This is a genomic window from Bacteroides sp. 1001136B_160425_E2 (genome assembly GCF_015559655.1).
In the GTDB taxonomy this organism is placed as follows: domain Bacteria; phylum Bacteroidota; class Bacteroidia; order Bacteroidales; family Bacteroidaceae; genus Bacteroides; species Bacteroides luhongzhouii.
In genome coordinates, this window is sequence record NZ_JADMQH010000001.1 from 230,687 (window position 1) to 288,357 (window position 57,671).

General features: G+C 41.5%; 30 protein-coding genes (2 of these 30 running past the window's edge). 13 read left to right on the forward strand and 17 right to left on the reverse strand.

Features of this window, described 5'->3' with window-relative positions; genetic code table 11:
* The 10 genes from I2I04_RS00880 to I2I04_RS00925 all read left to right on the forward strand — a co-directional run.
* A protein-coding gene (locus I2I04_RS00880) for a DUF4857 domain-containing protein (protein WP_195654055.1) crosses the window boundary here: on the forward strand, positions 1 to 1,015 show its 3' portion. Its footprint begins 20 nt before the window's first position; 1,015 of the gene's 1,035 nt are visible here — the last part of the coding sequence; its start codon lies off the left edge, out of view; its stop codon occupies positions 1,013 to 1,015.
* Between the two features lie 264 nt (positions 1,016 to 1,279).
* Positions 1,280 to 2,569, forward strand: a complete 1,290-nt coding sequence (locus tag I2I04_RS00885; RefSeq protein ID WP_195654056.1) for a lamin tail domain-containing protein — start codon at positions 1,280 to 1,282, stop codon at positions 2,567 to 2,569.
* A 92-nt stretch (positions 2,570 to 2,661) separates the two neighbouring features.
* Positions 2,662 to 4,137 (forward strand): sodium:solute symporter, encoded by a 1,476-nt coding sequence (locus tag I2I04_RS00890; RefSeq protein WP_143256959.1) that lies wholly within the window; start codon positions 2,662 to 2,664, stop codon positions 4,135 to 4,137.
* A gap of 4 nt (positions 4,138 to 4,141) precedes the next feature.
* Positions 4,142 to 6,625: a DUF4922 domain-containing protein gene (locus I2I04_RS00895; RefSeq protein WP_195472189.1), complete on the forward strand. Its 2,484-nt coding sequence runs from the start codon at positions 4,142 to 4,144 to the stop codon at positions 6,623 to 6,625.
* Positions 6,622 to 7,992: a SpoIID/LytB domain-containing protein gene (locus I2I04_RS00900; protein ID WP_195472192.1), complete on the forward strand. Its 1,371-nt coding sequence runs from the start codon at positions 6,622 to 6,624 to the stop codon at positions 7,990 to 7,992. Before I2I04_RS00895 ends, I2I04_RS00900 begins: the two co-directional genes overlap by 4 nt.
* Before the next feature lie 14 nt (positions 7,993 to 8,006).
* Positions 8,007 to 9,290 carry an MFS transporter gene (locus I2I04_RS00905; protein WP_185911595.1) on the forward strand — a complete coding sequence of 428 codons (1,284 nt, stop codon included), beginning with the start codon at positions 8,007 to 8,009 and terminating at the stop codon, positions 9,288 to 9,290.
* Positions 9,291 to 9,303: 13 nt separating this feature from the next.
* On the forward strand, positions 9,304 to 10,155 hold the full coding sequence (locus I2I04_RS00910) for an ATPase (RefSeq protein WP_195472197.1): 852 nt from the start codon (positions 9,304 to 9,306) through the stop codon (positions 10,153 to 10,155).
* 31 nt (positions 10,156 to 10,186) lie between these two features.
* Complete coding sequence (murQ, locus tag I2I04_RS00915) at positions 10,187 to 11,002, forward strand: N-acetylmuramic acid 6-phosphate etherase (protein ID WP_143256955.1); 816 nt, start codon at positions 10,187 to 10,189, stop codon at positions 11,000 to 11,002.
* A 373-nt stretch (positions 11,003 to 11,375) separates the two neighbouring features.
* Complete coding sequence (locus I2I04_RS00920; protein ID WP_195654057.1) at positions 11,376 to 13,346, forward strand: sialate O-acetylesterase; 1,971 nt, start codon at positions 11,376 to 11,378, stop codon at positions 13,344 to 13,346.
* 22 nt (positions 13,347 to 13,368) lie between these two features.
* Positions 13,369 to 15,906, forward strand: coding sequence for a glycosyl hydrolase 115 family protein (locus I2I04_RS00925; RefSeq protein WP_195654058.1), 2,538 nt, complete (start codon positions 13,369 to 13,371; stop codon positions 15,904 to 15,906).
* A gap of 738 nt (positions 15,907 to 16,644) precedes the next feature.
* On the opposite strand, the gene I2I04_RS00930 is transcribed toward I2I04_RS00925, so the two are convergent.
* The 7 genes from I2I04_RS00930 to I2I04_RS00960 form a co-directional block, all read right to left on the reverse strand.
* Positions 16,645 to 17,046: a hypothetical protein gene (locus I2I04_RS00930; protein WP_229126892.1), complete on the reverse strand. Its 402-nt coding sequence runs from the start codon at positions 17,044 to 17,046 to the stop codon at positions 16,645 to 16,647.
* Positions 17,047 to 17,088: 42 nt separating this feature from the next.
* Positions 17,089 to 19,059, reverse strand: a complete 1,971-nt coding sequence (locus tag I2I04_RS00935) for a glycan-binding surface protein (protein ID WP_229126893.1) — start codon at positions 19,057 to 19,059, stop codon at positions 17,089 to 17,091.
* Positions 19,060 to 19,084: 25 nt separating this feature from the next.
* The gene (locus I2I04_RS00940) at positions 19,085 to 20,440 is read right to left on the reverse strand and encodes a glycan-binding surface protein (protein WP_195654059.1); all 1,356 of its coding nucleotides are present in this window, start codon (positions 20,438 to 20,440) and stop codon (positions 19,085 to 19,087) included.
* Positions 20,441 to 20,450: 10 nt separating this feature from the next.
* Positions 20,451 to 22,307, reverse strand: a complete 1,857-nt coding sequence (locus I2I04_RS00945) for a RagB/SusD family nutrient uptake outer membrane protein (protein ID WP_143256951.1) — start codon at positions 22,305 to 22,307, stop codon at positions 20,451 to 20,453.
* Between the two features lie 13 nt (positions 22,308 to 22,320).
* Positions 22,321 to 25,599 carry a SusC/RagA family TonB-linked outer membrane protein gene (locus tag I2I04_RS00950; RefSeq protein ID WP_143256950.1) on the reverse strand — a complete coding sequence of 1,093 codons (3,279 nt, stop codon included), beginning with the start codon at positions 25,597 to 25,599 and terminating at the stop codon, positions 22,321 to 22,323.
* Between the two features lie 147 nt (positions 25,600 to 25,746).
* Positions 25,747 to 26,016: a hypothetical protein gene (locus I2I04_RS00955; protein WP_229126894.1), complete on the reverse strand. Its 270-nt coding sequence runs from the start codon at positions 26,014 to 26,016 to the stop codon at positions 25,747 to 25,749.
* Between the two features lie 175 nt (positions 26,017 to 26,191).
* Positions 26,192 to 30,157, reverse strand: coding sequence for a two-component regulator propeller domain-containing protein (locus I2I04_RS00960; protein ID WP_195654060.1), 3,966 nt, complete (start codon positions 30,155 to 30,157; stop codon positions 26,192 to 26,194).
* 218 nt (positions 30,158 to 30,375) lie between these two features.
* Between I2I04_RS00960 and I2I04_RS00965 the strand changes: the two genes are divergently transcribed.
* The 3 genes from I2I04_RS00965 to I2I04_RS00975 all read left to right on the forward strand — a co-directional run bounded on the left by I2I04_RS00965 (position 30,376) and on the right by I2I04_RS00975 (position 37,669).
* A complete protein-coding gene (locus tag I2I04_RS00965; RefSeq protein WP_143256948.1) occupies positions 30,376 to 30,843 on the forward strand; it encodes a hypothetical protein in 468 nt (155 codons plus the stop codon).
* Between the two features lie 211 nt (positions 30,844 to 31,054).
* Complete coding sequence (locus I2I04_RS00970; RefSeq protein ID WP_195654061.1) at positions 31,055 to 33,481, forward strand: glycosyl hydrolase family 95 catalytic domain-containing protein; 2,427 nt, start codon at positions 31,055 to 31,057, stop codon at positions 33,479 to 33,481.
* 168 nt (positions 33,482 to 33,649) lie between these two features.
* The gene (locus I2I04_RS00975) at positions 33,650 to 37,669 is read left to right on the forward strand and encodes a two-component regulator propeller domain-containing protein (RefSeq protein WP_195654062.1); all 4,020 of its coding nucleotides are present in this window, start codon (positions 33,650 to 33,652) and stop codon (positions 37,667 to 37,669) included.
* Between the two features lie 21 nt (positions 37,670 to 37,690).
* Here the strand turns inward: I2I04_RS00975 and I2I04_RS00980 are convergent, their stop codons facing one another.
* The 10 genes from I2I04_RS00980 to I2I04_RS01025 all read right to left on the reverse strand — a co-directional run.
* A complete protein-coding gene (locus I2I04_RS00980; RefSeq protein WP_195654063.1) occupies positions 37,691 to 39,076 on the reverse strand; it encodes a glycoside hydrolase family 43 protein in 1,386 nt (461 codons plus the stop codon).
* 5 nt (positions 39,077 to 39,081) lie between these two features.
* Positions 39,082 to 40,998, reverse strand: a complete 1,917-nt coding sequence (locus tag I2I04_RS00985) for a sialate O-acetylesterase (RefSeq protein WP_195654064.1) — start codon at positions 40,996 to 40,998, stop codon at positions 39,082 to 39,084.
* A 71-nt stretch (positions 40,999 to 41,069) separates the two neighbouring features.
* Positions 41,070 to 43,886, reverse strand: a complete 2,817-nt coding sequence (locus tag I2I04_RS00990; protein ID WP_229126895.1) for a glycoside hydrolase family 98 domain-containing protein — start codon at positions 43,884 to 43,886, stop codon at positions 41,070 to 41,072.
* 26 nt (positions 43,887 to 43,912) lie between these two features.
* Entirely contained in the window at positions 43,913 to 45,556 is a 1,644-nt protein-coding gene (locus I2I04_RS00995) for a glycosyl hydrolase (protein ID WP_195654065.1), read from the reverse strand.
* A 33-nt stretch (positions 45,557 to 45,589) separates the two neighbouring features.
* Entirely contained in the window at positions 45,590 to 47,866 is a 2,277-nt protein-coding gene (locus I2I04_RS01000; RefSeq protein WP_195654066.1) for an endo-1,4-beta-xylanase, read from the reverse strand.
* A 32-nt stretch (positions 47,867 to 47,898) separates the two neighbouring features.
* Positions 47,899 to 48,933, reverse strand: coding sequence for a DUF5627 domain-containing protein (locus I2I04_RS01005; protein ID WP_004322246.1), 1,035 nt, complete (start codon positions 48,931 to 48,933; stop codon positions 47,899 to 47,901).
* A 31-nt stretch (positions 48,934 to 48,964) separates the two neighbouring features.
* The gene (locus I2I04_RS01010) at positions 48,965 to 50,740 is read right to left on the reverse strand and encodes a RagB/SusD family nutrient uptake outer membrane protein (RefSeq protein WP_195654067.1); all 1,776 of its coding nucleotides are present in this window, start codon (positions 50,738 to 50,740) and stop codon (positions 48,965 to 48,967) included.
* A gap of 27 nt (positions 50,741 to 50,767) precedes the next feature.
* The gene (locus I2I04_RS01015; protein WP_195654068.1) at positions 50,768 to 53,587 is read right to left on the reverse strand and encodes a SusC/RagA family TonB-linked outer membrane protein; all 2,820 of its coding nucleotides are present in this window, start codon (positions 53,585 to 53,587) and stop codon (positions 50,768 to 50,770) included.
* A gap of 32 nt (positions 53,588 to 53,619) precedes the next feature.
* Positions 53,620 to 55,491, reverse strand: a complete 1,872-nt coding sequence (locus I2I04_RS01020) for a RagB/SusD family nutrient uptake outer membrane protein (RefSeq protein ID WP_195654069.1) — start codon at positions 55,489 to 55,491, stop codon at positions 53,620 to 53,622.
* A gap of 16 nt (positions 55,492 to 55,507) precedes the next feature.
* Positions 55,508 to 57,671, reverse strand: the 3' portion of a protein-coding gene (locus I2I04_RS01025) for a SusC/RagA family TonB-linked outer membrane protein (RefSeq protein WP_195654070.1). It continues 989 nt past the right edge of the window; 2,164 of the gene's 3,153 nt are visible here — the last part of the coding sequence; its start codon lies off the right edge, out of view — the gene reads right to left on this strand; the stop codon is at positions 55,508 to 55,510.

Below are 57,671 nucleotides of genomic sequence, written 5' to 3' on the forward strand. Positions count from 1 at the left end.
ACTATTATATGTAACCATCGCTTTTCTGCTTCTTTGGCAGTTGCCTTGGTGTTACAATTTCTTTATCGTAAAGCCGGAAAAGACTCCCTTTACCCTGTATAGTTTCGTAATTGACGATTTCGCCCAGATGGGACAAGAAGAAGGGAAAGGAACCGTGCGCCGCGACCTTGCAGGAAACATTTATTCGGAAGCTGCTTTCGACAGCATCCTGCCTATGTTTTATTTCCGCCAGTTGATGTCTGATGAGCGTTTTCCGGATACCATTCAAGGAATCGCAGTGACTCCCCAAATAGTGCAGACGGAAAACTTCAACTTCCGTAGTGTACCTTCGGATATAAACACGCCTTCTATCGGACTTTACCCGCTGATGGAATCTATGTCAGGACGTGTAGACCTGAAAATGCCGGATGACGTATTCCGTATCACCTCCAAAGGGATCGAATTTATCGACATGGCTACCAACAGCGTGAAGGAAGATAAAAGCCTTCAGTTTACCGAAGCTATGACTAAGAAGGATTTTCGTTTTCCGGCAACGGAGATCGTAGGAAATCCGACAGTAAAAAAGGAGTATGACGAAGGTTATCTTCTGTTGGACGCAGACCGCCGTCTGTTTCATCTGAAACAGGTGAAAGGACGCCCGTATGTCCGTGCCATCACCTTGCCTGAAGGCCTGACATTAGAACATCTGTATCTGACCGAGTTCAGAAACAAAAAGACACTTGCTTTTATGACCGATGTCAACAACGCTTTCTATGTGTTGCAGAACCGGACATATGAAATCGTAAAAACAGGGATTCCGGCATTTGATCCAAAAACGGATGCGCTCACCATCATCGGTAATATGTTCGACTGGACAGTCCGCGTGACAACTCCGGCTTCAGACAATTATTACGCATTGGATGCCAACGATTATTCGTTGATAAAGAAGTTGGAGAACAAATCGAACGTTCATTCCATGCCAGGTATTACGTTCACATCTTACACTGATAAATATGTAATGCCACGCTTCGAATAATGTCTCAATATTGAATGTAACATCAGTGAGGGGTTATCAAAAGTCATATCTGATTTATTGACTTTTGATAACCCCTCACTGTTTCCTTTCCACGCATTTACAAAAAAAACAAAAGGATTTACAATTATTTCTTCAATAAATATGGTCTTTTTTCCAACAAAAAAGTCTACCTTTGTCAACTCATTCAACTATTAAAACCGCAATTGCTTCTGCATTATACACAAACAAATACGGTAAAACGAAAAAACTCAAATTAAGAAACGTATGAAAGTTTACCAAGCATTTGCTTTCCTAAGTATCTTCATCATATTGTTCTATAATTGTTCGCTCCCTGCTGATGACGAAGAAAAGGGAGATTTAGAAGGAGAAGACACTATCACGCCCGAACTTCCCTGGGAAGGAGAGATGGACAAATTTACCATCAATTCTAAAGAAGGAATCCATCTGAATGATCCACAGGAAGACGCCGGAACAGCTTATGTCACCATTCCTTCCACTTCTGTAAAAAATACCCGTTGGGAATTTGGAGTTCACCTTACCTTCAACCCTTCCGCCAACAATTATGCACGATTTTATCTGACTTCTTCCTCAAACATTCTTTCCGGTAATTTAAACGGTTATTATATTCAGATAGGAGGAGCAAAAGATAATGTAACTCTTTATCGTCAAAACGGAGACCAATCTAAACTACTGGCCTCGGGAAGAGAGTTGATGAAAGGAGACTCTTCACCAAAACTATATATAAAAGTAGAATGTGACAATAATGGTTACTGGACTTTTTGGACACGACGTGAATCCGAGAATGAATACGTAAAAGAAAAACAAATAAAAGATACCGATATACAAACTTCTCACTATTGCGGTATATACTGCATTTATACCAAAACCCGCTGTAAAGGATTCACATTTCATCACATACAGCTATCTAATAACGTAGAAACGGACACTACACCTGATGAAATACCTGATAATCCCGGAACAGATCTACCGGACAACCCTGACACTCCCGAATTTCCCGAGTTACCGGAAGATGTAAGAGGTATGCTTCTTTTCAATGAAATAATGTATAACAATGCTACTGATGGTGCAGAATATATAGAAATCTACAATCCGGGAGAAAAAGCAATTAGTCTGCCAGCTCTCTATCTATATAAAATGTATGAAAGCGGCACCGTATACAGCACCACAACTCTTTACAAGGAGAATTCCTCCGCTCCCCTCACCATTCCATCCAAAAGCTATCTTTGCTTCACCAAATACACCGGTAAGGTCATTCAAAAACATAAAGTAAATGGAGAGAACCTGATAGAAATATCCAAATTCCCGACTCTTAATAACGACGGAGGCTATCTGGCACTCTCTTGTAGCGAGAAACCGGAGAAAGGACAAACTTTTGATACTTGTCGTTTTAGAGATGAGATGCACGATACTGACAACAAAAGGACAACCGGCATTTCACTTGGAAAGAAATCACCGGAGTTGTCTTCACTCAATAAGAATTGGCGTTCCTCCAAGCATGTCACCGGAGGCACACCGGGAATAAAAAACATATAAGAGTATACATATATATGATAAATTCCCTACTTTTGTAGACAAAGAAAAACTGATTCGGATCATTCATCCTCAAACGAACTTAAATAGCAGATATGAGTCCAGCCGTTATATCTATTACTATTGTGGCATACTTTATAATCCTGTTCACTATCTCTTATATAGCAGGACACAAAGCCGACAATGAGGGATTTTTTGTCGGAAACCGTAAATCGGCATGGTATATTGTTGCTTTTGCCATGATTGGTTCCACGATTTCGGGGGTTACTTTTGTCTCTGTTCCGGGCATGGTACAAACCAGCTGTTTCTCTTATCTGCAAATGGTACTCGGCTTTATAGTCGGGCAGTTTATTATAGCCTTTGTACTTGTCCCACTGTTCTATCGGATGAATCTAGTTTCTATTTATGAATATTTGGAGAACAGATTCGGAGCATCATCTTATAAAACAGGAGCATGGTTCTTCTTTATCTCAAAAATGCTGGGAGCTGCCGTTCGACTATTTCTGGTATGCCTGACACTGCAACTGCTGATCTTTGAGCCTTTCCATCTTCCTTTCCTGTTGAATGTCATGCTTACCGTATTTATAGTATGGCTCTATACCTTCCGGGGCGGAGTGAAATCATTGATATGGACGGATGTGCTGAAAACATTCTGCCTGGTAGTCTCTGTGGTACTATGCATTCATTACATAGCTTCCAGCTTGCACCTCAACTTTAGCGGCCTGATTACTACCATATCAGATAGTGACTTCTCCAAAACATTTTTCTTTGATGACGTGAACGACAAACGCTATTTCTTCAAACAGTTTCTTGCAGGAGTGTTCACCGTCATTGCCATGAACGGACTCGACCAGGATATGATGCAACGCAATCTTAGCTGTAAGAACTTCCGGGATTCTCAAAAGAATATGATTACAAGCGGTATCTCGCAATTCTTTGTCATTTTGTTGTTCCTCATGCTCGGTGTATTGCTTTATACATTTACGGCAAAGCAGGGAATCGCCAATCCGGACAAGAGTGATGAGATATTCCCAATGATTGCCACAGGAGATTATTTTCCGGGAATAGTAGGTATACTCTTTATCATCGGATTAATAGCTTCCGCTTACTCGGCTGCCGGTTCGGCACTTACGGCCCTGACCACTTCTTTCACTGTAGATATCTTACATGCACAGCGAAAAGGAGATACAGCGCTTAGCAAGATACGCAAACATGTACATATCGGTATGGCTATTGTTATGGGAATCGTTATTTTCATTTTCAACCTACTGAACAATACCAGTGTGATCGATGCTATTTATACATTAGCCAGTTACACCTATGGTCCCATCCTCGGACTATTTGCTTTCGGTATCTTCACCAAGAAACAAGTTTATGACAAATATATTCCGTTGGCAGCTATCGCTTCTCCTGTACTTTGTTATGTCCTGCAAAGGAATTCGGAAGCATGGTTCAACGGTTATCAAATCAGCTACGAATTACTGATAATCAATGCTTTGTTTACCTTTATCGGGCTATCTTTGCTCATTAAAAAACAAGACAAAGCGACGTCACACCCCATTAAAAAATAAGATAATGAAAACAACAATCAACTGTTTTCTCCCTTTTAGCAGGTTGGAAGAAACCATGAAAACGGTGAAAGAATTACGTGCATCGGAGTTAGTAGATAACATCTATTTATTAGCATCCCCTATTACCAATGTCTGTCTTCCCGGATGTGAACTTATCAATGTAGAGAAGTTACAATCCACAGAAGCAATGCAAGCCATTGCCGCACATTCAAACGGAACATATACCTTGCTTTATACCAAACATACTGCGCTGCAATTGAATCTGTTTGCACTTGAGAGAATGGTTCAAATCATGGAAATGAGTCAGGCAGGCATGGTATACGCAGATCACAATCAACAGGTGGGCGGCACAATAAAACCGACTCCAACCATTGACTATCAACTCGGCAGTCTTCGGGATGATTTCGATTTCGGTTCATTATTATTGTTCCGAAGCGATGATTTCAAGAAAGCAGCAAAAGCTACAAAAGAGAAATATCAATATGCAGGTCTATATGATTTAAGACTCAAAGTTTCTCAAAAGAGCGAACTGGTGCATATCAATGAATATCTATACACGGAAGTAGAAAATGACTTACGAAAAAGCGGTGAAAAACAATTTGACTACGTAGACCCTAAAAATCGCCAGGTACAAATCGAAATGGAACAGGCATGTACCAGTCATTTAAAAGCAATCGGCGGCTATCTGAATCAGGATGCCGGGCTTGTGGACTTTTCCAGTTCCGTTTTCGAATATGAAGCTTCTGTTATTATCCCCGTGCGCAACCGCATACGCACGATTAAAGAGGCTGTTCAGTCAGCTTTAAGTCAGCAAACGACTTTCCCTTTCAATGTCATTGTGATTGATAATCATTCAACAGACGGCACGTCTGAAGTACTTCAATCACTAAGCACCGACCAACGGCTGATCCACGTAATTCCTGATAAGGACAGTCTTGGCATCGGTGGTTGCTGGAATGTAGGCATCCACCATGAAAAATGTGGAAAGTTTGCCGTTCAGCTTGACAGCGACGATGTGTACAAAGACGAATATACCCTGCAAATCATAGTCGACGCTTTCTATCAACAGAAATGCGCCATGGTAATCGGCACTTATATGATGACCGACTTTGAGATGCAGGAAATTGCTCCCGGCATCATTGACCATAAAGAATGGACACCCGACAACGGACGGAACAACGCATTACGTATCAACGGTCTGGGAGCTCCCCGTGCATTCTATACGCCCATTCTTCGGGAAATCAAAGTTCCAAACACAAGCTATGGAGAGGACTATGCCCTTGGATTGAGAATTTCACGCGATTATCAGATAGGCAGAATATACGACGTGATTTACCTTTGCCGCCGATGGGAAGGAAATTCGGACGCTGCATTGTCCGTCGAGAAAGTCAACCAAAACAATTTGTATAAAGACCGGCTTCGCACCTGGGAACTGCAACAACGCATCCAACAACAAGATGCGCTATTAGAGAATTTCCAGCAAGAAATCGAACAGTTATTCCAAAAGCAAATCCTTTCATGGGAACTTGCCAAAGAGAATTTCCGAGCGCTGGAACAATATCGGGAACAAACAAAAAAAATGAATGGAGAGATAGATGGCGAATATGTACAAGCACAATTATTCTTTAATCCGAAACGTATTTTGTCGACTACCGCACAGACAGATGCCACCTCTATTCACTCGCGGTCTTGCTTCCTCTGCCAGACAAACCGCCCGCAGGAACAAGAGTTTCTCAGCTATAGGAATTATCAGATACTGGTAAATCCCTACCCCATATTCAATACCCACCTCACGATCGCGGATAAGAAACATCAACCGCAATCCATAACCGGACGTTTTGAAGACATGATAGAATTCACCGACATCATGAAAGACTACTTCCTCATGTATAATGGTCCGGAATGTGGAGCCTCTGCTCCCGACCATGCTCATTTTCAAGCCTGTAGCAAAAACGAAATCATATATGGAGTGTTTTACGATACCGATAACGATAATACTTGTTCGAAATTAATAGACAACGATCAGGTGAATATAATTTCTGTAAATTCTCCTGTCTGTTTAATCAATATCCAGGCGGACAATAAGAAAACAATGTCAGAAACCTTTTATCAGATTTACGACATTTTGGCGGCAAATAGCCACGGGAAAGAGCCCATGATGAATATTCTTGCCTGGTATGGTCTGGAACGCACCAAAGAATTCTTCGGAGATAACTACGACTATGAATTTGAATCAGTGGCCGCACGCCCTTATTCTTGTAATATCTTCCTACGCAACAAACATCGTCCGGACTGTTACTACGCAGAAGGAGCCGAACAGATTCTTATTAGTCCCGCCATTGCCGAAATGAACAGAATATTTCCCATAGTACGTGAAGAAGATATGAAGAAACTGACTATTGAAAAGATATACGATATCTATCGGGAAGTATCTATATCTCAGGAAAAGCTACAAGAAATATCAGAACGCATTAAAGCCGTATTATGACCGAACCTCATATCGCAGTTGGAATTCTTTCCGGAAAAGAGATTAGGTTCTCTTTTCCGGAAAGCTTTATATCTTCTGATGGAATAGTAATCTCCGGAATACAGCAAACCGTCTATCAGAAAGGAAAAATCTGTTGGCAGGGGAAAGAGTATGACAAACTATCCTTCACTCCTCAACAGCCTACTTCTTCTTTCTTCGAACTGCAGGATGTTACTATCGGCATCAACTTTCATTGGGAACGTAAAGAAAGTCAAAGGTTCAAAGGAGAGCTAAAAATAATCATTGAAGAAGAGCAACTCACTGCTATCAATGTGATCTCCATCGAGGAATATCTCATCAGTGTGATTTCATCAGAAATGAGTGCTACTGCTTCTTTAGAACTGCTAAAGGCACATGCCGTTATCTCCCGAAGCTGGCTGTTGAATAAGTGGAAGACAGAGAGTAGAAACCAAGAAATGGAGAACGAGAAAATAGGAAAGTCTATACAAAAGGATAGCGTAGCCAATTCTCAATTCTCCATCCTCAATTCTCAATTTATCAAATGGTACGACCACGAAGCACACAAGAACTTTGACGTATGTGCAGACGATCACTGCCAACGGTATCAAGGAATTACACGTGCCTCAACACCACAAGCTATCGAAGCAGTCATTGCTACCCGGGGTGAAGTATTGATGTATGCAGGAACGATTTGTGACACCCGTTTCTCTAAATGTTGCGGCGGAGCTTTTGAAGAGTTCCAGAATTGTTGGGAAAACGTAAAGCACCCCTATCTCATCGGTCAACGGGATTGTAAGGTCGAAAACCAACTGCCCGATTTGACAATAGAGACAGAGGCTGACAAATGGATCCGTACTTCACCTGACGCATTCTGCAACACGCAGGATAAAAAGATTCTAGGTCAGGTATTAAACAACTATGACCAGGAAACGGCAGACTTCTATCGTTGGAAAGTCAGCTATTCCCAACAAGAACTTTCAACACTGATTCATCAACGTTCGGGAATTGATTTCGGGCAAATTCTGGATTTAATTCCTATAGAACGTGGAACGTCGGGACGTCTTGTGCGATTGAAAATTGTAGGAACCTTGCGAACGCTTATTATCGGAAAAGAACTGGAAATACGTCGTACCCTATCCACTTCCCATCTGTATAGCTCCGCCTTCGTTGTAGATAAGGAATATGAAGAAAAAGGACATAAAGAGGATAAAATACCTTCACGATTCATCCTTACCGGAGCCGGATGGGGACATGGAGTAGGACTTTGTCAGATTGGTGCTGCCGTAATGGGAGAGCAAGGTTACAAATATGAAGAAATACTGTCTCACTATTACCCCGGCAGTACGCTCGAAAAACAATATCAATAAAAAAGAATAATACCATGACAACACCCACTATAAAGAGAAATCCCTGGAGCTGGATACCAACCCTCTACTTCGCAGAAGGGCTGCCCTATGTAGCGGTAATGACAATTGCTGTTATCATGTACAAACGTTTGGGATTATCCAATACGGAAATAGCCTTATACACTTCCTGGCTCTATCTTCCCTGGACTATCAAACCGCTATGGAGTCCATTCGTCGACCTGGTGAAAACGAAACGCGCCTGGATTATTGCCATGCAAGGTTTCATCGCTGCCGGATTTGCAGGAATAGCCTTCTTTATTCCGACTGCTCATTATGTACAGTTGACTCTTGCCTTTTTCTGGTTGTTGGCGTTCAGTTCCGCTACGCATGACATCGCAGCAGACGGTTTCTATATGCTCGGACTCAATAATAAGGAACAATCTTTCTTTGTCGGTATTCGAAATACGTTTTATCGGCTTGCTAATATTTTCGGGCAGGGAATTCTAGTCATGCTGGCAGGATGGCTGGAAACATCACAGAACAATATTCCCTTGGCATGGAGTATTACATTCTACCTTCTCGCCGGATTATTTCTGGCTCTTACTATCTATCATCGGCTTATCCTCCCCCATCCTGATTCGGATATTAAACGTCCCGGACTCACACCGGGTAAGTTGTTGGGAGATTTTCTCCTGACCTTTGTCACATTCTTTCAGAAAAAGAACCTGGGTCTCATGTTCTTTTTCCTCCTCACCTACCGGTTGGGAGAATCACAGTTAGCCAAAATTGCTTCTCCTTTCCTGCTCGACACTAGCGATAAAGGTGGACTGGGTTTATCTACGGCAACTGTCGGAATGATCTACGGTACCATAGGCGTCGTAGCTTTGTTACTCGGTGGAATCATCAGTGGTTTCCTCGTTTCCCGCGACGGATTCAAAAAATGGATATTACCCATGGCATTAGCCATCAACATTCCCGATCTATTATATGTATGGATGGCTGCCGCCACCCCGGACAATCCTATATTTATAGCCATTTGTGTAGCTATCGAACAGCTGGGGTATGGTTTCGGCTTTACCGCTTATATGCTATATCTGATTTATATTGCGGAAGGTGAACACAAAACGGCGCACTATGCTATCGGAACCGGATTTATGGCACTGGGCATGATGCTTCCGGGGATGCCTGCAGGATGGATACAAGAACATCTCGGATACACAAATTTCTTTATCTGGGTTTGTATTTGTACCATACCCGGTATCGTCGCCTCATTAATGATTCGCAACCGACTGGAAGATGCTTTCGGAAAGAAACAATAAAAAGCTCAAAGATATGATACTCATTGCAGATAGTGGTTCTACCAAAACCGACTGGTGCATCGTTTTCAACGGCACCCCAATCAAACGAATTGGAACAAAAGGAATTAACCCCTTCTTCCAATCAGAAGAAGAAATTCAACAAGAGCTGACACATTCCCTTCTACCACAACTACCGGAAGGAACGATCAACTCCGTCTTTTTTTATGGTGCAGGATGCACTCCCGAAAGGGCTCCTGTTCTCCGGCGGGCCATCGCCGACAGCCTGCCCGTCATCGGAAATATCAAAGCCAACTCGGATATGCTTGCCGCTGCCCGCGGACTATGCGGACATGAAGCAGGGATTGCCTGCATCCTCGGCACAGGTTCCAATTCTTGTTTCTACAATGGTGAAGAGATTGTCAACAACATCTCCCCTCTTGGATTCATCCTGGGCGACGAGGGAAGCGGAGCCGTCCTTGGCAAATTACTGGTGGGAGACATTCTGAAGAATCAACTTTCTCCTGCCATCCAAGAAGCATTTCTAAAACAATTCGACCTGACAGCTCCCGAAATCATCGACCGGGTTTACCGTCAGCCCTTCCCGAATCGTTTTCTGGCAAGTCTGTCCCCTTTTATAGCGCAACATCTGGAAGAGCCGGGGATACGACAATTAGTGCTTGGCAGTTTTATTGCTTTCTTCCGAAGAAACGTAATGCAATATGATTACACGCAGTATCCTGTACACTTTATCGGATCAGTGGCTCACTGCTACAGGGAGATATTACAAGAAGCTGCACAAGAGACAGGAGTCAGAATCGGAAAGATTCTCCAAAGTCCGATGGAGGGGTTAATTTTATATCATACCGCTTCATCTCAACCATTGTAATTTGTATTTTTACTCAATTGCCATTATCAATATGCAGATAACCGAACAACCGTCGCTCTACGACAATCTGGAAAAGAAGTCCGTACGGGAAATATTAGAAGACATTAACCGGGAAGACCAAAAGGTGGCGCTAGCCGTTCAAAAAGCCATTCCACAAATCGAACTGCTCGTCAATCAAATTGTGCCCCGCATGAAACAGGGTGGACGTATCTTTTACATGGGTGCAGGTACCAGTGGTCGCTTGGGAGTGCTGGACGCTTCAGAGATACCTCCGACATTCGGAATGCCCCCTACCTGGATTATCGGATTGATAGCCGGTGGGGATACCGCCCTGCGCAATCCGGTAGAAGGTGCCGAGGACCATATGAACCGGGGATGGGAGGAACTTACGGAATATCATATCAATCAAAAAGATACAGTGATTGGCATTGCAGCTTCGGGAACTACTCCTTATGTAATCGGTGCCTTACGAGAAGCCCGCAAGCATGGTATCCTGACAGGTTGTATCACCAGTAATCCCGATTCTCCAATGGCGGCAGAAGCCGATGTCGCCATCGAAATGATTGTCGGTCCGGAATATGTCACAGGAAGTTCGAGAATGAAATCAGGCACCGGACAGAAAATGATTCTGAACATGATCAGTACGTCGGTGATGATTCAACTCGGACGGGTGAAAGGAAATAAGATGGTAAACATGCAGCTTAGTAATCATAAACTGGTAGAAAGAGGAACCAGGATGATTATGGAGGAACTGGGATTAGATCATGACCATGCACAAAAATTGTTGCTGTTACACGGTTCAGTAAAAAAAGCGATTGACTCTTACCGATATTCTCAAGATCATTAAAATCTCTACTTACTCTTGTTTAACCAACTTATATTATACGAATCACATACCAATCTTATTAATACGGAATATGATACATTAACCATTATTATTCATCCGACAGCCTCATAGATACAATACAAAATGATTTTGAAACAAAATCAAAACCATTTATTGAACAAACCGGTTTGTTCACACTTCTTCATTTTATCCCCGAAGAAAAAAACTTCAAGAAAAAGCGGATTGGTATCAACAGTATAAATAATTGAAACATACCCAAAGCCCGTTCTTATCAATACCAACTATCTTTGCATCGTGTCACAGTACAGACGAAAAATAAACCATTCTTAGAATTTAAGACACAAAGAAGATAATCTCATTCAATATACTATTTATGAAGAAGAACATTTGCATCATTTTGAGCCTGCTGTTATATACAATAGGTATGCAGGCAGAAGTAAGACTTCCCGGAATCTTTTCCGACAGGATGGTTTTACAACGTGACACCCCTATCCCATTATGGGGTTTTGCAGATCCCAAAGAAACAGTTGTTATCGAATTCAACGGAAAGCAATACAAAACCCGGGCTTCTAAAACAGGAGAATGGGCGGTCAATCTGCAGAAGCACAAGGCCGGAGGTCCCTACGAATTGAGAGTCAACCAGAAAATAATACAAGATGTATACGTCGGCGACGTGTATCTATGCAGCGGACAATCGAATATGGAACTTACCGTAAAGCGTGTCATGGATAAATACAAGGATGAAATCGTATCGTATGAAAATAATCTGATCCGTTATACCAAAACTTCGTATGCTTACAACTTTATCGAACCTCAACAAGATAGCAATAATGAATGGAAAATCTGTACCCGGGAGAATGCATTGGACTTCGCAGCCCTATGTTATTTCTTCGCAAAAGAAATGCAGGCAGAGAAAGGAGTTGCAATTGGCATTATCAATAGTAGCTGGGGAGGGACAAACATAGCATCATGGTCTACCCGCCAGTCACTCGAGAAATATGCCAGATTCCGGGAAAAGCTCCAATCCCCACAGTACATCAATCCCGATTATCCGGATTCTGTGAAGAACGCCCAAAAAGAACAAGTGAATCAATGGCATCGACTGCAATCGTCCAATGATCTTGGAAACAAAGAAAAATGGACGCATAAAAACTTCGATGCTTCAGATTGGGAAGAAGTGGATGTATTCAACTCGAACTGGGGAGGTAGTTGGAACGCTCCTATCAATGGAGTACATTACTTCCGCCAGCGAATTAACATACCCGAATCATTAGCCGGACAACAAGCTGTTTTACGCGTGGGAACACTAAAAGACTCGGATGCTACTTATATAAACGGTATCTGTATAGGAAGAACAAGTTATCAATATCCACCGCGTATCTATCAGGTCCCGACAGACTTACTCCGTGCCGGTGAAAACGAGATTGTCATCCGTCTTGTCAGCAGTGCCGGCCGACCGGAATTTGTAAAAGGGAAGCCTTACCAATTGGAAATAGCCGGGCAAACAATTCCGCTGACCGCTATGTGGCAGTATAAAACAGGCTGTATAATGAAGCGTATTCCCTCTACTACAGGATTCCAAAATGAACCCACCGGACTATACAATAGCATGATTCATCCGTTACGCAACTACGGAATACGAGGTGTAATCTGGTATCAAGGAGAGTCAGATACGGGTCCTGAAGGTAGCAAACATTATGAAAAACATCTGATTGATCTTGTAAACGACTGGCGTATCCAATGGAACAATAAAAACCTGCCTTTCGTCATCGTGCAACTTGCGAATTACCAACAAAGAAGCAAGGTGCCTGTAGAAAGCGGCAACGCACAAGTGCGTGAAGCACAACGTAAAGCAAGTCTTCAGTTAAAGAATGCCGGACTGGCTACTGCCATTGATTTAGGTGAAAGTAATGATATTCATCCGCTCAACAAAAAAGACTTGGCACACCGTTGTGTGCTTCAAATGAATAAGCTAGCTTTCGGTGAGAAGAATATCATAGCAGAAGGTCCTATGGCAGAGGTTGCCGAACTGAAAGAAGACGGTCGGATCGTTGTCTTTTTCAAGCAAGGAACGGGCACTTTAAAACACGCTAAATCATTAGAAGGCATTGCCATTGCTGCCAATGATGGAAAATATAAATTTGTAGAAGCCTATACCGAAGGCGATCATGTAATCGCCATCTGGAACGGAAAAGGAATACCGTCAAGCATCCGCTATGCATGGGAAAACAATCCCCCCTCTTCCATCTACAATACAGAAGGATTTCCCGCATCGAGTTTTCAATTACCAATCATCTACAAAGTAGAATATCCGGTAACAGTGAAACGTAAGATAAATGATTAACAAACTATTAAATATTGAAACCATGAAAAAATTATTTCTGTTCTTCTACCTCTCTGTTGTGAGTATAGCGGCATTTGCCGCTGAACAATTCGTAGTATTCACACCGACCGGTAATCATTTTCCGTTGATATCCAAAGGAGTTCCTTGTCCGATATATGTAGATTCTTCCGAAGACAAAGGAGTAATGATTGCTGCCGGCAATCTTCAACAAGACATACTGCAAGTATGCGGACAAAAGCCCGAACTCATCACAAGCACAAGTTCGAAACGGTGTATCATTGCAGGTACTTATGGCACTCCTTTTACAAAGAAGCTGGTGTCAGCAGGAAAAATAGACAAAAAGGAATTGGATGGAAAAAATGAAAAATACATCCTGCAAGTCATCGCCCATCCTTGTGAGGGAATAGATGAAGCGGTAGTTATCATCGGCAGCGACAGACGTGGCACTATTTATGGTATCTACGAGCTTTCTGAACAGATGGGAGTATCTCCCTGGCATTGGTGGGCAGATGTTCCCGTCATGAAACAAGCAAATGTATATATTAAACCCGGACAATACTCGGACGGAGAGCCGGCCGTAACCTATCGCGGTATCTTTCTGAATGATGAAGCACCGTGTCTTACCCGATGGGTAAAACACACTTACAGCACCAACTATGGCGACCATCGTTTTTATGCACAGGTGTGTGAACTGATACTACGCCTGAAAGGTAATTTCCTTTGGCCGGCCATGTGGAGCTGGGCTTTCTATGCTGACGACCCGCAGAATAGTAAAACAGCAAGTGAAATGGGAGTCATTATCGGCACGTCCCACCATGAACCGATGGCACGCAATCATCAAGAATGGTCACGCAAACGCAAAGAGTATGGAGCATGGGATTATACGACCAACCAAAAAGTAATCGACCAATTTTTCCGTGAAGGCATCGAACGGATGCAGGGCACAGAAGATATCGTAACCATCGGTATGCGCGGAGACGGAGATGCTGCCATGAGCGAAAGCACCAATGTGAAACTTCTGGAAAATGTAGTTAAAAACCAGCGTAAGATTATTGAGGAAGTCACCAAACGTCCGGCCAAAGAGACTCCGCAAGTATGGGCGTTGTATAAAGAAGTATTGGATTATTACGATAAAGGTATGCGTGTGCCCGATGATGTTATCATGCTATTGTGTGATGATAATTGGGGCAATGTATGCCGCCTGCCAAATGCCAAAGAACGTAAGCATCCGGGCGGTTGGGGCATGTATTACCATGTAGACTACGTAGGTGCTCCGAGAAACTCCAAATGGCTGAACGTAACGCCTATACAAAATATGTGGGAGCAACTTCAACTCACATACGATTACGGAGTAGAAAAGCTGTGGATATTGAATGTAGGCGATTTGAAACCAATGGAATATCCGATCACGCTCTTCATGGATATGGCATGGAATCCCAAGCAATTCAACGTCTCCAACTTGCTGGATCATCCCCGCCGTTTCTGCGCACAACAGTTTGGCGAAGATCAGGCGGATGAAGCTATGCGAATCTTAAACCTGTACAGCAAATACAACGGCCGCGTGACAGGAGAAATGCTCGACCGGAATACTTATAACCTGGAGACCGGCGAATGGAAACAAGTATCTGATGAATATCTGAAACTGGAAGCGGAAGCTTTAAGACAATACATATCACTGAAACCGGAATATAAAGATGCCTACAAGCAATTAATCCTCTTCCCTGTTCAAGCAATGGCAAACCTGTACGAGATGTATTATGCACAAGCCATGAACCATAAATTGTATAAAGAAAACAATCCGCAAGCTAATGAATGGGCAGATAAAGTGGAACAGGCTTTTGCAAGGGATAAAGCGTTGAGTGACGATTATAACAACGTTATGTCCGGCGGCAAATGGAAGAACATGATGATTCAGAAACATATCGGTTATACCTCATGGAATGATAATTTCCCTGCTGATACACTGCCTAAAATCTACCGAATCGAGCATCCGGAAAAGGCTGTCGGTGGATACGTATTCACCGGACAAGACGGATATATAGCCATAGAAGCCGAACATTACTACAGCGCTAAAGCAGCGCCTGGTACGGAATGGACAGTGATTCCCTATATGGGGCGTACCCTTAGTGGCATGGCTTTGATGCCTTACACACAACCTACTGACGGAGCTTCTATCTCCTACAAGATAAAGTTGCCCAAAGGAGTCGACAAAGTGACTGTTCACGTGATAGTGAAATCCACTCTTGCTTTCCACGACCGGAAAGGGCATGAGTACAGTATCGGATTCGAAGGAGGAAAGAATCAGATAATCAATTTCAATCATAATCTGAATGAGCTTCCTGAAAATGTATACAGCATATACTATCCGACAGTCGCACGACGCATCGTTGAGAAAAAGGTCAAACTGAATGTACCGAATACATCGGACGGTATGCATACAATCACTTTCAAACCTCTTGATCCGGGCATCGTGCTGGAAAAGTTGGTTGTAGACTACGGAGGCTACAAGAAATCTTATCTGTTTATGAATGAATCGAAAAGCAAGAGAGATAATAGATAAAAAGATCAATGTAGAGACAAGTCAATTACTACACACTGATTGTATTTACATATAAATTTTGCAGTTCTTATTGTCAGCCGTCATTCCTATTCATTAGATAAATGATTTTCAACCCATTAGATGCTGACAATAAGCCCTGACAATAGGCTGACAATAAAACTTATAAAATGTTATTGTCAGCCTATTATTTTATGATTTTGCTCTCCCATATCTCCTATCCTCCAGCTTTACTTACCTTTCAAGAAAAGCCGCCATTAAACATCCGTCATACAACCGGCATACTTATATCATTCAATAACTATTGTTCGATCAGGATACCGGTATACTTAATTCTTCACGGCCGTGGTAGCTTCTTCCCACAGCCGTGACGAGTTCCTACCACGGCCGTGGGAAGATCTTGTCACGGCCGTGGGAAATTAATGATACCGGTACTTTAATGGAACGATACCGGCATCCCAACGCAACTATACCAGCTTCTCTTCTTATATTTCCCCACTTAATCAACCTGCAAACAAGCTACTTGACAAGAAGGCAAGGCTGATAATAAAAAGAACACCAATCACGATATATTACCTGAGCACAATAGTGTGATTTTACTCAAAGGCATGAGATCATAAATTAGATAGGATTTTTACAGGCTAATAACTTTCCGAATAAGAGGTCGATTATACACAAAAACAGCCCTCGCTACGGAGAATAATTCCGTAGTGAGGACTGTTTCTTTCAACAAATAAATACTTAATCTATTTCATCTGTCAGCACAAACTTGACAATCTTGGTTATACCTACCTTTGATTTAGCGATGTAAATCGCCTGCACCTTATCTATATGTTCAAGTTCACAAACGGTTTTCGTTTTTCCGGCATCTATTCCTCCTATACAAGTGCTCTTTTCAACTCCATCATAAAGTACATAGATTTCCACACGAGAGTCTGTAGCCTCTATCTCTAAAACAATATGATTATAAATGGAAAGGTCCACATTTTTCGTATTCTTCCAACCGTACTGTCCGTAAGCATGGTCATAAGTAATCGTCTGTGTTTCGCTGTCTCCTCTGGAGAAATACCCATACGTCCGAGGGAAAAGTTGAATAGGCTCTTCTTTTGCGTTCGCTGCTATTGCGGCAAACAAACAAAACATAAGTAAGAAACTTTTCATTCGTATTCTCATATTATTCTTTTATTATAGTTCTATTGGCACTAGCGGAACCAAACGCATATTGGCAAGTCCCATTTCAAAGTCTGTAATATTCACACAATTCCATTGAGGATCTGCAGTCTGACCATTTTTGTGCATGAAATTACCATTAGAGAAAGTAAACAATGACGTATAAGTTATAGCATATTTACTTAACCAAGCTCCCAGCGTCATTGTTTCCGACTCACCTGCCGTATCCAATATGAAGTCTGTGAATCTATAAGTAAAGGTATGCCATTCTCCATTAAAGTCAAATGGTTTATCCACTCTCCACGGAGCAATATTTATATTACGGGATCCATTCAGCCCACCTCCGTCTTTATTCACACGCCAAGCCAACATTCCGCTTATCCATGGGGTAGGCATATATATATCGACCTGCATCGCAATATCTTTAATCAGAGTTTCTCTGGTTATCTCAATATCCGTTTTCTCCAATAGCTTTTCCAATTGACTCCTTGTCGAGAATCTCAAATAAGCTCCATGGCTACTGGTACTTACCGGAACAGAACTACTCTTAAAGTAAATAAAGTAATCGGGATTCACCGGATGAGTATCATTTGCCGGACGGTTATCCGGGTTATACAATGCTGATTTATTATACGCCATAGGACTTCCTGACGGACTGCCCAGTTTCAACTCTTCATCCGTAAACTCTTGCAAGAACACTCCCTGTTTGTAGAACATGACGATTCCTTTCACTTCAACATCAGCACCTTCGCTCTCTATACGAATATATCCTGCCTTATCTCCTACACCTTCCGGCACGAGTACATCCATGGAAGTCGCATCCGATGAAGCACTCTGAACGAGACCTTCCTTTTCACCTGTGGAAGAAGGGAAAAAGACTTTCGCCTTATCGTACAGATTGACACCTGTAAGCCGGATCACATTACCTGGTTTAGGCATCGTATATGAAATTTCCGTCACACTAGGGACAAAACCTAAAAGAGTAAATTCCCGGCTAACACCATTTTCATCATACGCATTGACAACAGTCAGTTCTCCGTCGCCCACTGTAAAATCTTCCGCATCTATCGGTACTGTGAAAATGATACGGTTGCTTTCTATCGTTGTCGGCTCTATTTCCTGATTGTTGAAAGACAATTTTTGAAAAGTGGCAAAGTATTTTCCTTCAATGACAACCACCGAGTTGCGCCCGGCTTCCGTAATGGCATTACCATTTGCATCTGTAATTCGGCTGATTTCTACCTGCTTGCCCGCAATAACACAATCCAACGTGCGATCATCATAAGCCGTCACAAGACGCATCTTATTCCGGCTGTCCAGATTCTCGACAGCATTCCCGAAAGGCAAAGTTTCCGGAATAGTCACAATCAGGAAAGCATCGCTCTTTTCTTCGGCAGGGATACCGGCCAAATCAACAGAAGCACCATTAATATACAGTTCATTGGCTGTTTTCAGTCCGTTACCCTCAATACGTATCTTACCACCTATCGGCAGTTCTTGCGCTGCTTCCCACGTTCTTCCTTCATTTTCTGTCAGCGAAAAACCGGTCACAGTAATTTGCCTGCCAAAGAATTGAAAATCTTCGGCCGTACAAGTAGCGGCTCCCGCCTTATTCACTACCCGGATCAAATTGAGGTTAACCTCTTTAATCGCTCCTTCATCTACAGGAATGTCTGGAATAACAAACTCTATCGCATTGTCTTCCGCATGAAAAACGGAAATGAGCCCACCATTGATATAGACGGCAATCGTCTGCGCCATGTTAGTACCCTCAATACGTAAAGGAGTACCAATCCGAATTTTACTTTCTGCTCCGGGAATAATCCATTCTTCAATGTCTTCATCCCAAACACACACTTTTACAATGGTAGGAGGCAGCAGATTATCTACCGTTTCATTGTCATCGCTGCAAGAAAATAATCCCATTACAAAGGTTATTATCAGACAAGCAATTATTCCCGATTGTATAGATTTAAAAGTTTTCATATCTAATCTGTTTCATGTTTATATTTTATTCTTCCGGAGTCACATAGGGAACCAAACGCAAGTTGGTGATGAACATACGGAAATCCGATCCCTCTTTCATGGTCAATCCGGCCGACAGGACATCGAAGTTGAGGATAGTGAACAGTGAGTGTACACCGCTCACACTCCAAGCATCAATCGCCTCGCCCAAGTTGGCATACTTGGTATGTATCTCGAAAGTAAGAGTCTTCCAGCTGCCGTTAAATGCGTATGGCTTATTGTTAGTCCACGAAGCCACATTCCATGCACTTTCACCATTACCCTTTCCGCCATTCTTGTTCATGCGCCAGCCTACCACACCGGTGCTCCAATCATGGTTCATATAGATGTCTGCCTGCAAAGCAGCCTTGCGGGCATCCGTTTCTCTGGCCCATTCTCCGTCACTGTTGTCTATCAGATACTGTAATTGCATTCCTGTATTGAAACGGAAATAACCGAAAGGCGAATTATTATCGCTTACCACCGGAAGAGTGGCCGGAGCTGTTTCGGGTATACTGAAGACATAGGCTCTGGCACCTGCGGGCACTTGCGGCACATCCACCGCGTTGATTGAGTAATAGGCACATTTCTGCGGAGAGACTACGCTTCCGGACACACCATAGTTCAAAGCTGTGGTTCCTTCATGGTCGTGCACAAACATTGCTTTGTCGTAGAACATATAATTGGGGGTATAATAGTTCTCACCCAATTCTGCCATCTCCACCCGGAGGGAACCGCTCCGTTCGCCCACTCCATCAGGCACCTTAACAGTTATCCGCGTTCCATCTTCGGATACCACCATATCCCCAGCGCCCTCGATATAGGGAACCTGCACTTCATTGCCGTCATTGCCCGGAAAGTAAACGGCCGATGCACCATTGAGGTACTTCCCTATAAGGGTGATGTAGTCGCCCGGATGGGGCAGCGTGTATGACACATCAGTAATACCGGGCATCTTGTTCACATCCTTAAAGATGAAACGGTATACTCCTTCACCGTGGGAAGTTACCACCCTGAGGGTATTTTTCACTGATTCATCTTCTATCTCATGTGCCATCGGAACGCTGGAGGGAACTTTAAACGTAAGATGAGAGTCACTCATATAAGTAGAATTGTATTCCTTCACCTGCAAACCGTTGCAATAAATAGCTTGCAAACCACTAAAGCCGCTACCGTCCACCCGAATCCAGGTTCCGGTATAAACAGAGGTAATCTGTTTGGCTTCTTCACCAAGCATATTGCTCCACACACTGTATATGCGGACATCATCATCGTCGTCAGAACAAGAAAATATGCCAAACAACGAGAACAACAATAAAGTGCTCAAACACAAATTCGTTAATATCTTATCTGTTATCTTCATAGTAGTCATCTTATTTGTTAAAATCATAAGCAACAGGTGCTGTATTTAATAACGGGTCACGGGTACTTTCCACTTCCGGATAAGAAAATGCCCATACATTGTCATCAGAGGTATTTGAATGTACGTAATCTCCTTCCGCCAATGGAGTATGAGTAGCTCGCACCGCCAGTTTGGCTCCGTCGGACTGGCGGGGACTGTCAGAGCTGAATGCTGCCTGAAGAGTGTTCTTGTTTATCGTATAATAGTAAGCATACCATCTGTTGCTGTCCCATTCGTCACTGCGTACCTGTCCTCCTTCATCACCTTCGGTCATAATAACCAACTCATTATTGATAAAGTCGGTCACCCACTTTGTGTCGTAAAACGAACGGCGTACCAACGTAGGCCACCAAAGACCTTCCATAAAGAACTCTACACGAAATTCTCTCAACAAATCATTACGGGTGAGATAGTTGGTGTCATAGTAGGTCAATTCGCCACTCTCTATCTCCATCTTGTAGCCACGCTTCCGGACATCGTCGTAATATTTCAAGGCCCCCCGGTCGGTCAGCTCATCACTGGTTCCCATACAAGCCTCCACATACAGCAGGTAAACTTCCGCAAGGCGCAACATCGGTGTGCAAAAACCGGAGTTCCCGGAAATAGCTATATTGTCGGTATCTTCCGCACTGCCTACCACCTGTTTCTTGAAGGCAACTTTTCTGTTCGTTTCCAATCCAGCCGCTTTCTGTCCGCCTTTATATCCGGCAGCCCAACCACCATCCTCTAAATGTGTACCGATATAGTCATAGAACTCTCCCGGACAAAGCACATTACCACGCAGACGGGAACGTCCGCCGGAATTAATCAGCATACGCAGGCAGTCGTAAGATACATAAGAGGAGTTGTAGGCACTTAAGCCGTTCAGCAATTCTGTGTAAGAACACAAACCGCTTCCGTTGCTGTTACCCATTCCGTAGGAGTCGACACCTTGCAGCGGTTGCAAAGCAAACAATACCTCTTTGCAATTATTGTTCTGTACCCGGAAGATTTCTTCATATTCTTCCATCAATCCATATCTGTTCTGAGCAAGAATCACTTCTCCGGCAGCCTCCTTGGCCAAGCCGTAAAGAATGTCAGCCAAATCGTGAGAACCGCTGGCCTCATAATAATCCATAGTAGCCTGTGTACAGTGTCCGCCACGCGCATACGCTGCCAGCGTTACATAATAGCGTGCCAGTAGTCCCAAAGCCGAATAGCGAGTCACACGACCATCCGCGTCGGCAAGCGGCAACCACTCCGCAGCGTACTCCAAGTCGCGGATACCGTAGCGAATCACATCCTCGAAGCGTGTGGGAGCCATATTGAAAGCTTCCGTATGAGCAATTGGATTCTCCATAATGGGCACATCATGCCAGTAGGAAGCCAAATAGTAATAAGCCGCCGCCCGCATGAAACGTGCTTCTCCCTCGCAAGCATTCGCTTGTACTTCACTGAAATGTTGGCGTCCCTGTGGCGCATAATCGTTAATGATGTAGTCTGCCTGCGTAACAACAATGTAAAGTGAATTCCACGCATCGGCAAGTCCGGGTGTATTGGGTTTGTCGGTAAAGAGGCAATAAGGAGCATAGCCTGTCTCGTTGTTGTTGTCACCGTAGATATTGTTTCCGCGTGCATCTCCCATCGCAAACAGACGGGTACTGTGAAAACCAAACCAAGGTTTCATATAAAGATAAGCTGTTGCCAAACGCAACTCGTCATAAGTAGTAAAGGATTTGTCCATTTCTTTCTGGTTGGTGGCACTTACTTGCAAGAAGTCATTGCAGGAAGTAAGGCTTGCCATCGCGACCATTCCACAAACAACTGATAATATAATATTCTTTTTCATGGAAGTTTTCTATTTAAAAGGTTAAATCAATACCAAATGTATAAATCCGGGGAGAAGGGCAACGCCCCGTATCCACTCCGTACATCAACATACTCTGACCGGAATAAGAATATTGCGCCTGTGTAGAGCCAATCTCCGGATCGTAACCGTCATAGCCTGTGAATGTATATACATTTTTAATATTCGCATAAATGCGCGCATTCTCTATCTTCAGTTTTTTCAACCAATTCTTTGGTAACGTATATCCCAAAGCGATATTCTGTATACGCAAGAAAGAAGCATCCTCCACATAACGACTACTGATACGGTCGTTATCATTGGCATCATTAACAGACATACGGCATAAACCGTTAGAACCGGGTAGAATATACATGTTCCAGACATCGGTATTATCCGGATTTCCATCAAGGTATCCCAAACGGGCATGGTTGGCAACGGACGCGTGTACATTACCGCTCGAATTGGGGTTAGTAATACGACGGGACAGATAGTTCATCGCTTTGTTTCCATACGAGCCGTATAGGAATATGGTCAAATCGAAATTCTTATAATTAAAGGTATTATTAATACCATAGGTAAATTTAGGCAACGGACTTCCCAAGAATGTCTGATCTTTTTCGTCAATCACTCCGTCATTATTCAAATCCTCAAAAATATAGTCGCCAATATAAATTTGTTTGATAAGGCTACCTTTATCCGTACCCGAGTTAACCACCTGTTCACCTACCCGCAATACCGGGGTAGCAATCTTTACCGTACTAGTTCCATCACCATTATCTATCAAATAATCGGAAGCGCTATTGATGCGGCCGATTGCCTTATAGCCATAGAACTGACTGACAGGCTTTCCGACTGCAGTGCGGGTAATCACTTCCGTCTGACCACTATTTTGATAAGTCTTGTCGATAAAGGCATTCTCTGTATTCATACTTGCTACCTTGTTGCGGTTCAAACTGAATGTAACATTTGTACGCCACTGAAAATCCCTGTTGGAGATATTCACCGTGTTCAATGTAAATTCAAAACCTTTATTCTCCATGGAGCCTATATTCGCCCATTGGGCTGTTGCAGCACCATTACCAGTAGTTCCCATATATCCCGGATAATCTTGTTGCAACAAGAGGTTCTTTGTCTTTTTGATATATGCATCCAGAATAAACTCGACGCGGTTATTAAAAAAGTTCAGGTCGATACCTGCATTCCAAGAACGGGTACTCTCCCATGTCAAATCGGGATTAGCGATATTGGCGGTCTGCAAACTCGTCCCCCAGATAGACTGCACATACGTTCCCATCCGTTGGTAAGCAAATGCAGTGACATTGGAGTTACCAACTTCACCATAACTCAAACGCAACTTGAAGTTATTAACCACATCTTTCAGCGGACGCCAGAATGACTCTTCGGAAAGACGCCATGCCACAGCTACTGATGGGAATGTCCCCCACTGATTTCCCTTGGCAAAACGGGATGTTCCATCGCGCCGTACCGTAGCCGTTAACTGGTAACGGTTGTCGTAACTATAAAACAGACGACTGAAATAAGAGAGATACGTTGCCTTGCTTGCCCTTCCACTATTGGTGGCATACGCAGCATCACCTGCATCCAAGTCTGTCAGCAGATTATCACCATGTGTACGTTTTCCCTGAAGATAATCTGAATTTCTGGAAGTCATCTCATGTCCTAACATCAAACTTGTCTTATGCTTACGTTTGAACGTCTTCTCCATCGTCACTACATTCTTCCATCCCCAGTAAAGCCCGTAGTTTTTGGAGTGTTCATTAGTAGGATAAGGATTCTTTGAGTATCCCAATTCATATTGGGGAAGGAAATATTGATAATTATCGATATTGCCGTCTGCCGTAAAATCAGTACGGTAAGTCAGCCATTTCCACGGATTGATTTTCATGAAAAGATTGGCACGAGCACCTCCCTTTTCATTATTACGCTGCGTTAACGCCGCCAACGCTACCGGATTACTGTAGTTGCTTAAATTCTGCTGATCGTCCTCTTCCGGCCCGGAAAAGTTACCATTCTCATCACGTACGGGAACATCCGGTGCTTGATAAAGTGCATTGGGAATGATAGACCAACTAGCCATGCCTGTACCTTGCTTGGTATAAGATACATTCACCGTACCTCCAAAACGAACCTTAGGAGTAACCTGTATCTCTGTTCCCATACGGAAGGTGTAACGCTCAAAATCCGAACCGATACAAATACCGTCCTGACTCAAATATCCACCGGACAGGTTATAGCTGACCGTTTTTGTTCCGCCACGAATTGACAGATTATAGTTCTGCAACAGAGCATTACGGAATATCTCATCCTGCCAGTTAGTACCGTCACCTAAAGTTTCAGGATGACTAAAAGCATCTTTCACCCTGCTGGCATTTATAAGGGCATACAATTCATTATAGTGACGAGCGTAATCACGCAAATTCATCATATCAATTGTATTCGGTATTTCCTGATTTCCCATAGAGACTTGAAAATTAATTCGGGGCTTGCCTGTTACACCAGCTTTCATCGTAATCAATATAACACCATTAGCCGCCTGCGCACCATAAATGGCAGTAGCCGAAGCATCCTTCAAAATTTCAATGCTTTCAATATCAGCCGGATTAATACCCGCAATAGCATTACTTGTATTCGAACCTGTTTCACCGGAGATAATGACTCCGTCTACTACATAAATAGGTTCATTGGTACTGTTTAATGAATTCACACCACGAATCTGAATAGATGTACCTCCACCCGGGACACCGGAGTTTTGCGTCATCTGCAATCCTGCCGCACGTCCCTGCAACGCCTGGTCAATTGTAGAAGCCATTGATTCTTCTATGGACTTAGCATTGATGGAAACGACTGATCCTGTCAAGTCCGAACGTTTCATTGAGCCGTATCCTACCGCTACCACCTCATCCAACATATTCTCATCATTCTCCATCGTGATATCCAGTTTGCCGCCTTTCGTCACTTTCCGTTGAATGGTCTTCATTCCAATATATGAGAATACAAGGGTAGAAGCTGATGATATATTCAGTGTATAGTTACCATTCACATCGGTAGTAGCACCTTTACTAGTACCTTTCACTTGAATACTAACACCTATCAAAGGTTCTCCGGCATCATCAACCACTTTACCGGTAACAGTAATGTCTCCTTCAGAGACAACATGCGGAAGAGGAGAAAATGCACCTCCGGTCGCATAAACAGGAGTGACTGCAAAAAACATAATAACCGAACATAATCCGGCTAGCAGCACACATCTTGAAAAATAATTGTTCTTCATATATATTACATTTATAAAATATTGCTTTATTATTTTACACACATATTTAGCAAATGTCCGACACAAAAGTATGAACTTACATTCTACTACACTACTTGAAATGTAACATCAAGTTGCACATACGTTTATCTGCTTTTTAAATACGTTTCAATTTGTTTTGAATTTGAAAAAAATGGTGGTAACACTCATTTTCGGCAATACTAATTCGACAAATGGATCAGTGTTTTTCAGTTCCTGATACCAACTTTCTTTTGGAGTATCAGCCTGTATTACTTTCCTTATGGAGGCATCTTCGGGAACGACAGGATGATAAGAACAGTTCTCCGCCATCATAATTGATTTGTTGCCAACTTGCCGGGCTATGTTCTGAAATTCAGTTTTAAAAGCCTGTTCATACAACTTTGTGTGTTCATGCATTCATTATTAAAATATAGGAAAAGGAGTCAAGAGTAAAATACAAGATTGTACTTTTGCATCTGTCGATTCTTTAGATTGCCCTCAACCAGCACAAAACTACAATCTTGTATTTTAAAACGTTTGGTAAAATGTAACGTAAAGTTAGCTATATGTATAACGCAGTTTTAAATTTGCATCATTCGCCTTTATTTCTGATAGACGCAGCATATTCCGAAGGAGATACTCCATAGAACTTCTTAAAAACAGTTGCAAAATTAGCCTGATTATCAAAGCCTACCGCATCCGCTATTTCTGAAATATTCAGCTTCCCTTCCTGAAGCAGTGCTGCCGCTTTCTTCATCCGTAGATTCCGGATAAAGACTGATGTTGAAACTCCTGTAATATCTTTCATTTTACGATGAAGCTGTACACGACTCAATCCGACTTCCCTGGCAAGCATTTCTACATTGAATTCCGAATCATCCAGAAACTTATTCATCACATTCATAACCCGTTCCATCAATCGTTCATCTCCAGATTTATTTTCAGCAATTTCAATCTTTCCCACCTGATCCCTGACACCAGAGAACTTTCCTTTCAATAACAATCTTGTCTCAATCAGATTCTTGATATGTACTCTCAACTCTTCAACGACAAACGGTTTTCCTAAATATGCATCCGCACCTTTACTTAATCCTTCAATACGGTCTTTATATTCCGCTTTTGAAGTCAACAGGATAAACGGTATATGACTCACATTCGGATTGTTGCGAACCATTTTCAGAAGTGAGATACCATCCATTTCAGGCATCACGACATCAGAAATTATAAGATCCGGTTGTTGTTTCAGAATGGTTTGCAAACCCTCTTTCCCGTTACGGCAAATATATACCTTGTATTGCGAGCTCAATTCCGCCTCCAGGAAACGAAGAATCTCATCATCGTCATCTACGATCACAATCCTATAACTCGCTTTATGGTTTCTTGTCGTAGCCGTTTCTTCTTCACTTTCTTGAGAAAGTCCCAAGGCAGAAGGAACTCTTGAAGTAGTTTTGTTTTCCGCATCCGTCCATTCGGATTTCTTCAAATGGTCTTTCCCATAAGGAATATGAATAATGAAACGACTTCCTTGCGCATCTTGTCGGTTACAAGCATTGATAGTACCGTGATGCAATTTGACTATCATCCGGCACAGATTCAGTCCTATACCAAAACCGATACTTCCATTGAAACCATTGGAAGGTGCCTGATAAAAACGTTCGAATATCTTTTCCAATTTGTTGGCGTCAATGCCGGATCCAGTATCAATTACTTCAATCTCAATAAAATGCTGCAAATCTCCAACAGTAAGTTCATTCACCTTCTCACGCAGGCTGATTTTTATTTCACCTCCATCCGGTGTATATTTAAAAGCATTCGACAGCAGGTTTACCAATACTTTATCAAAATTATTAGGATCAATCCATGCCGGAAGCTCCTCTTGTTCATAATCAAAACACAAGTTTATATTCCTTTTCTCCGCCTGATAAGTAAATAAAGAGATCAATTCTTTGATATAATCCACCATGTCCGTTTCAACGCAATGAATATTCAATTGCCCTTTTTCAATTTTACGCATATCAAGCAACTGATTCATCAGATTAATAATGCGATTCGCATTTTTTTGCATCAGGCGCAACATCTTCATCGTATCGGTATCATAGTCTCTCTTTAACAAATTCTCCAACGGGCTCACAATCAAAGTCATTGGAGAGCGAATCTCATGTGAAAGGTTGATAAATAGTTTGATTCTCTCTTCATTCATTTCTTTTTGGTGCCGGCGACGAACACTCAAATAAATCTGGAATGCAACAACAAACAATATCAACGCATAGCAAACATAAGCCAGAGACGAACGCCACCACGGTGCCGCAATATCAATCCGTATCACCTTCACAGGGGTATACTGCCCGTTCTCACAGGCGCGTATTTCAAATGTATACTTGCCGGAATTTAAATGATTGTATGTGATTTGATTGATTCCCAATTGAGTAGAGGTCCAGTTCTTTTCATACTCTCTGATACGATATTCATAGAAAATATTTCCTGAATTACGATAATCCAATGTGGAAAACTCAAGCGTAAACGTGTTGTCTTCATAAGCCAGACTAATTTTGTCGGCACGAGTTACAAAAGTGTCCAAAATGGGTTTTCCACCGGATTTACTTTTAGCTGTCATTGCTTCTCCTCCTAAATAAAGATTGGATAATATCACAGTCGACTTCCCTTTTTGAGCTGTGACGCTATCCGGATGAAAAGTCGTTATTCCCTTCACACCTCCCAAATAGATAAGGCCATTCATTGACTGATAGCTGGCCCCAATAGTATACTCATTATCCACCAATCCACGTTCGGAATAATAGGAAGCAATCTTATTTTCAGCGACTTTTATCAGGTTAATGCCTTTCAAGGTACTACACCAGATATTCCCCCTCTCATCTTCTGCCAACCCATATACAAAATTATTAGAAAGTCCGTCTTCTTCATCATAGTAATGAAGTTCTTTTGTTTCGGGATGATAACACATAAGTCCCTTATTCGTTCCCGCCCAAATATTTCCACGTACGTCTTCCAATAATGAGTAAGCGATGAAATTACCTAATGATTGACTCAATACAGGAGTAAATTTCTCGGTTACAGGATCGAAATAATCCACTCCATTACAGTGTCCTATCCACAATCTTTCTTGGGAATCAAGAAGTAGAGTATAAATCCAATTGTTCCTTAACCCACCGGAGGAACTTTGATATTCCGTGACTGTTTGAGTGGGTAGGTGATATCGTATGAATCCGGAACCGAATAAAGAAATATATAGGTTTCCTTTATCATCACCTGTGATCTTCTTTATATCCTTCAATTTAATTTCCGGTAACATAAAACGTACGTTCCCTTTGGTATCCTGCATATAAAGCCCGGAATAATAGCCTCCAAACCACAAATTACCACTATAATCCTTATAGATGGATGAAACCGTTTTACCTGAAAACAGATGATCGGTTATATTTCCTTCCGAAGTAATTTTAAACACTCCTTCGCCTTCTACACCGCTAACGATATGTCCATCATCATCTTTATACAAGGCAGTTATCACACCAGCCTGCGGATATTCACGGGTAGGAATACTCCAGAAATGGAAAGGTGTAGATTCTTTAGACACCATAACCATTCCTCTATGATAACACCCTATCCATAAATTTTGGTTATGATCTTCATAAATAGCACGTATTTTAGCATTATTGACATCAATAAAAGGAAGAGTGATCACCTCGGAACGAAGTTCTTTCAAATCGGGTTGAATAACCTTCAATCCTTTGCCAAAGGTTGCCAAATAACGTGTCCCTTTTTGGCTTACGAGTATGGAACGTGCCGGCAACCAAGATTCATTATGTTCTATTTTGGTAAAGCTGTCATTCTCTCTATCATAATAATAAGCAGCAGTCCCCGTGGAAAGGAGGAAATTACCCGAATGATCCTCGGCCATTCCGGAAATTGAAGAACCGCCATCTAAAATAGCCCGTGTGTACATCTTACTCGTTCGTGTAGAAGGATCATATCGAAGTAAACCGATACCGTTTACTCCAATCCAGATGCTCCCATGACGGTCTTCATATATTACTCCATAATGGGCATGTTCAGATACATCGGGAATATCTGTCATTTGCACACCTGTTCCTGTATCTTTCCGAATACGGAAAATTCCTCTCCCGGAAGAGCCAACCCATATTTCACCCGAACGCAATTGAGTGATACACATGATATGGAAAGATGAGTTTTCTTCAAACTTAATTGTTCGAAATGCATTTTCTTCCGGAACGTAATATTGTAATCCGCCAATACCTCCCACCCATAACGTGCCTTCATTGTCAAGCATCAGGGCTTTTACAGAGTTATCGGATAACGAAGTGCTATCCTTTGGATTATTATAATAATGAGTAAATTGTATACCATTGAATTTATTAAGGCCATAATCTGTCCCGATCCAAATAACCCCATCTTTATCTTGGCAAATGGAAGTAATCAGATCGCAAGTTAATTGTTTGGAATCATAGAACAATGTATTCTCGGCGACCACCTGTACAATTCCACCCCAAAATACAATCATCAGCAGTAATAGTCTTTTCATAGTAAACTGTCCTTTCTTTGTGCAAAGAAAGTAATTCTTTTCAAAATCGGACTATTTAATTCGTTTCATTTGTTTTTAAATTTAGTCCCCTTTGCACCAAAAAAAGAATGAAACATATACAAAAACTATTGAAACACAGATTTTTTATCTCTCCGAAAAGATATCCTAACTTTGCCTATAGAAAATAAATCAGCTATTAACCTCTAAAAGAAAATAACATGAAAAAGTATTTAGTAGCAGCACTAGTTGCATGTTTGGGAATCTTAAGTGTCAATGCACAAGTAGACAAGACTATCGAAGTCAGTCAATGCGAAGCCAATAACAAACTGACAGTAGAAGGGCAGACCTTAATTTCCACCGGTTATGGAAACTTGGTATTTCCAGAAAATGATTACACTAATTACACCGGAATAAACTTTGAAGCGACCAACTTCAAAAAATTAGATGAAAATGCCACAAATGCCATCTGTTCATTAAAAATAGAATATACCCAAGACGGTGAAACGGTAAAAGTTTCTATGGGATTTTATACACAAGGCAAGAAGAAGGTGCAATTCAGTGCTTTTAAAGATGAAAAAGCCGGTAAGATTACAATTGATCCAGGCTCTATTACCAAAGTCACCATTGGGATGGGAAAAAACAAAAAAGTAGATATTAATAATATAGTTTTAGTAGCTAAAAAGTAACATAGATCAGGTATACCTGCTAGTTGCTTAAATAATAACTGCCGGCTTCTTTTTACAAGGACCGGCAGTTATTATTTTATCCTGTGGAACATACATCATATATATTAGTAACATAAATATGAAAAGAAGTTACTTCCAAGGTAGATTTCAGAAACATTTTTTTGCCTTTTGTATTGGGAAATGAGCTACCTTTGCTACAAATCCATACAATATGAACAGAAACACTTTTTTTGTATTATTCCTATTAATAAGCAACCTTGTTTCAGGACAGGACCTGAAGCTGTGGTATAGTCAACCTGCACAAAATTGGTCGGAATCCCTCCCTATTGGTAACTCCCGTCTTGGAGCCATGGTATATGGCGGAATCGAACGCGAAGAATTACAACTCAATGAAGAAACATTTTGGGCAGGTTCTCCATACAATAATAATAACCCGAATGCCGTACATGTTCTACCGGTTGTACGCAAACTGATTTTTGAAGGGAGAAACAAGGAAGCGCAAAGACTCATTGACGCCAACTTCTTAACCCAGCAACACGGTATGAGCTATCTGACATTAGGTAGCCTTTATCTGGAATTTCCGGAACACCAAAATGCATCCGGCTTCTACCGCGATCTGAATCTGGAGAACGCAACGACAACTACCCGTTATCAAGTGGATAACGTCACTTATACACGCACCACTTTTGCTTCATTTACTGATAATGTCATTATTATGCATATCAAAGCAAGTAAAGCAAACGCACTGAACTTTACTGTTGCATATAACTGCCCTCTAGTACATAAGGTGAATGTTCAGAATGATAAGCTGACCGTCACCTGTCAAGGAAAAGAACAGGAAGGTTTGAAAGCCGCACTACGGGCAGAATGTCAAATCCAAGTAAAAACGAATGGCACTCTCCGCCCGGCAGGAAATACGCTCCAAATAAATGAAGGAACAGAAGCCATCCTTTATATATCGGCAGCAACCAACTACGTAAACTACCAGGATGTCAGCGCCGATGAATCCCACCGGACCAGCGAATATCTGAAAAGAGCAATGCAAATACCTTACGAAAAAGCTCTCAAAAGCCATATCGCTTATTATAAAAAACAATTTGACCGTGTACGCCTTACATTACCGACAGGCAAAACTTCCCAACTGGAGACTCCCAAACGAATTGAAAACTTCGGAAATGGGGAAGACATGGCAATGGCAGCTCTACTTTTCCATTATGGACGTTATTTACTGATTTCTTCTTCGCAACCAGGTGGACAACCGGCTAATCTGCAAGGTATATGGAACAACAGTACTCATGCACCTTGGGATAGTAAATACACCATCAACATTAATACAGAAATGAACTATTGGCCGGCAGAAGTCACTAATTTAAGTGAAACACATAGTCCGCTATTCTCTATGTTGAAAGATTTATCTGCCACAGGAGCAGAAACAGCCCGAACCATGTATGATTGTAGGGGATGGATGGCGCATCATAATACTGATTTATGGCGAATTTGCGGAGTTGTAGACTTTGCTGCAGCCGGCATGTGGCCTAGTGGGGGAGCCTGGTTAGCACAACATATCTGGCAACATTACCTCTTTACAGGAAATAAAGAGTTCCTGAAAGAGTACTATCCCATCCTGAAAGGAACAGCGCAGTTCTACATGGATTTTCTGGTAGAACATCCAGTGTATAAATGGTTGGTAGTGTCTCCTTCTGTATCACCGGAACATGGTCCGGTCACTGCCGGATGCACCATGGATAACCAGATTGCTTTTGATGCACTGCATAATACCTTATTGGCTTCACACATCGCAGGTGAAGCCCCCTCTTTCCAAGACTCCCTAAAACAAACGCTAGAGAAATTGCCACCTATGCAAATAGGGAAACATAACCAACTACAAGAATGGCTGGAAGATGTTGACAATCCCAAGGACGAGCACCGTCATATTTCACATTTGTACGGGCTATATCCGAGTAACCAAATTTCTCCATACTCGAATCCCGAGTTATTTCAGGCAGCAAGAAACACATTGCTGCAACGCGGTGATAAGGCTACCGGTTGGAGTATCGGCTGGAAAGTCAATTTCTGGGCACGTATGCTGGATGGAAACCATGCCTTCCAAATCATCAAAAATATGATTCAACTATTGCCCAACGATCACTTGGCTAAAGAATATCCGAACGGGCGTACCTATCCCAATATGCTGGATGCCCATCCGCCTTTCCAGATTGACGGTAATTTCGGTTATACAGCCGGAGTAGCGGAAATGTTGCTCCAAAGTCATGACGGTGCCGTACATTTATTGCCAGCATTGCCTGATGCATGGGAAGAAGGAAGTGTGAAGGGGTTGGTGGCACGTGGAAACTTTACTGTCGATATGGACTGGAAAAACAATGTGTTAAATAAAGCGATCATCCGATCGAATATAGGCGGTACGCTCCGAATCCGGTCTTATGTCCCACTGAAAGGGAAAGGCTTAAAACAAGTAAACGGGAAAGAGTGCTCAAATAGTTTATTCGCCACCACTCCTATCAAACAACCTCTTGTAGCCAAAGGGGTAAGTGCGCAATCTCCCAAACTGCAAAAGTTTTATGAATATGACATCGAAACAAAGGCCGGTAAAACCTATATTGTAAATACAATCGAATGAAAACAATAACACATAAGGAGAGGTGAATCTTTTCTCGTGTTACATTTTTTACGAACGATGTTACAACATCCGATTACGCTCCCGGAGCCTATTGAAAATATTCATCTTTTATTAGGTTATATTTAGGTTTTTAGTTTTCTTTGTACTACAAACAACGATCTATAAACTATGAAAAATGTATTGACTTTTCTATTATTATTGTTTTCTTTGTTATGCAACGGGCAATCTCCTAAGTTATTCACTACTGACAAAGAGCTATCCAGTAGTTTGATTAATCAAATATATCAAGACCGAAACGGTTTCATTTGGATTGCAACAGAAGATGGTCTGAACCGTTATGACGGTGCTAAATTTACCATATACAAACATGAGCCCAATAATGAACATTCGTTAGCCCACAGTTTTGTTCGTACTGTTTTTGAAGACAGCAAAGGTCGTTTGTTTATCGGTACATATATGGGAATTCAAATGTATGATCCGGCTACAGACAATTTTACCCCACTTGCAATAAGAGAAGACAATGGAGAAATATTTGAAAGCAATATTGTTTCTTTTATCGAAAGGAGAAATGGAGAAATATGGGTATCCGGGAATATGTTGTGTAAGTTGAATATCAAAGATTACCAGTTGACCGTTCAAAAAATTGATATTCCCATAACATCAACAGGATTTATGATTGAAGACAAGAAACAGAATGTCTGGATAGCAAAAGGAGAAGAAGGAATATATCGTCTTGATTCTAATAACCAACTTACTTTATATTTATCTAAAGACAATGGATATATCAAAAGTATATGTGAAGATTCACGTGGAAATATTTACGTAGGAAGTATGAGAAAAGGACTATTCGTCTATAACAAAAGACAAGACTCCTTTATACCTGTTGATTTTAAAGAAAAGAGAGAATTTCCTATCTGTTTCCTCTATTCCGGACCACAAAATGAATTATATATCGGAACTGACGGTAAAGGTATGAGTGTTTACAATAACCAAACTCATGAAATCTCCGAATACAATTTTGACAACAACTATTTTGATTCAAAAAATTCAAAAATACATTCTATCCTAAAAGACAATTCCGGTAACTTATGGTTGGCTGTTTATCAGAAAGGAGTCATGCAGATACCTGCCCGAACAAACAGTTTCAAGTATATAGGACATAAATCCATGGATAAAAACATGATCGGTTCCAGTTGTATAACCTCATTCTGCAAAGACAACAACGGTATGTTATGGGTAGGAACCGACAATGACGGAATTTATGCCCTGACAAAAAAGTTAGAACCGGCTAAACATTTCTCGCATACTAATCACCCTAATTCTGTGCCTTCGACAGTTATAAAACTATATGAAGATTCCGAGTACAACATTTGGGTCGGCTCCTTTATCAACGGTATGGGAAAGCTGAACAAACAGACAGGATTATGCGATTACCAGTACCAACTGGTAGATAAGAACAACAACTATATACAACGTGTATATGACTTCGCAGAAGATAAAAACAAGCGTCTTTGGATTGCGACAATGGGATTCGGTTTGTTCTACTATGACCTGAAAACGAAAGAATTTACATCCGTACAATCTCAGACATCTTTAATCAACGAATGGATAGGTTGTTTGCACTATTCCGATGATAATAAACTATATGTCGGAACTTATGATGGTGCTAACTGTATAGATCTTGACAGCCCTGATTTTCAAAGTCATAAGATACTCTCACAAAACGTTATTTATTCAATCTTTGAAGATGCCGACGGAATTGTCTGGTTAGGCAGTTCCGAAGGATTATCCGGTTGGAATAAAAAAACGAAAGAACTAACCACTTATACTACTGCAGACGGATTGCCCAGTAATACAATATATGCCATACAAGGAGACGGAAAAGATTTTCTTTGGATAAGCACCAATGCCGGAATTTCCCAATTCCAAAAGAAAAACAACAAATTTATCAATTATTATGTCAGCGACGGATTACAGGGAAATGAGTTCTACAAGAATGCCTCATTCAAAGATAAACAAGGTATTATCTGGTTTGGCGGAATGAATGGCATCACCTATTTCAATCCACAAGACATTATCAATCCGGCAAAAACATGGAATATCCGGATTACCGACTTTTTCCTGCATAACAATCCGGTTAGAAAAGGAATGAAATCCGGTATTCATAATATTATCAACTGCCCTGTATTCAACGCAAAAGAGTTTTATCTATCCCATAAAGACAATGTGTTCAGTATCGAGTTTGCCACTCTGGAATTAAATGCCCCCGAACACATCAACTACCTTTATTCTATCAACGATGAAAAATGGATCAGTTTGCCCAAAGGTGTAAACCGTATCTCATTCAGCAATCTGAAACCCGGTACCTATAACTTTAAAATCAGAGCAAAAGACAACACTGTGTACTCAAATATAAAAGAAATTACCATCTTTATATCTCCTGCATGGTATGCTTCATGGTGGGCCAAAGTTATCTACTCCTTATTATTACTGACCATTATATTTATCATTATTCTTCAGATCAGACATCGGTACAGAATGCATCAGGAAATGCTGCAACATATCCATGCCGAACAAATCAATGAAGCAAAATTGCAGTTCTTTATCAACATCTCTCATGAGATACGCACTCCGATGTCTCTAATCATCAGCCCTCTACAGAAACTGATTAAGAATGAGGAGAACAATGAACGCCTGAAAATATATCATATTATCTACAGAAATGCGGAACGTATTCTGAATCTTGTCAATCAACTAATGGATATTCGGAAAATTGATAAAGGACAAATGTTCCTGATGTTCCGGGAGACCAACATTATTCCTTTTATTGAGGATTTATGTACAACTTTCGGTCAACAGGCAAATACAAAAAATATCCGGCTACAACTTCACAGTACGCTCCGAGAACTGAATGTATGGGTAGACACAGGTAATTTTGATAAGATTATCCTGAATATTCTGTCTAATGCCTTCAAGTTTACTCCTGAAAAAGGAAACATAGATATTACCATCCGTACGGGAGAAGATAATACGCTGCCCGATCCCTTGAAACAATATGCAGAAATAATTATCTCGGATACCGGAACAGGCATCGATGAACAGGAAAAAGAACACATCTTCGAACGTTTCTATCAAATCCGTAACAGCCAACAGAATCCGAAAGGTGGAACAGGAATAGGATTACATCTTACTCGTTCATTAGTGGAATTACATCATGGAATTATCTATGTAGAAAATAATAAAGAACAACCGGGTTGCCGTTTTATTATCCGATTACCGTTGGGTAACAAGCATCTACGACCTGAAGAAGTTGACAACAATGAGCAAAAGGTAACAGTAGCCGTACCAACTGTTCCTGTCATCTCTCCCATTATAGAAAATGAGGAAGAAAAGAAAGTCAGGGTAAAAACTAAATATCGCGTATTAGTTGTAGAAGACGACGAAGAAATCCGAAATTATATAGCGAAGGAGTTTGGGGACAAATTTCATATCATGGAAAGCCGTAATGGTAAAGAAGCATTAGAGCAAATATTTAAAAAGACTCCGGATTTAGTCATCAGTGACATCATGATGCCCGAAATGGACGGACTTACCTTATGCCGGAAGATCAAGCAGAATGTAAACCTCAACCATATCCCAGTCATTTTGCTTACTGCAAAAACAAGGGAAGAAGACAACCTTGAAGGTCTGAATACAGGAGCTGACGCCTATATCATGAAGCCATTCAATATCGAAATTCTGCAAAAGACTGTGGAAAATCTGATTAATACACGACAGCAGTTACGCAAAGTATTTACAGGCCAGCAAAACCAGGAGAACAAGGTTCAGAAACTGGAAGTGAAATCACCCGATGAAAAATTGATGGAACGTATTATGAAAGTGATCAATGAAAATATCAGTAATCCTAACTTGACAATAGAGACAATCACCACCGAAGTAGGTATCAGCCGCGTACATCTTCACAGGAAACTCAAGGCACTCACCAACCAGACAACCCGTGACTTTATACGTAATATACGTTTAAAAGAAGCCGCACGTTTATTGTCCGAAAAACAGCATACCATATCCGAAATAGCTATGTTAACAGGATTCACTGATCCTAATAATTTCTCAACAACATTCAAAGAATTGTATGGAATGCCGCCTTCAATGTATATGAAAGAGCAGTTGAGTAAAAAAGAAGAGTAACCCAACTGCTCTCTAGCATGTTTATCTGTTAAACTTGTACCAATCAAAGTTAAACAGTTTGCAGCCTTTACGTCCTTTGAATACAAAATAAATATCTTGTATTCCTGTGACCGGTTTTACAATATCAGTCTGCAATGTTTTCCAGCATTCCCAACCTCCCGTTGAAGGAATAGTCAGTTCCGCAATTAATGGTCCGCTTATACTGTCTGTACGTACTTCAAGTGTCCCGCCACGAAGGGCACTGGCAACGGTAGCTGTAAACCGTTTGGGAGATTTATTGCCGAAATCCACTTCACGTACCTTTATATAGTCTCCATTATGAATGTCAGATATATATACACCGGTTTTCACATTTGGCTCGGACTTCACACCTTCAGAAAACGCGATAGTTTCAGCTTCCACCCTTTCGTAAGGATTGAGCGTGCCTATCGGTGATACCCCTTCCCGGGTAGCATTAATAATCGGGAAAGTGCCGTCAGCGTTATATTTGAACTGCTCCACCGCCGCACTTCGCCCGAAACCTCCACCACCCGGCAGCTTACCCGTATGATAGAAAAAATAGGAATTGCCTTTATAGTCTATCACTCCACAATGGTTAGTAAACGAGCCCGTATCTTGTAAAGGCATGATTTCTCCCATATACTTCCACGGACCAAGAGGCCCCTCACTCATGGAATAGGCAATATGTTCGGGTACACCTCCGGCAGCATAAAGAAGATAGTATTTTCCTTCCCGTTTATGAAGCCATGGACCTTCTGTATAAGTATCTTTATACTTAACACCTTTGACACGCTTTTCCGGATTGGGTGCACCAAAGCTCTCAACAGTCTGTTCCAGTTTACCCACTTCGCCCTTCAAAGAAATCATATCTTCATTCAATTCTGCATAATAGATATTCGGATTTCCCCAATACAGATAAGCACGACCGTCATCATCTATATATACGGTAGGATCTATATAATCCCAGCTCCCGTCATGAAGGGGTTTACCGATGGCATCCTTAAAAGGACCGACAGGCGTATCACCGACTGCCACACCGATCGCCATGGTATTAGTCAGTTTAGAGTGCAAACAGACATACCAGTAAAATTTACCATTACGCTCGATGCACTGTGCCGCCCAGGCACGGTCGTCCGCCCAAGCAAATGATTCAATAGCAAGAGGAGAACCATGGTCAGTCCAATTCACCATATCCTTGGTAGAGTACACACGCCATTCCTGCATCCAGAAAAAATCAGCCTTATCTTCATCATGTCCTGTATAGACATACAATGTACCATCATGCACCATAGGAGCAGGATCTGAAGTATAGCAAGTTTGTACAATCGGATTTTGCGCAGATAAATGATATGGCAATATCCCTAAAAACAGCAATACTGCCGCAGCTTGTTTAAGTTTCATATTCATATTATTTAATGTTTAAACAGGTTTGGAAGAAACTCTTTCAGGCAACGTCTCCAAGTCAACCATTCATGTCCCGTACCTTTCGATTCATAATAATCGACTGTGATTCCCAATTCGCGGAGTGATTCTACCATTTTCTTTGTTCCCATTTGTTCTTCCGTACCACAACCAAGAAAGAAATAATTCACTCTTTTATTGAACCCGTCCGCATCGGAAAATACTCCGTTAAAACAAGTTTTCATATCCAATCCGAAAATTGCTCCGCTAAAACTCCCTATATAAGAGAACTTGTCAAGGTGGGGCAGTGTAGTATTAAAAGTCTGGTGTCCTCCCCACGACAATCCTGCCATCGCACGATGTTCGCGGTCGGTCTTGGTGCGGAACGTACGGTCCATCATAGGTATCAAGTCTTTCAGGATAACATCATAAAAAGTTGCGCCATACAGAGCCCGCTCTTCATTTATATCCTTTCCGGGACGCGGCCGGAACGGAGCTTCCACATCTCCGCTATCCATCACTACCAACATCGGCACACACTTGCCGGATGCAATCAAATTATCCATAATATGATTCATACGTCCTTGTGCACTCCAGCCGGTTTCATCTTCTCCCATACCATGCTGCAAATATAGTACCGGATAACGCTTCTTCGGATGAGTTTCATACTCTGCCGGCGTATATACCATACAACGACGAAACTCTTTTTGTGTTTCCGAATAATACGTACAGGAACGAACCTGCCCGTGAGGTACTTGTTGAGGACGATAATAATCCCCCTCTTCACCTTCAGGGATTTCGATACCACTTGCCACACGGCAACAACCGAAGAACGTGTAGCTGGAAGGATCTGTTACCGACACTCCGTCTGCTATCAGGAAATAATAATGGAATCCTACAGGTAAAGGGTCGGTCGTTGCCGTCCAGAGTCCTCCGGTATCTTTCCACATATCATACTTCTTTCCGCAACAATCCACTTGTAGCTTGGTAGCCTGCGGAGCATAGAAACGAAAATGAGCACGTCCCTCTTTATCCACCCGGGGATAGTCATATCCCGGAATATTAGTGGATGCCGGTTCGGTAGTAATCCCGGAGTTTGGTTCTTTCTCCAACAAAAGGAGTCGTTTCTCGGCATACCGCACTCCCAATTTTCTGTATCCTTCTGCCGTGAAATGCAAATTATCTTCTGCGGCAGGACAGCCCGAAGAAGGAATCACATATGCGGTCGGAATCACTTGCGGCAGCGTATTGATTATCTCATTCATGCTTGCACATCTACCATTCTGGTCGGCATGCACCACTTCTCCCGCCAGTAAGGGAACATCCTTTGCCTGAAGATTCAAATCCCGCAACAGATTCTCATAGACTCTCTTTACTTTTTGAGGCCACTCTTTATCACCGGTATTAGACTCGCCTTGATGCAAGAGGATACCTTTAATCACACCGGCTTTCTGTGCTTCTACAGCCAATTCTTTTAGTCTACGGCAAGGATTATTACCATACGCTTTCGCGGTATTTTTCAGCCATTCCGGTTGAGAGGCAATATGTTCTTCGCAATTCTCCTCATCAAACAGTTCAATCCTGCAACCACCTACAGCTACATTGATGACACCTACCTTAATATTATCAGGCAGCCTTTCCACCAATGTACGTCCGAAATAATCGGCTGGTGTTAACCCTGTATGGCAACGTACCAACGGAGGAACAGCCTTATACCATTGTCCTTTGACGCGTCCCAAAGACGGACAATCAACAGCCGCCATCATCAGAAAGCGTTCATTGACATTGCACGTATCCTGGGCCTCAATCTTTGCATTTCCTTCCATATTGGATTGTCCCAGACAAAGGTAAATATGGAAATTAGGGTCTTGTGCAAAGGCAAATATGCCTGCACATAATAAACAACTTAATAATATAATCTTCTTCATCTTACAAATAAAAAACAATTATCCGCAAGATACTACTTGTAAAATGCGGATAATCGAGTTAAAGAGAATTCTTATTTTCTTTCAATAACAATATTGTCGAGATACAAGTCACCGGCAGCTGATGAATTGGCTTTCAATTCAAACGTATTTGCCCCTTTTCGTAAGGAAACTGACATTAAGGCTGTATTCCATACAGTATTGTCATTATCAGTTTGTGCAAACTCCGGAGTACCTACTTTGGTATTGTTTATATACATGTCTACGGTATTGACTGTAGCCGACGGAGCACGATAGCGGATACGGATTGTATATACACCATCTTCCAGTGCAGTAACAGCATCACGTACGGCAGCTGCAGAACTAGCACCAAAGTTTATATATCCCTGTGCTGTGTAGTTACGTATCGGCTCCGAATCTCCTTTTGTCACTCTCTTAGTCACATTCTTAAAATCAAAGCATTCAGCCTCATACTGATAAGCGCCCTGATAAATTTGTGGAGAAGCGGGAATCTGGATAGATGCTGCAGTAGATACAGTTAAACGATCGGTGGCTTTTCCTGAACAATTGACCGTCAAATCCAATGGTCCGTTATGAGTGACAGTCAGCGTATATACATCTTCTTTCCAATTCTCGGAAACTTGTGCAGTACCATTGGCTCTGGAAGATACAGAATGAGTTGGTTTGGATGTACATCCACATATCTTGATTACCTCCGTTTTGCTCGAACCACTAGGGTCATAGTTATTCATGTAGAAGGTGAGCTTATTGGCATATTCTTTTATAACACTTACAGTATATTTGGAGTAAGCCAATTCCATCTTGTCACATGTATTGTATTTAAACGGAATTGCAGCATTCCGTATTCCGGCAAGTCCGTTATAAACCACCCAACCATTTTCTATACGTCCTGCATAAAGTTCTCCCGTATACTCTTGCGGGAACCAACGGTTGAATTTTCCAACTTTAGTATTTACATCGCTCCAGGATCCTTCGAAAGTTGATTGGTTGATTTTATACTGGAATGAATTAGCTACATCGTCACACAATTCGAACACAACAGGAATCGTAGGATAACGGCCCGTTTTCTTAAAGTAACAATGATTATCCCAAAGATTGCCATCATCATCGCGAAGGTAAAGCCCTTCATGCAAATTCTTCGGGCTGCTATATTTAGCATTATCATCACCGGAATAGACATCTTGAAGAATCACCACTTTCGTGCGGTCAATAACTTCTTTCCGGGAAGGAATACGAATTGTTTTATCAATAATCTTACGGAACATATCTATATTGATATTGACAAATTGCGGAAAACATTCCCAATTACGGCTCTGATAACCATCACCTACATTGACTTCATTCGTCTCCTTAAAACATTGCTGCCATATAAGTTCAGGTCCGTCGATAACAGTCTGACCTGTCAGCATTACATGCTCTATAATAGGCAGCGCACCGGTAGCCGGCGGGAAATCCTTATCGCCATTCTGTCCTTTCTCCTCTGTCCAGCCGCATTGGTCGAAACGGATGCCGTACTGACCAGCAAAACCGGAGAGCCACGTGCCTAAGCAAATTCCTTCGACATTGAAGAAGCCACTTTGCGTGGTGTATTTCTCACACATAATGAAATTTTCAGAGTACAACTTGGCAGTTTGGGCAAAATCAGAATTACGCTTCACAAGAGCAATAGGATTAATATTAGCCGACCAAGTATTACCACAGAAACTAACTACCAGATATCCTCCATATTTATGAGTAAGTTTCAAAAGTTGATTCCAGTGAGCCACTCGTTGTAACCACGATACAGAGAACTGGTCATCATACCCCCAAAACTGCTCACAATAATTGAAACCAAGAAAGTTGGGATATTCTCTGAAAAACTCATCATATACCCGAACCTTATCGTCACTTTCAAATTGACTATATAAGCTGACATCCTTAAAATGACTAAAACCGCCGCTTGAAGGCTGCACCATCGCCCACACATTATTTTCAGCACACGTCCTCAACCACGACTTTGCTATCTCATAACCATACTCGCTTACATTATAGTTCCCAGTAGCCTCATCATGGCTTACAGACAACGAGATATTAAAAATGGTAAACGGACGAATATCAGCCGGAATAAGGTCTATGATTTTCTGAGGATCGGCATAATTCCATGAATCGATATGAACAAACCATGCCGGTTGTTCAGGAGAGATAGGACGGCGTAGCGCCCCCGTTACCGGAGGAATTTCGGGATTGTCTCCTTTAAAAAGATCCAGTTCGATGACAGGTGTCCGGTCGGTAAAAGTGAAACAGACAGATTCGTCACCAATAGTACTCACTTGTTTAAACTGACTGGTAAGTTTGCCGCTTACCGCCTTGTCAAGGGTACGAGACTTAGCTCCGTATTTTACAGTCCAATAGCCGTCAGTGTTGATATCCACTATCGGTGCAACTGTATTGTTTTCATCCAACACCTTGACTTTTTCATCATTCTCAAACGTTAGCCAGGCATCATCAAGAGTCCAATAATATTCATCATGTTCTACTTTGGCACCTACCTTTGGAGAATAGACTACATCCTCTCCTCCGCCTTCCAATGCTGCTATCTGAGCATACATACTGAAGCTTGTACCATCCGACAACTCAATCGTATAACTCGCACCATTATTCACCGGATTGTATGTCTTTACAGCCAGGTCCTGTTGTTTGGCCTCAATAAGCTTACGTAATGCCTTGACATTAGTATTAATATTCTCGACAGCCGTACCGGGTTTCGGTACAGAAGGAGCGTCAGGATCAATGACATCGTCATCTTTACAGGAACCAAAAATACATGCACAACATACTATTCCGAGAAAGAGTAGGTATAATAGCTTACTTTTCGTATTTAACAAATTCATTATATTCCAACTAGTTATTATTATCATTAAAATGTCAATCTGACTGAAGTTATACTGTTAGCAGATAACAACACCGTTATACCTTCAGCAGATTCCATCAAACCAGTATCGATCACTTCCATATTTTTTGTTTCGTTCGTTTCAACGGCACTTACTCTCTTTATCCCTATTAACGGTATTTCCAACCACTGGGAAGCGCCATTCAAATTCAATAATACGATGGTCACTTCACCGGTCTTTTCATCCAAATAAGCAGTAGCACAGACTTCTTCATTATTTGTAACTGCCTTAATTCGAGTTGTTTCTGTTGCATATTGAGCATAATGAGCCATAATATAACCATTCTTTGTGATTTCTCCTTCACTCGTCGGACTCCGTTTGTCCGTATCGCCCATCAAACCATAAAAACGCTTCAAATACCAATATATATAAGCACTGCAATACCCTTCCATACACATGTGGATCTCTTTTCCAAGATGATTGAGACTATATTGCCATTTCAGGAATTCCCATTTCGAAGAATCATCAGAATTCTCACCGTCATTAAAAAGATGTTCTGTCATCCACCATGTCTTTCCTTGAATACGTGAATACACACCACAGACGTAATCGTGGCGGTTCTTAACATATCCGCTACTCAAATCTGTAAACCCTTGATAGAGATGTCCGGCTAGAATATCCGTTTGAGCAAATGCTTCAGCGTTGTTGATAATAGGATCAGTATATTCAGGCTGCATACCACAGGCTTCCGGTGACATCAGTTTCACTCCTGTTTCCCGTATCCTTGCTCCGTATTGTTTTACAAAATCCACTACTTCAGAAGGAGTCCAGTACGTAAATTCCATATCCGGTTCGTTCTGGACAGAAATCGCATAGAGGTTCACCCCTTTTTCCTTCATAAATGTTACATAACGGATAAGATGGTTTGCATACGCTTCATAGTTTTCTTTTTTAAGGTGTTTCATTTCCTTTCCATTCACCGTGATTTTATCTGCAAGCGCATCTGTACAATCCCATGGACATGCAAAAATAATTGCTCCATTAGCTTGTGCTGCCTTTGCTGCTTCTACATCTGCACTCCAATCTGATTCGTTGGGATAAATCATCAAGCGAAGGATAGAATATCCCAATCCGCCGGCACCATACATCTTATCTAATTGTGGTGCAGAAATAAGATTGTCACCACACCAGATCTTCGGATTGTACATGCCGCCAAATCCTACAACCGGCTGATATTTCACCATAGGATCAACAGTTAGTGTAACAGACTTGTACGCTGGAGCTTGTTCTACCAGCAAATCAACAGTTGTTTCATTAGTTTTATCGAATAAGTGAATGGTTTGTGTACGCTTTTTCATCGTACTGTTTGCCCCACAAGATACACGAACCTTCGTGTACTGTTTTTCCCCACTACTATTCCCACCTGATGTAGGAGTAACGCTTTTTACGATCTCTCCTTCACCGAGAGTTATCTCCCAAGAAGTCTTCGCCCATTCCACCACAACATCCGTCTGACTTTCCCCAGTACTCACAGTAATGGATTTTTTAAGAAAGAGCGCATACGCGCCCTTTCCTTCATCCATTTCTTTTTTTTCATCTTCCCCTCCCGAACAAGCCCCCAAGAGGATATTCGCAAGAAAGAGCCAAAATAAAAATGTAATATTCTTCATATATAAATAGTCCTTTTAATCCAGAGGAGAGGATTATTTCAATCCGTCCACTATACCTTCATACATTTCATTACGGTTATAGTCCGATGTCCAAGGACACAGTTTATAACCAGTATTGGTCTCTGTAATACCCGATATAGAGATTCCGTATTGCTTGTCCGCAGGAATAAGTCTTCGATACTCCTGCATGATAAAAGCCATATAAGAAGCAGCGGCAGCTCTATCTTCTTCTGTTAATTTATTAATCGCAATAAAGTTGCCATCCAGTTCTTCCACCATCATGCTAAGATCGGATACCCGTATCAGTTTACCAGTCTTACCTAGTTTATCAAACAGATTGGTGATCATCGTTTTATTGCCTTCCTGGAAAACAACATCTTTGGAATAAATTGCATTGAGAAGAATATTGTACCCGTCAATTTTGGTAACGTTGTCTTCTTCCCAAGCATTAACTAAAGATATGAGCTCATCAGCCATATTCCCCATTTCATCATATTGACCAAATGTGTTGCTGACAAAAAGCTCAAGATCTACATTGGCATTCTTCACTGTATCACGGGCAATCTTCACGGCGGTACGTGCATAGTCTACTTCACCCAAATATTCACCCCAGTTAAATGTATTATCATTAACAGTCTTATCCAAAGGATTACCAATGATATTCCAAGCTTTTACACTCTTCGTTTCATTCACACCTGCATACACCATACCACCAATCCATTTTTCCATTTCTTTAGTGAAGATTTCCTTTTTCTCTTCTGGAGTCTTTTCGATATGTTGCGGCTTGGCTTCCCATGTAAAAATCAAATTATCGATGTATGCTGTCCAGTTGCCAGAACTGGAACCAATCGCAAATGTTATTTCATTGAGGTCTTTCATTACATTGGGTATCTCAATTGTAGTAGCTGGAACCGCTTCACCCAAAGCAGTGTAAGTACCTTCCTTCACAAAGGTCACAAATATACCCCCACGTTTCCACTTTTTGTCTTCGTCGAAACCATATTTATCCGCATTTTGACCAAGAGTGATCAGCTGACCATTAATTTTAACGAACATTCCAGAACCATACTCACCATTGCTGAGACGCATATCCATTGACATGCCAGTATAATCTCCAAGAGTCTTACCATCAGCTAACTTAACAGTAAATTCTGGAAATGAGTGTACAGCCTTATCTATGTAAAGTACATGACCAGTCTCTCCATCTGGATCTTCTACTACAGTAGCTGCTCCACCACCAGCAGCACCCGCTCCACTTTCAACCATAGGATACACTGTATTCAGATTATCCCCTTCAAAATTGATAACCGTAGTACCTTTTCCGGATACTTCATAGTCCATAGAAATATTATCCAAATAAAATTGTGCACCACCCGATGCGGAACCTATCGCTAAATCAAATTCTGTCAGACTTCCTAAACTTTCGGGTACTACCAATCCGGGAGCGGTATCATCTTTCAGATTAATTGTTCCTTCACGTTTCCATTTGTCACCTCCGCCACAGAAAGTAGCTCCATTCATGACATTTCCTTTCTCGTCTTTTCCTAAATTAAATTCCTGTCCCTGAATGAAAACTCGTAAACCTGTTCCATAAATTCCGTGATCTGCTACAAAACGCAAATCTATATTCAATCTAACGTAATCTCCGAGTTTTCTTCCTGCAGGCAAAACTACGTGAAATTTAGGATAGGAATAAGCAGCTTTCACATCATTTGTTCCCACATGTAAAACATGACCGCTTTCACCGGCAGGGTCTTCCTCAACTGTAGCCGAGCTATTACCTGTCATCGGATAAGTCGTACCGATAGCATCATTTTCGAAATTAAACAACTTAGTCGTTCCTTTTTGTACTTCTACCGGAATATCTATCGGCTCAATAAGCTTATTATAATATGCGGCACGCTGTCCTTGGTTTGAACAAAGTACCCCTCCATAAAGAGTCACGCCAGCCTCCGCTGCTACATCGGCAGCCGTTTGCATGCCGCCAAAATTGTAAGTACCGTCCTCCTTTAATGTATTTAGCGGATCGTAAGAACCGTTCATATCCACTGCATCAAAATTGGTAAACACTGTACTGAATGCAATTTCTTTCTTTGCAAATTCGCTTCCCGGTACATTTACAGCCAACTGAAAAGGTGTACCACTACGGTCAATATACGACTTCAGCAGGTCAAATTGAGCTAAATATTCGTTGATAGCTGCATTCTGTGGTTTCTCTACTTGAAGCTGGCAATCATATTCGTCTGTACACGACATTATCGACGCAGCGATCAGTGTAGAAGCAATTATCTTGTTATTGATGTATTTCATATACTCTTGATTTTAACGTTCATATCAAAACATCATTTTCTCACTACTTCGAGTGACTTGCCACCATACACATTACGTGTACGTAACACCAAAGTGTCTTTTGTTGCAAGCTGAATGTTATTGTCTGTCAGATTGACTGTATAGTCAAGATAAATGGCATTCCTGTCTTTTCCGCCAAGACTATTTTTCTCACCTTTGCTGACAAACTTGCCACTACCGCTTACCACTACATTCTGCGAACCAGAGTGTACAGTGCACGAACCATCTTCAGCAAATGACAAACGAACAGTATAGCTAATATCCTTACCACTCTCATCTTTGGTTTTCAGTGTCAAAAGATTGTCTTTCATACTTTTAGTAGAAATATTCACAACTTCATCATTTTCCACAAACTGTTCATGGCGAATAATATCTTTTGATGTACCTGCTACAGTAGCATGATCAATGCCACGACGCAAGTACTCTCCGTGCCAAGGATTCACATACTTCACTGCATACAAGACAAAATTCTGCGGCAATATGCTCCAATCACTGGCATTAGTTAACACCGGATTTTCAACAACCGGCTTCCCTTGCAAAATAGAGTCTGCCCCCTGAACATTAGTCATCAACAAAGGAATGACATAATTCTCACTGATCGATTTTTCATCAGCAAAAAAATCATCCGTCAACTGCACTTCTACTCCCGCCATTATTTGCCCTTTAGGAATCGCAATTCGATCGGAAGCCAACGTGTAATAAGAAGCCGGCATAGGGACAAGAGGCTGATCTGTATCTTTAAAATAAAGATTGTCACACAAGGACTCATCTACTTTAAAGTTTATCACCACATTGTTTCTATTAGTATATCCTCCACCCCAAGCAGCTTTTATTACCATTTTATGCTGATTGTCAAGAGTATTATCCACAAATTCACTCTCACCAAGCTCTATGGTACGAAGTCCGTATTGGTTGGCAAAATATACTGTCTGGTAATCGAAATCAGGAAATTCATTGTCACTACTTTCGCATGACGTCCAAGTAAGGATCAATAAAACCAGTCCGATATATGCTAAGTTCTTTTTCATAACGTACTTTTAATTAAATATAATTCTATAATTATTTCCACCCTCTATTTTGTACAAGGTTGCTGAACTTAAGTATTTCAGAATTTGGAATCGGGCAATAATACATGTAATCTTCATAATTACGTTCTTCGACAACGAATTCATTAAAAGAATGCCCATCTCTGTCCCAGTCGATACCACGTACCGGCTCGTTCAAGTTTTCTTTCCAACGACGTATATCCCAGAAACGGAAACCTTCAAAACAGAGTTCCAGACGACGTTCATTACGGATAAGATTAGCCATTTTGTCTCTATCGCCCGCACATTGTTCCAGATAAGGATCAGAAGTACCGCCTATACCGGCACGCTTACGAATAGCCTTGATTACATCATAAGCCGAATAACCATTTCCATTATCTCCTTTAGGTCCCCACGCTTCATTAGCCGCTTCAGCATAAGCCAAATACATCTCTGTATAACGAATACGTGGAATATAATGCTGCTGATTCGTAACCGATCCGAGCGCACGATTCACATCCATACGCAGTCTTTTCTTCATATAATAACCGGTACGTGTAGATCTCTGCTCTTTCACATCTATACCGTCATCAGTGCCCGATTTGCGCCCTGTATATATAGGTACATCGCCTACTCCAGCTACACTTCCGTTATAGATAATATATTTTGCCAAACGAGGATCACGTCCATTATAAGGATTATTCTTATTATAGTTACTGTTAGCAATGTCCGAGATAGGATACCCATTAGCCATAGGGAACGCATCAACAAGGTTTTGTGACGGATTCATATTGCCACTACCATTCAAAGAAGGCGGAAAGTTATTTGCCTCCTGTGAATTGGCAGCCTCACTATTACTAACATTTTCACGCCAAATAATCTCTTTAGGATTAATGCCTTTTTGCAAGTTCTCTACTACTTCTTTTGAATAATATTCCACTCCTTTATCATCCAATCCACCCAATCCTCCATTGTAGTTGAGTACAGCGGCAGCCGCATTAGCAGCATCGGCCCATGAAGCAGGATTAGAGGCATCCTGAAAAGCCGGACTAGCAGCCAAAAGAGCAGTACGAACACGATAAGCACGTGCAATCAGACCATTGAATAACTGACGGGACTTCTCTCCCATTACAGTATTATATTTACCTTTATCCTGAGTAATACTCTGAAAATCGGCAGGTACCTCATTCACATCATTATACTCCCAAGGAAGTAATTCTTCGGCTTTTTCCAAGTCACTATATATCTGCTGTACACAATCAGCAAACGAAGCACGAGGTAAATTAAGGTCCGAGTTTATAGTAAGATACTCTGTCAAACGAGGTACACCGAGCAGTTCTCCGTTTTCTCCAAATCCAGCATGTGCACGAAGCAAATAGTATAAAAACATACCGCGAAGTCCATAAGCTTCCCCCTTGGTACGACGAGCAAACAATTGTGCTTTCTCTGCATCATCCGACCACCTTACCTTATCCACATTTTCCAGGAAAAGATTGATATACTGGATAGAACTGAACGAATTGGTCCATTGATTGATAGGCGTCCATAACCGGGAAGTCCAACCACCGGTAGCCATCGTGAGAAATGCATTGTTCTTCTGATTAATGACAGCATCATCTGTTGCATATTCACTATTATCATAGTATCCCGGAACGCAACGGTACACATTCACCAGGAAGCCTTGTGCATATTGAGCATCGTCGTACATCTGCTCCACATCCTTGAAGTTCTCGATGGCCGGCTCGAAAAGGTCATCGCAACTATTCAGCATCAAGGCAGCAGCTACCAAAAATATTATTTTCTTTTTCATATTATGTACTATCTTTTTTAGTTAGATTTAGAATGCGGCCTTAAAGCCTAGATAGAAATTCCGGTATTGGGGAGCCCCCAAACTCATCTCCATATACTCACGTTCTTTTGCAATTGTAAGTAAGTTGCTTCCACCACAATACAAGCTAAGCCCACGTATAAAAGTTCCGTTGAAAGTATCTGTAGGAAAATCATAAGTAAGCTGCACATTACTCAAACGGAAAACATTATTCTTGTACATCCAGAAAGTAGAATTACGGAAGTTATTATCACCATTGCTGGTAGAAAGACGAGGATAAGTAGCTGTTTCTTTCGTTTCTTCAGTCCAACGTCCCATAACGATTTCTGAGAACTTGCTCGTACCTCTGTTCCAGTAATAAGAATTATTTTTAAAAGCCACCGCACCGGTTTGTCCCGATCCCATTGCAAAAAGAGTAAAGTTCTTGTATTTCAATGTCAGATTCAAACCAAAAGTAAATGGTGATGTAGACCATCCGCCTGCACCCAGATCAATCTGGTCATCACTATTGATTACACCATCGCCATTGATATCCTTATACTTCAAGTCACCGGGACGAACTGTACCGAATGTCTGCTTGGCATGTTTCTCGATATCAGCCTGATCTTGAAAGAAACCTTCGCAAACATATCCATAAGTTGCATCAAGTGCACGCCCCTGGCGCAACAAATAAGACTCATTCGCCACTTCATCACGAATAGAAGCTTTTGAAGAAAATACCATTCCATTAAACCCGAGAGTCACGTCGAAATCACCAATCTTTTTATTTGCACTTAGTGAAAAATCAAAACCAGTACGTTTGTCTTCATTATAATTGATCCAAGGTAAAAATGAAAGATCTGTACCTAAATCGAAAAACGAAGGATAAATAGTAGAAGCACCTTGAGTAAGAAGTCCACTAGTCTTCTGAGTAAAATAATTCGCATTAATTCTCAACAGTCTATTGAATAAAGTGGCGTCTATACCTGCACGAACTTCCTCACGAGTGATAAAGTCAAGATTCGGATTGTCACCTCGTTTTGAACCGGTCGTATTACCACCCACCGTTCCGTCATACCATTGAAACCAACCGCCTTTGTCAGAAAAATAGCCCTTATACATATAGTAATCAGAAATATCAAGATCCTGATGCAACTTGGCATAAGAAGCCGTAATCTTCAGATCGTCCACAAAGCCTACACTTTCCATAAACTTCTCTTTACTAAGTCTCCATCCCAAAGTGACCGATGGAGAAAAAGCGTTGCGATTTCCTTCCGGCAGCTTGGCTGAATGTACCAAAGCACCACTAAAGTCTGCATAATATTTATGATCGTAATTATAAGAAGCACGCAATCCCAGATTTACGTTGCTGGTACGATGATAATCACTACTCTCATGACCTTCATCAGCCGAACTTTGTGTCTGATATCCCCATCCCAACAAGGTCGCAGATACATTATGGAATGTCTTAAATGTACGGTTATAATCAAACTGTGCACTGAAAGTCATGGTCTGGTCGTAAGTCGATTTACCTACATATTCGTTAGTTGATTTTGTATCATCATTGAATTTGATAAGTCCGATAATCATATCCTTACCATTCACATTAGACCATTTAGGCTCATAAATAGCATACTTTTCAGCATAAGCTTCTGAATAATAAGAAGTGTAATCTACGCTATAAGCAGTTTTGAAAGATAAGCCCTTTAACAAGCCTCCAAGATCCGCCATCACAGCCACATCAAACATAAATCTACGTGCTTTTTCCTTCGTATATCCAGCAGCAAGCAATTCGGAAAACGGGTTTGTCGTGTCTGCCGAAGTACCTCCTAACAGATATTTACCGTCTATAAGATGATTGCTGTTGGTTATATATTCCTGTATATATGCAACATTAGGATCCATCATATCAATGGGTAATAATGGCGCAAACCAGTTGGGGCGCAATGTAGAAGCCGCTCCCCAAAAGTCACCACGACCTTGATAACTATTGTCAAAGATAATAGCAGCATTAGTAGTTGCTTTAAGCCATGAAGCCAGTGCCATATCCACATTACCACGTACATTGAAACTCATATCATAAGCTTTCTTTGACTCACCGTATTTCAACAGGCTATTAGCATAATTCATACCGAAGTTCAAGTAATAATGAGTCTTTTCATTACCTCCATACACTTCACCCGTAATATCAGAATTAGTATAGAATTTTCTCAAATAATCTGAACTATAAAAATCTATGTCCGGATAACGATAAGGATTAGTACCCATTGCTGTGTTATAAATAGTACCGGCATCATACCTTTCTGCTATACCGTCATTACGACAAGCTTCATTGTACATGGTCATATAACAATCTGCATCCAAGTACTTAGGATAAGCCTTCGGGACATTCACCCCTACATTGGCACGAACATCAATATGCATGGGTGAATCTTTACCTCGCTTGGTAGTGATAAGAATTACTCCTTTCGCGGCACGGCTACCATAGAGTACCACAGCTGCCGCATCTTTCAGCATGGATATACTTTCCACTTCCGAAGCCTTTACACTTGATGCACTACGAGGCACACCATCTACCAGCACCAACGGTCCTTGTCCCCAAAGGGATGATCCATTGTAACCACCGACAAAACTTTCAAGGCCCACAAGGCTATTATTGTTAGCGGTCTTCTTTGTCAGCTCTGACGTGTTGACAGTAGAAATGGCATGAGTCAAATCTTCCTGAGCAACTTTGCCGAAAGCCACATTCACTAAGCTGTCCTTGCTTTCCTCTTGTGCCTGCACACCTGTCATGCTAAGCAATGACATGGCAAAAACAGTACAGCCGATATATATAAACTTTCTATTCATATTTCGCGTCATTATTAGTTAATACGTCATGATTACCATCCCGGATTTTGACCAAAGCCTTCATACAAGTAAACATCTTCTTTGGGTAATGGCAGCCAATAGTGCCTGTCGGTATACTTTCTCTCCACTAGTACCACTTCTTTCAAGTTCATGATTTCATTCTCCTCCGGTTGCTCTTTGTTATAGTTTGCGGTAGGTACACGGTCAAACTCAATCTTTGTCTTCAAGGTATAAGGACTCTTATCAAGAAGCATCCAACGACGGAGATCCATAAAGCGGAAGCCTTCAAAAGCAAGTTCTACGGCACGTTCGCGGCGAATCTCACCAAGAAAGTCTGTCGTATTTCCTGTAAATCGATCAAGTACGTGAGCCACACCAGCACGGTCACGAATCTCATTGATAGCATCTTCAGCCGTCATATAGAAGCTAGAAGCTTTACTTTGCGGAGAGCCATAACCGACAGCCGTTGCCTCCGAGTACATCAGATAAACATCCGCTAAACGCATCAAACTTAAAACAGCGTAGTGAGCACCTCTGACGTTAGCATTATTCACTATTTTTAGACAGAGTTTACTATTCATATAACCTGTAAAACACCCTTTTTGTGGATCTTTCTCTTCACTATCCGCTCCATTCGTATACAACTGGCAATACTGTCCGTTTCCAGTTTCTCCACACCATTCACCGTCAAATATGATATCTTTATAAAAACGCGGATCACGATTTTTCCAAGGATACTTAGGATCATATCCTGATTCTGCATCGGCTTTTGTCATATCTTTGATAGGATAACCATTAGCCATACCAAAATAATTTACATAATTAGCAGTCGGATAACATTTGATACCAGCATTGATATGAGAACGCGGACGAAAGTCCGTATTCATGTTATAGTTCCAACGACCATCATACTGCACTAGATTTTCGCGGAAGATAGCTTCTTTCACCCCGTTAAGCTTACCGCCGGAATTGTATACGACAAACAGGTCGTTATAATTTTCCATATCTGCTAATTCATAGCGTTTAGTATCCTCAACAATCTTCAAAGCTTCGCCAAAAGCTTCAGCCGCACGCTTACAACGTTCCGCATCATACTCTTTGTCACCTCCGGAAGCCCAGTTCATTAGCGGACTACCCGCCCAAAGCAATGTCTTCCCTTTATAGGCCAAGGCCATAATCTTATTAATACGAGTATCATTCAAACCAAGAGTAGCTCTACCAGCTGTCGTTTGATCCCAGTCAACGGGAAGCAAAGGAACAGCATGGTCAAAATCAGCCACACATTTCTCAGCACACTCTTGCCAGGTAAGTCTGGATAATGCAGGAGCAACATCCGGCGGTAATACTTGGTCAACATAAGGCATTCCACCCCACCATTCCATCAACATAAAGTGAAACCATCCACGAAAAAAATAAAGTTGTCCTTCAATAAGGTTACGTTCTTCTTCTGTAGCACTTACCAAATTACCAAGATTAGCTATACCAATGTTAGCCTTACGGATACCATACCAGCAAAGTTTCCACAGATTACCCTTATCACTGCGTTCCTGTGAATTAGCCTTTCCACCACGTATAGAAGAAGGATAAGAATAATAACAGGTAGTCCATCCCCAAAAATCACCATAGTCAATATTACGGGCAAAGAGGCGAAGCTCCTGTGGCTCCCAATAATCTTCCTCACCAAAATTAAAACTAGTATGATACTCACTGTTTGATACAACAGGTATACAGTTATAGAGTTCCTCGGTAAATCCTTGGAAATTCTTGAAATTCTTATATGGATCATTTTCTTCAATGTCACTATATGGAGATTTGTCCAAATAGTCAGTACAAGAAGTAGCTCCCAACATACCGGCCAAAGTGATGACCGACGTAAGGAATATTTTATTAATATACTTATTCATAGTCTTTACTTAGTATTTATAAAGTAATGTCGATACCAAGATTGAAACGGCGCATGGTCGGATAAGCACCATCAGAAGAACTATATCCGGTATTAGATTCACGATCATCCGGCATTTTAGTCCACATATAAAGATTATCACCGTTCAGATATATACGGCAGGTTTTGATCCCCATCTTCTTCAACCAATTTGATTTTTGGAAAGTATAGGACAATTCAACGTTTTTCAAACGCAAATAAGAACCGTCGTACCAATATCTTGTGCCTGATGCTGCTTGGTCAATAGTAGTCCCCCAACGCGGTGTGGGCAGAGTAGCCGTCCCATCGGGAGTCCAATAATCACCTTCAGCATAAGCTACATGGGCAGTGCTACGGAACGTCGGGAAATTTACCTCACGAGTCACATTGTTTACTCCATAGAACTGTGCGAAAATGCTAAATCCCTTCCATTCAGCTCCGATTGAAGCATTGTAAGTATTCTGAGGCATCGTAGAATACTGATAGGGAGCACGGTCATCAGCATCAATTACACCGTCGCCATTAAAATCGACAATGTTATAATCTCCAGGGAGTTTTGCATCATTACCCGTTGTCCAAACCGGACTTCCAATCACGTCATCCCATGTAGCAAGATTACCATGATCAATATAAGAATATACCTGATTGATGGCGTGTCCCGCCCCTTTCTGATAATCAGGTTTCAAAGGTGCATCATCACGGAATTTCACTTTGTTGACAGCATGAGTCATGCTAGTATTGAGCCAAGCACGAATACCATTATTAAATGTATGGTTCAATCTCAATTCCAACTCATAACCATGACTGCTCACTTTACCGAGATTAGCATAAGGAGCATCAGTTCCAAAATAAGAAGCTATCGCTCTATCGCTTCCCTTCACCAAAATATCAGTACGAGTGTCATTGAATATATCCACCGAACCGGCAACCGCCCCTCCTAAAAAAGCATAATCAATACCTAAATTTCTCTTTTCTACAGTTTCCCATGAGATATTAGGATTCCCCAGTCGACTGATAGTGTAGTAAGTATATGGAGTATTGGCAGGCTTAATGTTACCCATCAGTGTGTTACCTCCATAATCCAACTGATTTTTATATAAGAAACGACCATCTGTAAATCTTTGCCAAGGCTTAACCACCGCATCATCTCCCACTCTACCCCAAGAAGCTCGTAACTTCAACATATCGAGAAATTTCAGATTGTTCTTAAGAAATTTTTCCTCGCTAATCATCCACCCTAACGAAAAAGAAGGGAAGAAAGCAAAACGGTGATCAGGACCGAACTTCTCTGAACCATTATATGCACCATTAGCTTCGAAGAAGTAGCGCATAGCATAATTATAAGTCAAACGAAACACCCAATCTTCACGATAAATAGGGAACACACTGCCCGACGCTTCTTTCAAACGACTGAAAAGCGCAAGAGCAGTCACTTCATGTTTGCCGAAAGTTCGTGCATAATCCATTTGCATGGAATAATAGAGCTTACGATAAGTAGCACCAGTATTTACGCTACCAGCCTGATGTTCCCAATAGATAGGATTGATAATAGCATCCAAACCGGTACCAAGTTCAGGCTGTTCAAAAATAATTTCTCCAGTATCAGGTCTAACCCACATACGCTGAGAATTATGATACATATCATTAACACCACGCTTATTTTCAACGAATGTATAGTCCATTGAGAAATTAGCTTTGAATTTCAGCCCTTTGGTAAGCATATGCAAATCTTGCTCAAGGATAAAATCGGAAGTCATCTTTGTAGTCGTACGTTTCTCCGATCCTGCTACAGCCAGTTTGTATACGGAGTTAGGCACATCGGCATCACGAGGTTGATACCATCCCCACATACCGTTAGAATAAATCGGACGCATGGCATCAGGTGCACTTTTATAGGCTGCTGCCCAAAAAGTTGCATCCTGGTCATTATAGTCCCATGGTACGGTACGCTGAGCATTCGATCCAAATAGATTGGTAGAAAACTTCGTGGTTTTGGTCAGTTGGAAATCCAAATTACTACGCACATTAATACGATTATAGCCAAAACCATAATCGTAGCCACGACGGTTATCATATACTTTAAACAAGTCACCCTCGCTTACAAAATCAGCCGCCGCAAAATAACTGACAATTTTTGTACCTCCGGAAACATTGACACTAGTA

What these genes read in the sequence shown, in the direction of transcription:
- I2I04_RS00945 (WP_143256951.1), bottom strand. Translation starts at nt 22,307, where the DNA reads ATGAAAAAGAATATTATATTATCAGTTGTTTGTGGAATGGTCGCGATG.
- I2I04_RS01010 (WP_195654067.1), bottom strand. Translation starts at nt 50,740, where the DNA reads ATGAAAAAGAAAATAATATTTTTGGTAGCTGCTGCCTTGATGCTGAAT.
- I2I04_RS01020 (WP_195654069.1), bottom strand. Translation starts at nt 55,491, where the DNA reads ATGAATAAGTATATTAATAAAATATTCCTTACGTCGGTCATCACTTTG.
- I2I04_RS00960 (WP_195654060.1), bottom strand. Translation starts at nt 30,157, where the DNA reads ATGAAAAGACTATTACTGCTGATGATTGTATTTTGGGGTGGAATTGTA.
- I2I04_RS01015 (WP_195654068.1), bottom strand. Translation starts at nt 53,587, where the DNA reads ATGAATAGAAAGTTTATATATATCGGCTGTACTGTTTTTGCCATGTCA.
- I2I04_RS00895 (WP_195472189.1), top strand. Translation starts at nt 4,142, where the DNA reads ATGAAAACAACAATCAACTGTTTTCTCCCTTTTAGCAGGTTGGAAGAA.
- I2I04_RS00900 (WP_195472192.1), top strand. Translation starts at nt 6,622, where the DNA reads ATGACCGAACCTCATATCGCAGTTGGAATTCTTTCCGGAAAAGAGATT.
- I2I04_RS00930 (WP_229126892.1), bottom strand. Translation starts at nt 17,046, where the DNA reads ATGTTTTGTTTGTTTGCCGCAATAGCAGCGAACGCAAAAGAAGAGCCT.
- I2I04_RS00970 (WP_195654061.1), top strand. Translation starts at nt 31,055, where the DNA reads ATGAACAGAAACACTTTTTTTGTATTATTCCTATTAATAAGCAACCTT.
- I2I04_RS00995 (WP_195654065.1), bottom strand. Translation starts at nt 45,556, where the DNA reads ATGAAGAATATTACATTTTTATTTTGGCTCTTTCTTGCGAATATCCTC.
- I2I04_RS00890 (WP_143256959.1), top strand. Translation starts at nt 2,662, where the DNA reads ATGAGTCCAGCCGTTATATCTATTACTATTGTGGCATACTTTATAATC.
- I2I04_RS00990 (WP_229126895.1), bottom strand. Translation starts at nt 43,886, where the DNA reads ATGAATTTGTTAAATACGAAAAGTAAGCTATTATACCTACTCTTTCTC.
- I2I04_RS00980 (WP_195654063.1), bottom strand. Translation starts at nt 39,076, where the DNA reads ATGAATATGAAACTTAAACAAGCTGCGGCAGTATTGCTGTTTTTAGGG.
- murQ (WP_143256955.1), top strand. Translation starts at nt 10,187, where the DNA reads ATGCAGATAACCGAACAACCGTCGCTCTACGACAATCTGGAAAAGAAG.
- I2I04_RS00905 (WP_185911595.1), top strand. Translation starts at nt 8,007, where the DNA reads ATGACAACACCCACTATAAAGAGAAATCCCTGGAGCTGGATACCAACC.
- I2I04_RS00940 (WP_195654059.1), bottom strand. Translation starts at nt 20,440, where the DNA reads ATGAAGATAACAGATAAGATATTAACGAATTTGTGTTTGAGCACTTTA.
- I2I04_RS00955 (WP_229126894.1), bottom strand. Translation starts at nt 26,016, where the DNA reads ATGCATGAACACACAAAGTTGTATGAACAGGCTTTTAAAACTGAATTT.
- I2I04_RS00910 (WP_195472197.1), top strand. Translation starts at nt 9,304, where the DNA reads ATGATACTCATTGCAGATAGTGGTTCTACCAAAACCGACTGGTGCATC.
- I2I04_RS01000 (WP_195654066.1), bottom strand. Translation starts at nt 47,866, where the DNA reads ATGAAATACATCAATAACAAGATAATTGCTTCTACACTGATCGCTGCG.
- I2I04_RS01005 (WP_004322246.1), bottom strand. Translation starts at nt 48,933, where the DNA reads ATGAAAAAGAACTTAGCATATATCGGACTGGTTTTATTGATCCTTACT.
- I2I04_RS00985 (WP_195654064.1), bottom strand. Translation starts at nt 40,998, where the DNA reads ATGAAGAAGATTATATTATTAAGTTGTTTATTATGTGCAGGCATATTT.
- I2I04_RS00885 (WP_195654056.1), top strand. Translation starts at nt 1,280, where the DNA reads ATGAAAGTTTACCAAGCATTTGCTTTCCTAAGTATCTTCATCATATTG.
- I2I04_RS00950 (WP_143256950.1), bottom strand. Translation starts at nt 25,599, where the DNA reads ATGAAGAACAATTATTTTTCAAGATGTGTGCTGCTAGCCGGATTATGT.
- I2I04_RS00925 (WP_195654058.1), top strand. Translation starts at nt 13,369, where the DNA reads ATGAAAAAATTATTTCTGTTCTTCTACCTCTCTGTTGTGAGTATAGCG.
- I2I04_RS00920 (WP_195654057.1), top strand. Translation starts at nt 11,376, where the DNA reads ATGAAGAAGAACATTTGCATCATTTTGAGCCTGCTGTTATATACAATA.
- I2I04_RS00965 (WP_143256948.1), top strand. Translation starts at nt 30,376, where the DNA reads ATGAAAAAGTATTTAGTAGCAGCACTAGTTGCATGTTTGGGAATCTTA.
- I2I04_RS00935 (WP_229126893.1), bottom strand. Translation starts at nt 19,059, where the DNA reads ATGAAAACTTTTAAATCTATACAATCGGGAATAATTGCTTGTCTGATA.
- I2I04_RS00975 (WP_195654062.1), top strand. Translation starts at nt 33,650, where the DNA reads ATGAAAAATGTATTGACTTTTCTATTATTATTGTTTTCTTTGTTATGC.